Source organism: Leifsonia sp. 10N434 (genome assembly GCF_056394405.1).
The window spans coordinates 454,929-509,916 of record NZ_JBFTHV010000001.1 but is presented as its reverse complement, the minus strand read 5'-3'; the positions used below and the strand labels follow the sequence as shown (position 1 = coordinate 509,916).

General features: G+C 69.3%; 55 protein-coding genes (2 of these 55 only partly in view). 28 read left to right on the top strand and 27 right to left on the bottom strand.

Features of this window, described 5'->3' with window-relative positions:
- Positions 1-962: the 5' portion of a sensor histidine kinase gene (locus tag AC1DB1_RS02420; RefSeq protein ID WP_477199652.1), read on the bottom strand. The gene continues 229 nt to the left of window position 1, outside the view; the window shows 962 of its 1,191 coding nt (coding positions 1-962); the start codon lies at positions 960-962; its stop codon lies beyond the left edge, outside the window.
- Positions 963-1,126: 164 nt separating this feature from the next.
- Here AC1DB1_RS02420 and AC1DB1_RS02415 point away from each other — a divergent pair, with 164 nt between their 5' ends.
- The 4 genes from AC1DB1_RS02415 to AC1DB1_RS02400 all read left to right on the top strand — a co-directional run bounded on the left by AC1DB1_RS02415 (position 1,127) and on the right by AC1DB1_RS02400 (position 3,834).
- A complete protein-coding gene (locus AC1DB1_RS02415) occupies positions 1,127-2,203 on the top strand; it encodes an ABC transporter permease (RefSeq protein ID WP_271176910.1) in 1,077 nt (358 codons plus the stop codon).
- Positions 2,200-2,904 carry an ABC transporter ATP-binding protein gene (locus AC1DB1_RS02410; protein ID WP_477199651.1) on the top strand — a complete coding sequence of 235 codons (705 nt, stop codon included), beginning with the start codon at positions 2,200-2,202 and terminating at the stop codon, positions 2,902-2,904. The genes AC1DB1_RS02415 and AC1DB1_RS02410 overlap by 4 nt, the downstream gene beginning before the upstream one ends.
- A gap of 208 nt (positions 2,905-3,112) precedes the next feature.
- Positions 3,113-3,433: a type II toxin-antitoxin system VapB family antitoxin gene (locus AC1DB1_RS02405; protein WP_477199650.1), complete on the top strand. Its 321-nt coding sequence runs from the start codon at positions 3,113-3,115 to the stop codon at positions 3,431-3,433.
- A complete protein-coding gene (locus AC1DB1_RS02400; RefSeq protein WP_477199649.1) occupies positions 3,430-3,834 on the top strand; it encodes a PIN domain-containing protein in 405 nt (134 codons plus the stop codon). Before AC1DB1_RS02405 ends, AC1DB1_RS02400 begins: the two co-directional genes overlap by 4 nt.
- Positions 3,835-3,844: 10 nt before the next feature.
- Here the strand turns inward: AC1DB1_RS02400 and AC1DB1_RS02395 are convergent, their stop codons facing one another.
- Entirely contained in the window at positions 3,845-4,831 is a 987-nt protein-coding gene (locus AC1DB1_RS02395) for a DMT family transporter (protein WP_477199648.1), read from the bottom strand.
- 70 nt (positions 4,832-4,901) lie between these two features.
- On the opposite strand from AC1DB1_RS02395, the gene AC1DB1_RS02390 reads away from it, so the two are divergent.
- The 3 genes from AC1DB1_RS02390 to AC1DB1_RS02380 all read left to right on the top strand — a co-directional run bounded on the left by AC1DB1_RS02390 (position 4,902) and on the right by AC1DB1_RS02380 (position 7,558).
- Positions 4,902-5,450 (top strand): CGNR zinc finger domain-containing protein, encoded by a 549-nt coding sequence (locus tag AC1DB1_RS02390; protein WP_477199647.1) that lies wholly within the window; start codon positions 4,902-4,904, stop codon positions 5,448-5,450.
- 101 nt (positions 5,451-5,551) lie between these two features.
- A complete protein-coding gene (locus AC1DB1_RS02385) occupies positions 5,552-6,289 on the top strand; it encodes a FadR/GntR family transcriptional regulator (protein WP_477199646.1) in 738 nt (245 codons plus the stop codon).
- Between the two features lie 9 nt (positions 6,290-6,298).
- Entirely contained in the window at positions 6,299-7,558 is a 1,260-nt protein-coding gene (locus AC1DB1_RS02380) for an alpha-hydroxy acid oxidase (protein ID WP_477199645.1), read from the top strand.
- A gap of 72 nt (positions 7,559-7,630) precedes the next feature.
- Here the strand turns inward: AC1DB1_RS02380 and AC1DB1_RS02375 are convergent, their stop codons facing one another.
- On the bottom strand, positions 7,631-7,987 hold the full coding sequence (locus AC1DB1_RS02375; protein WP_271176918.1) for a DUF5997 family protein: 357 nt from the start codon (positions 7,985-7,987) through the stop codon (positions 7,631-7,633).
- A gap of 142 nt (positions 7,988-8,129) precedes the next feature.
- On the opposite strand from AC1DB1_RS02375, the gene AC1DB1_RS02370 reads away from it, so the two are divergent.
- Complete coding sequence (locus AC1DB1_RS02370) at positions 8,130-10,067, top strand: FAD-binding monooxygenase (protein ID WP_477199644.1); 1,938 nt, start codon at positions 8,130-8,132, stop codon at positions 10,065-10,067.
- 56 nt (positions 10,068-10,123) lie between these two features.
- Here AC1DB1_RS02370 and hpaD read toward each other — a convergent pair whose 3' ends face one another.
- The 8 genes from hpaD to AC1DB1_RS02330 form a co-directional block, all read right to left on the bottom strand.
- Positions 10,124-11,194, bottom strand: coding sequence for a 3,4-dihydroxyphenylacetate 2,3-dioxygenase (gene hpaD / locus AC1DB1_RS02365; RefSeq protein WP_477199643.1), 1,071 nt, complete (start codon positions 11,192-11,194; stop codon positions 10,124-10,126).
- A 26-nt stretch (positions 11,195-11,220) separates the two neighbouring features.
- The gene (gene hpaE / locus AC1DB1_RS02360; RefSeq protein WP_477199642.1) at positions 11,221-12,723 is read right to left on the bottom strand and encodes a 5-carboxymethyl-2-hydroxymuconate semialdehyde dehydrogenase; all 1,503 of its coding nucleotides are present in this window, start codon (positions 12,721-12,723) and stop codon (positions 11,221-11,223) included.
- Positions 12,724-12,752: 29 nt separating this feature from the next.
- On the bottom strand, positions 12,753-13,436 hold the full coding sequence (locus AC1DB1_RS02355; protein ID WP_477199641.1) for a GntR family transcriptional regulator: 684 nt from the start codon (positions 13,434-13,436) through the stop codon (positions 12,753-12,755).
- Positions 13,418-14,860, bottom strand: coding sequence for a fumarylacetoacetate hydrolase family protein (locus AC1DB1_RS02350; protein WP_477199640.1), 1,443 nt, complete (start codon positions 14,858-14,860; stop codon positions 13,418-13,420). The genes AC1DB1_RS02355 and AC1DB1_RS02350 overlap by 19 nt, the downstream gene beginning before the upstream one ends.
- A gap of 4 nt (positions 14,861-14,864) precedes the next feature.
- Positions 14,865-15,710, bottom strand: a complete 846-nt coding sequence (locus tag AC1DB1_RS02345; protein WP_477199639.1) for an HpcH/HpaI aldolase family protein — start codon at positions 15,708-15,710, stop codon at positions 14,865-14,867.
- Entirely contained in the window at positions 15,695-16,480 is a 786-nt protein-coding gene (gene hpaH / locus AC1DB1_RS02340) for a 2-oxo-hept-4-ene-1,7-dioate hydratase (protein ID WP_477199638.1), read from the bottom strand. Before hpaH ends, AC1DB1_RS02345 begins: the two co-directional genes overlap by 16 nt.
- A 110-nt stretch (positions 16,481-16,590) precedes the next feature.
- Positions 16,591-17,340, bottom strand: coding sequence for an IclR family transcriptional regulator (locus AC1DB1_RS02335; RefSeq protein ID WP_477199637.1), 750 nt, complete (start codon positions 17,338-17,340; stop codon positions 16,591-16,593).
- Between the two features lie 48 nt (positions 17,341-17,388).
- Positions 17,389-18,270: a hypothetical protein gene (locus AC1DB1_RS02330; RefSeq protein ID WP_477199636.1), complete on the bottom strand. Its 882-nt coding sequence runs from the start codon at positions 18,268-18,270 to the stop codon at positions 17,389-17,391.
- Positions 18,271-18,329: 59 nt separating this feature from the next.
- On the opposite strand from AC1DB1_RS02330, the gene AC1DB1_RS02325 reads away from it, so the two are divergent.
- Positions 18,330-19,004: a histidine phosphatase family protein gene (locus AC1DB1_RS02325; protein ID WP_477199635.1), complete on the top strand. Its 675-nt coding sequence runs from the start codon at positions 18,330-18,332 to the stop codon at positions 19,002-19,004.
- A 54-nt stretch (positions 19,005-19,058) separates the two neighbouring features.
- Here AC1DB1_RS02325 and AC1DB1_RS02320 read toward each other — a convergent pair whose 3' ends face one another.
- Entirely contained in the window at positions 19,059-19,631 is a 573-nt protein-coding gene (locus AC1DB1_RS02320) for a TetR/AcrR family transcriptional regulator (RefSeq protein WP_271176929.1), read from the bottom strand.
- Positions 19,632-19,717: 86 nt separating this feature from the next.
- Between AC1DB1_RS02320 and AC1DB1_RS02315 the strand changes: the two genes are divergently transcribed.
- Positions 19,718-22,240: an MMPL family transporter gene (locus AC1DB1_RS02315; RefSeq protein ID WP_477199634.1), complete on the top strand. Its 2,523-nt coding sequence runs from the start codon at positions 19,718-19,720 to the stop codon at positions 22,238-22,240.
- Between the two features lie 117 nt (positions 22,241-22,357).
- Positions 22,358-23,017, top strand: coding sequence for a DsbA family protein (locus tag AC1DB1_RS02310; protein WP_477199633.1), 660 nt, complete (start codon positions 22,358-22,360; stop codon positions 23,015-23,017).
- Between the two features lie 95 nt (positions 23,018-23,112).
- Here the strand turns inward: AC1DB1_RS02310 and AC1DB1_RS02305 are convergent, their stop codons facing one another.
- Positions 23,113-23,415, bottom strand: a complete 303-nt coding sequence (locus tag AC1DB1_RS02305) for a hypothetical protein (protein ID WP_271176932.1) — start codon at positions 23,413-23,415, stop codon at positions 23,113-23,115.
- A gap of 261 nt (positions 23,416-23,676) precedes the next feature.
- Between AC1DB1_RS02305 and AC1DB1_RS02300 the strand changes: the two genes are divergently transcribed.
- From AC1DB1_RS02300 to AC1DB1_RS02275, 6 genes are all read left to right on the top strand, one after another.
- Positions 23,677-24,669 (top strand): LacI family DNA-binding transcriptional regulator, encoded by a 993-nt coding sequence (locus AC1DB1_RS02300; protein WP_477199632.1) that lies wholly within the window; start codon positions 23,677-23,679, stop codon positions 24,667-24,669.
- A 134-nt stretch (positions 24,670-24,803) separates the two neighbouring features.
- Positions 24,804-26,918: a beta-galactosidase gene (locus AC1DB1_RS02295; protein WP_477199631.1), complete on the top strand. Its 2,115-nt coding sequence runs from the start codon at positions 24,804-24,806 to the stop codon at positions 26,916-26,918.
- 28 nt (positions 26,919-26,946) lie between these two features.
- Positions 26,947-28,308 carry an extracellular solute-binding protein gene (locus AC1DB1_RS02290; RefSeq protein WP_477199630.1) on the top strand — a complete coding sequence of 454 codons (1,362 nt, stop codon included), beginning with the start codon at positions 26,947-26,949 and terminating at the stop codon, positions 28,306-28,308.
- A 66-nt stretch (positions 28,309-28,374) separates the two neighbouring features.
- Positions 28,375-29,328, top strand: coding sequence for a carbohydrate ABC transporter permease (locus tag AC1DB1_RS02285; RefSeq protein ID WP_271176936.1), 954 nt, complete (start codon positions 28,375-28,377; stop codon positions 29,326-29,328).
- A complete protein-coding gene (locus AC1DB1_RS02280; RefSeq protein WP_477199629.1) occupies positions 29,321-30,265 on the top strand; it encodes a carbohydrate ABC transporter permease in 945 nt (314 codons plus the stop codon). Before AC1DB1_RS02285 ends, AC1DB1_RS02280 begins: the two co-directional genes overlap by 8 nt.
- Positions 30,262-32,259, top strand: a complete 1,998-nt coding sequence (locus tag AC1DB1_RS02275; RefSeq protein WP_271176938.1) for a beta-galactosidase — start codon at positions 30,262-30,264, stop codon at positions 32,257-32,259. Before AC1DB1_RS02280 ends, AC1DB1_RS02275 begins: the two co-directional genes overlap by 4 nt.
- Positions 32,260-32,345: 86 nt before the next feature.
- Here the strand turns inward: AC1DB1_RS02275 and AC1DB1_RS02270 are convergent, their stop codons facing one another.
- From AC1DB1_RS02270 to AC1DB1_RS02260, 3 genes are all read right to left on the bottom strand, one after another.
- Positions 32,346-32,738 carry an SHOCT domain-containing protein gene (locus tag AC1DB1_RS02270; protein WP_271176939.1) on the bottom strand — a complete coding sequence of 131 codons (393 nt, stop codon included), beginning with the start codon at positions 32,736-32,738 and terminating at the stop codon, positions 32,346-32,348.
- A gap of 77 nt (positions 32,739-32,815) precedes the next feature.
- A complete protein-coding gene (locus tag AC1DB1_RS02265; RefSeq protein ID WP_271176940.1) occupies positions 32,816-33,454 on the bottom strand; it encodes a hypothetical protein in 639 nt (212 codons plus the stop codon).
- Positions 33,455-33,538: 84 nt separating this feature from the next.
- Positions 33,539-34,600, bottom strand: coding sequence for an SDR family NAD(P)-dependent oxidoreductase (locus AC1DB1_RS02260; RefSeq protein ID WP_477199628.1), 1,062 nt, complete (start codon positions 34,598-34,600; stop codon positions 33,539-33,541).
- 99 nt (positions 34,601-34,699) lie between these two features.
- Between AC1DB1_RS02260 and AC1DB1_RS02255 the strand changes: the two genes are divergently transcribed.
- On the top strand, positions 34,700-35,272 hold the full coding sequence (locus AC1DB1_RS02255) for a TetR/AcrR family transcriptional regulator (protein WP_271176942.1): 573 nt from the start codon (positions 34,700-34,702) through the stop codon (positions 35,270-35,272).
- Between the two features lie 36 nt (positions 35,273-35,308).
- On the opposite strand, the gene AC1DB1_RS02250 is transcribed toward AC1DB1_RS02255, so the two are convergent.
- Positions 35,309-35,575, bottom strand: a complete 267-nt coding sequence (locus AC1DB1_RS02250) for a hypothetical protein (RefSeq protein ID WP_271176943.1) — start codon at positions 35,573-35,575, stop codon at positions 35,309-35,311.
- Positions 35,576-35,676: 101 nt separating this feature from the next.
- Between AC1DB1_RS02250 and AC1DB1_RS02245 the strand changes: the two genes are divergently transcribed.
- Positions 35,677-35,853 carry a hypothetical protein gene (locus AC1DB1_RS02245; protein WP_271176944.1) on the top strand — a complete coding sequence of 59 codons (177 nt, stop codon included), beginning with the start codon at positions 35,677-35,679 and terminating at the stop codon, positions 35,851-35,853.
- Here the strand turns inward: AC1DB1_RS02245 and AC1DB1_RS02240 are convergent.
- The gene (locus AC1DB1_RS02240) at positions 35,850-36,614 is read right to left on the bottom strand and encodes a nucleotidyltransferase domain-containing protein (RefSeq protein ID WP_477199627.1); all 765 of its coding nucleotides are present in this window, start codon (positions 36,612-36,614) and stop codon (positions 35,850-35,852) included. The genes AC1DB1_RS02245 and AC1DB1_RS02240 overlap by 4 nt on opposite strands.
- A gap of 189 nt (positions 36,615-36,803) precedes the next feature.
- Between AC1DB1_RS02240 and AC1DB1_RS02235 the strand changes: the two genes are divergently transcribed.
- The 5 genes from AC1DB1_RS02235 to AC1DB1_RS02215 all read left to right on the top strand — a co-directional run bounded on the left by AC1DB1_RS02235 (position 36,804) and on the right by AC1DB1_RS02215 (position 41,082).
- Positions 36,804-37,760 (top strand): hypothetical protein, encoded by a 957-nt coding sequence (locus AC1DB1_RS02235; RefSeq protein ID WP_477199626.1) that lies wholly within the window; start codon positions 36,804-36,806, stop codon positions 37,758-37,760.
- An 82-nt stretch (positions 37,761-37,842) separates the two neighbouring features.
- Entirely contained in the window at positions 37,843-38,400 is a 558-nt protein-coding gene (locus tag AC1DB1_RS02230; protein WP_477199625.1) for a GIY-YIG nuclease family protein, read from the top strand.
- Positions 38,401-38,447: 47 nt separating this feature from the next.
- Positions 38,448-39,137 (top strand): hypothetical protein, encoded by a 690-nt coding sequence (locus tag AC1DB1_RS02225; protein ID WP_271176948.1) that lies wholly within the window; start codon positions 38,448-38,450, stop codon positions 39,135-39,137.
- A gap of 78 nt (positions 39,138-39,215) precedes the next feature.
- Positions 39,216-40,361, top strand: coding sequence for an AI-2E family transporter (locus AC1DB1_RS02220; RefSeq protein WP_477199624.1), 1,146 nt, complete (start codon positions 39,216-39,218; stop codon positions 40,359-40,361).
- A gap of 124 nt (positions 40,362-40,485) precedes the next feature.
- The gene (locus AC1DB1_RS02215; protein WP_477199623.1) at positions 40,486-41,082 is read left to right on the top strand and encodes a DUF6611 family protein; all 597 of its coding nucleotides are present in this window, start codon (positions 40,486-40,488) and stop codon (positions 41,080-41,082) included.
- Between the two features lie 143 nt (positions 41,083-41,225).
- Here the strand turns inward: AC1DB1_RS02215 and AC1DB1_RS02210 are convergent, their stop codons facing one another.
- The 4 genes from AC1DB1_RS02210 to AC1DB1_RS02195 all read right to left on the bottom strand — a co-directional run bounded on the left by AC1DB1_RS02210 (position 41,226) and on the right by AC1DB1_RS02195 (position 44,964).
- Positions 41,226-42,083 carry a 3-hydroxyacyl-CoA dehydrogenase gene (locus AC1DB1_RS02210; protein WP_477199622.1) on the bottom strand — a complete coding sequence of 286 codons (858 nt, stop codon included), beginning with the start codon at positions 42,081-42,083 and terminating at the stop codon, positions 41,226-41,228.
- On the bottom strand, positions 42,080-42,754 hold the full coding sequence (locus AC1DB1_RS02205; RefSeq protein ID WP_477199621.1) for a TetR/AcrR family transcriptional regulator: 675 nt from the start codon (positions 42,752-42,754) through the stop codon (positions 42,080-42,082). Before AC1DB1_RS02205 ends, AC1DB1_RS02210 begins: the two co-directional genes overlap by 4 nt.
- Positions 42,755-42,861: 107 nt before the next feature.
- Positions 42,862-43,806 carry an NADP-dependent oxidoreductase gene (locus tag AC1DB1_RS02200; protein WP_477199620.1) on the bottom strand — a complete coding sequence of 315 codons (945 nt, stop codon included), beginning with the start codon at positions 43,804-43,806 and terminating at the stop codon, positions 42,862-42,864.
- Positions 43,807-43,980: 174 nt separating this feature from the next.
- A complete protein-coding gene (locus AC1DB1_RS02195; RefSeq protein WP_477199619.1) occupies positions 43,981-44,964 on the bottom strand; it encodes a helix-turn-helix domain-containing protein in 984 nt (327 codons plus the stop codon).
- A gap of 85 nt (positions 44,965-45,049) precedes the next feature.
- On the opposite strand from AC1DB1_RS02195, the gene AC1DB1_RS02190 reads away from it, so the two are divergent.
- Positions 45,050-45,271, top strand: a complete 222-nt coding sequence (locus AC1DB1_RS02190; protein ID WP_477199618.1) for a hypothetical protein — start codon at positions 45,050-45,052, stop codon at positions 45,269-45,271.
- A gap of 53 nt (positions 45,272-45,324) precedes the next feature.
- Here the strand turns inward: AC1DB1_RS02190 and AC1DB1_RS02185 are convergent, their stop codons facing one another.
- Complete coding sequence (locus AC1DB1_RS02185) at positions 45,325-45,690, bottom strand: hypothetical protein (RefSeq protein ID WP_271176956.1); 366 nt, start codon at positions 45,688-45,690, stop codon at positions 45,325-45,327.
- A gap of 55 nt (positions 45,691-45,745) precedes the next feature.
- A complete protein-coding gene (locus AC1DB1_RS02180; RefSeq protein WP_477200075.1) occupies positions 45,746-46,204 on the bottom strand; it encodes an SRPBCC family protein in 459 nt (152 codons plus the stop codon).
- Between the two features lie 195 nt (positions 46,205-46,399).
- Here AC1DB1_RS02180 and AC1DB1_RS02175 point away from each other — a divergent pair, with 195 nt between their 5' ends.
- Together AC1DB1_RS02175 and AC1DB1_RS02170 are read left to right on the top strand one after the other, a co-directional pair.
- Positions 46,400-49,024, top strand: coding sequence for a DUF4062 domain-containing protein (locus tag AC1DB1_RS02175; protein WP_477199617.1), 2,625 nt, complete (start codon positions 46,400-46,402; stop codon positions 49,022-49,024).
- Entirely contained in the window at positions 49,021-49,839 is an 819-nt protein-coding gene (locus AC1DB1_RS02170; RefSeq protein WP_477199616.1) for a hypothetical protein, read from the top strand. The genes AC1DB1_RS02175 and AC1DB1_RS02170 overlap by 4 nt, the downstream gene beginning before the upstream one ends.
- Here AC1DB1_RS02170 and AC1DB1_RS02165 read toward each other — a convergent pair.
- From AC1DB1_RS02165 to AC1DB1_RS02155, 3 genes are read right to left on the bottom strand one after another with little or no spacing between them, the layout of a single operon-like run.
- Complete coding sequence (locus tag AC1DB1_RS02165; RefSeq protein WP_271176959.1) at positions 49,829-51,424, bottom strand: SulP family inorganic anion transporter; 1,596 nt, start codon at positions 51,422-51,424, stop codon at positions 49,829-49,831. The two genes, AC1DB1_RS02170 and AC1DB1_RS02165, sit on opposite strands and share 11 nt — an antisense overlap.
- A complete protein-coding gene (locus tag AC1DB1_RS02160) occupies positions 51,421-52,350 on the bottom strand; it encodes an HAD family hydrolase (protein WP_477199615.1) in 930 nt (309 codons plus the stop codon). Before AC1DB1_RS02160 ends, AC1DB1_RS02165 begins: the two co-directional genes overlap by 4 nt.
- Before the next feature lie 2 nt (positions 52,351-52,352).
- Positions 52,353-54,716, bottom strand: a complete 2,364-nt coding sequence (locus AC1DB1_RS02155) for an arylsulfatase (protein ID WP_477199614.1) — start codon at positions 54,714-54,716, stop codon at positions 52,353-52,355.
- Positions 54,717-54,875: 159 nt separating this feature from the next.
- Here AC1DB1_RS02155 and AC1DB1_RS02150 point away from each other — a divergent pair, with 159 nt between their 5' ends.
- Positions 54,876-54,988: the start of an SHOCT domain-containing protein gene (locus tag AC1DB1_RS02150; protein ID WP_271176962.1), read on the top strand. The gene runs 283 nt beyond the window's last position; 113 of the gene's 396 nt are visible here — the first part of the coding sequence; the start codon lies at positions 54,876-54,878; its stop codon lies beyond the right edge, outside the window.

Here is a 54,988-nt window from a genome sequence, read left to right as displayed (position 1 = left end):
ATGGTCGCCGAGCGGGCCTTGGCGTGCTGCACCACGTTCGCCATCGCCCCCTGCGCGATGCGCAGCAGGGCCGTCTGCACGGGCATCGGCAGCTCCAGCTCGTCCGACACCCGCACCTGAACCTCGAGTGCGCTGCTGCGCCACTGCGTGTCCGCCAAGCGGCGGAGGGCGGCGCCGATCCCCTGCTCGACGAGCGCGGCCGGGGTGAGCTCCCGCACGAAGCGGCGTGCATCGGCGAGGTTGGTGGCCGCCGTCTCCCGGGCCAGCCGCACGTATTCGACGCCGGGGCCATCGGGCGCCTCCCGCTCGGCCGCATGCAGCAGCATCTGGATGCTCGACAGCCCTTGCGCGACGGTGTCGTGGATCTCGCGGGCCAGCCGCGCGCGTTCTGCCAGCACGCCGGACTCGCGTTCGGTCGCCAGAAGCTGGTCGCGCGTGGCGATCAGCTCGAGCATGAGCTGCTCCCGTTCCGCGGATTCGCGGGCCAGGGCCCGATAGCCGAGACCGATCAGGATGGCGACCGCTGCGCCGACGAGGGGGCCGACGACCCCGCCGACGGTCCACCCGCCGTGGATGCCGAGGGCGACGATCGCGAGAGCGGTGGCGGCGACGACCGCGATGGGACCCCACCAGCCGGGAAGCAGATGGAGGTAGAGGAAGAAGATCGGGAAGACGAGATACGCGGCCTCGGGGATGAGCCAGACGAGCGCGATCCACTCGACGGACAGCACCAGCAGCCAGAGCAGGGCGCCTCGGCGCGACGACCCGGAGCGGCGGCGAGCGAAGATGCCGCCGGCGGCATACGTCGCGAGCAGGACGGCGCAGAGGGCGACCACCACTCCGCTCGACGGCGTCGGAGAGACCACCGCCCGAACGACGACGATGCCGGTGAGGACGACGAACACCACGTGCAGGCCGGTTCGGAGACCGACGAAGACAGGGGTCAACGCGGTGTGTTTCATCTCACCTCAGACTACGTGCGCGGGGGCGCGGCGGCATCCTTCGAAAGTTCGACGTTTCCGCCCGACCTCTGGTGCGCGGAATCCGTTCGCACGGGTGATGACGGCCGGCCTCGTCCGAACGAGGGTTGAAGGGTCACGTGCTGTGACCCAGAAAGGACCCTCCTATGTTCGTCGCCTGGCGAGATCTCCGCTTCGCCCGCGGCCGCTTCATCCTGATCGGATCGGTGGTCGCCCTCATCACCCTGCTCGTCGGCTTCCTCAGCGGCCTCACCGGAGGTCTGGCCGCGCAGAACGTCTCTGCCGTGCTCGCCCTGCCCGGTGATCGGCTCGTCTTCTCGGAGCCGCCGGCCGGGGAGACGGCATCGGGGGCGAGCTTCTCCGACTCCGCGATCACCGAGGCGCAGGCGGACGCCTGGTCGACGGCGAGCGGGGTCACCGCATCCGTGCCGATCGGGATCAGCCAGACGCGTGCGCAGTCCGAGGGCACTCAGACGGCCGTGTCGATCTTCGGGGTCGGCGCCGGATTCGGCGCAGACGCACCGTCCGAGGACGGCCGACTCGTGCTGTCGGAAGGGGCCGCATCCGGCTTGTCCGCATCGGCCGGCGACACCGTGACGATCGCCGGTGTCGACTACACGGTTGCGAGCGTTCGCGGTGATGGCTGGTACAGCCACACACCGGTCGTCTTCATGACGCTGCACGACTGGCAGCGCTATTCGGCGGCGACAGGGAGCGCCGGCGCCTTCGCGACCGTCCTGTCCGTCACCGGGGACCCGGACTGGTCGGCGGTCGACGCGAACGAGCACACGATCAGCCAGACCCCGCTCGGCTCGCTGACCGCGATCGGCTCGTTCCGTTCGGAGATCGGGTCGCTGCTGCTCATGGTCGCCCTGCTGTTCGGAATCTCCGCGCTCGTGATCGGCGCCTTCTTCACCGTGTGGACGATGCAGCGAACGGGAGACATCGCCGTTCTCAAGGCTCTCGGCGCCTCCACCCGCTCCCTGGTGCGCGACGCCCTCGGGCAGGCGCTCGTGGTGCTCGTGATCGGAGTCGGTGTCGGCACCGGCGTCGTCGCGGCGCTCGGGATGCTCGCGGGCACAGCCCTGCCGTTCATCCTGAGTCCGTTCACCACCCTGCTGCCCGCCGTGCTGCTGATCGCCCTCGGCCTCGCGGGCGCGGCATTCGCCCTTCGTTCCGTCACCTCCGCCGACCCCCTCACCGCACTCGGGAGCAACCGATGATCCAGCTCGACGACGTCACCCTCACCTTCCCCGACGGCGACGGCCGCGTCACCGCCGTCGACCACGCGTCGCTCACAGTGCACCCCGGAACCGTCACCGGGATAACCGGGCCCAGCGGCTCCGGCAAGTCGAGCCTGCTCGCGGTCGCCGCCACCCTCATCCGTCCCGACTCGGGACGGGTCATGATCGACGGGGTCGACGCGGCCCGGCTCGGTGCGCGGGATGCGGGGGACCTGCGGCGCGACCACGTCGGCATCGTCTTCCAGCAGTCCAACCTGCTCCCGTCGCTGACCGCGCTCGAACAGCTCTGCGTGATGAACGAGCTCGGTCGCCGCGGCTCGCGCGCACGACGCGCGGAGGTCGCGACGCGCGCCGAGGAACTGCTCGCAGCTGTCGGTCTCGCCGAACATCGGGACAAGCGCCCGCACCAGCTCTCGGGAGGCCAGCGTCAGCGCGTCAACATCGCGCGGGCACTGATGAACGAACCGAGCGTGCTGCTGGTCGACGAGCCGACGAGCGCACTCGACCAGGAGCGCGGCGCGGCCATCATCGACCTCATCCTCCGTCTCACGGGCGAGCTGAACACGTCGACGCTGCTCGTGACCCACGACCTGGTGCACCTGCCGCGCATGCACGCGGTGCTGAACATGGTCGACGGCCGTCTCGCGCCGGCCGCGCTCCCGGCCCCGGCGCTTCTCTAGGCCCCTCGCTCAGCGGCGCCACCCGCTCAGCGGCGCCACCCGCTCAGCGGCGCCACTCGCTCAGCGGCGCCGCCCGCCCAGCGGCGCGGCCGACGAGGGGTCGTGAATCGTCGGTTCGTCGCTGACAGAACGACCATCTGCATCACCTCGGTACGGACGGAACCCGCACCTGGCTGGCAGCCGCGCGCAGCGGAGCGGTGGGCAGGCGATGATGGTCCGCGGCGTCGTGACGCCGGCGGGTGTCACCCACCGCTATATACTGGTCTATATAAGAGGGGAGGCCGCCGTGGCGATCACATCCATCGACATCGATCCCGACGAGCTTCGCGTCGCGAAGGAGCTGACGGGGGCGACAAGCAACCGTGAAGCGGTCGACCTGGCACTCCGAACCCTGATCGCGGTGAGGCGTCAGCCCGCGGTCGTCGAGCGGATCATCAAGCGGCGGTTCGAAGCCGATCAGATCGATGCGCCGACCATCCGCCCGACCGTCGATGAGCGGCCACACGGCACCCTTGAAGATCCGCGGTGACGACCTACCTCGTCGACAACTCGATCTGGCAGAAGGCATCGCGGAGCGAGCGGATCGCTCAGCGGCTCACGGAGATCTCACCGACGCACCTCATCATCACGTGCCCGCCCCAAGTCCTCGAGTACTGCCATTCCGCCCGCTCGGCCGATGAGTACGCCGAGCTCAGACGAGACATGGATGACTTGCTGCCCGCTCTCGTGCATCCGTCGGAGCAGGACGCCCTCGAGATTCAAGAGGCGTTGTGGGCGCGCGGGATGATGCGCGCAGCCGGAGCGTTCGACTGCCTCATAGCGGCCTTCGCTGTTGTCAACGATGCCGTACTCCTCAACAGCGACCGCGATTTCGGCTACATCGAGTCGGCCACCGGAGGGGCCGTCAAACAGGAGTACGTGCCGGAGTGAGATCGGCGCACTAACGTCGAGGCCCGGTGTCGAGAGTCGGTTCGCGCGCGCCAGACGCCGGCGCCTCGTTCGCGGCCAGGTCCGGCGCGGCATCCGCCTTCTCCGAGCGCACGAAGCCGATGCCGACCAGGATGAGCGCCCCGCCCAGCAGCTGCAGCAGGCCGAGCTTCTCGCCCAGCAGCAGCCACGCGTAGAAGGTCGCCGCCACCACCTCGAGCAGCCCGACGAACGACGCGAGCCGCGAGCCGAGCATCTCGGTGGCGGTGATGCTCGCCGCGTAGGCGACAGCGGTCGCGAAGACCCCGATGACGAGAAGCGGGATCCACCACGCGGTCGCCTGGCCGAAGAGCTGAACGTCGTCGAAGCTCACCTGGAACGGGACGATCCCGGTCGCTCCGACAGCCGCGAGCACCACGCCGCCGATGAGGAGACCCGACGCCGCCAGAGCGACAGGGGGCAGGCCGTCGCTCGGACGGGCGGCGATCACGTAGAAGGCAGCGCAGCCGACCATCCCGAGCACGGCGAAGAAGAGGCCGAGCGGATCGAGCGCTCCGGAGCCGTCAGGGGAGACCACCATCACGAGGCCGGTGACAGCGACGACCGAGCCGATCAGCACCACCGCCTTGGGGGCGTGCCGCGTGAGCGCCCAGGTGACGGCGACCAGGAGCAGAGGTGCCATGTACTCGAGCAGGATGGCGGTGCCGACCGGGATCCGCTGGATCGCCGCGAAGTACACGAGCTGCGTTCCGGCGACGCCGACCAGCGCCATGCCGAGCACCCGCCAGCGTCCGCGCCAGAGCGCCGACCAGCGGCCGCGCAGGGTGATGATTGCGACAGGGGTCAGCACGATGCCACCGATCAGGGCCCGCGCCGCCACGGCCGCAGCCGGACTCCAGCCGGCCTCGAGCATCGGCTTCACAAAGGCGCCCGACAGGCCGAAGGTGGCCGCAGCGACGATCGCGATGAGGAGTCCGAGTGACGTCGAGGTGCGCTTCATGGCAGGTCCTGGTCAGGGTCTAGGTGGATGATGCTCCTGACGCTACGCTTGTCGTGAGTAAGGAGTCAACTTGCATTTTGCCCCTGACACAGAGGACGCGCTCGAGTTCGCCGTCGTGCTCTGCAACACCGTCCCCAGCGCGTCGCGCAGCGGACAAGACGAGCTGGCGACCCCGGATGCGCTGGCTGCCCTCATCGCCGCCAACCGCTACTCAGGGCGTGTCGACCATGACGAGGCCGAACTCCGAGACGTGCACGCGACCCGCGAGCGGCTGCGGCGTACGTGGTCGCTCAACCGGGACGACGCGGCCCTCGAGGTCAACGCGATGCTGGCGGATGCCCGCGCGCTGCCTCACCTGATGCGTCACGACGGCTTCGACTGGCACCTCCACGCCACGGCCCAGGATGCGCCGCTCGCCGAGCGCATCCGCGTCGAAGTGGCGCTCGCGCTGGTCGACGTGATCCGTTCGTCGGAGACCGGCCGCCTGCGGGTGTGCGCCGCCGACGACTGCACGGGCCTGCTGCTCGACCTCTCCCGCAACGGATCGAAGCGCTTCTGCAGCGTGCGTTGCGGCAACCGGATGAACATGGTCGCGTTCCGCAGGCGCCAGGAGTCCTAGGGCTCGGTCGCGATCGAGGGTCCGTGCTAGTGTGGGCCGACCACATGGTCCGACCACACGATCGAACCCGCCACCTGATCGAATCCGACCGAGGAGTGCCGATGCCGACGGAGCCACGCGCTTGGGAGGGCGTGCTCGCCCACATCGAGGCGCGCCTCGTCGACGGGGGTCTGCGGCTGGGTGACCATCTGCCGGCCGAGCGCACCCTCGCGGCCGACCTCGGTGTCGCCCGTTCCAGTGTGCGCGAGGCGATCCGGGTGCTCGAGGCGATGGGGCTCGTGCGCACCCAGACCGGATCGGGACCGAGCTCGGGAGCCATCATCGTCGCCCGTCCGGTCGGGGGCATGCAGGCCCTCATGCGACTGCAGGTCGCCGCGAACGGCTTCCCGGTGGCGGACGTGGTGCGCACGCGTCTGCTCCTCGAGACGGCCGTCGCCGCGGACCTCGCCGAGCGGCCATCCGGCATCGATCTCGCCGATGCGCGGCAGTTGCTCGACGCGATGGACAACCCGGCGCTCACCGCCGAGGAGTTCCTCGCACTCGACGCGCAGTTCCACCTCGCCCTCGCCGAGGCGTCGGGCAACTCGGTCGTCGCCGCCATGATGGCCGGCCTCCGCACGTCCATCGAGAGCTACGTGCTCTCCGGCGCGGCGCGCATCCCCGGCTGGGAGACCATGGCGGCGAGACTCCGCGGCGAGCACCGCGGGATCCTCGGCGCGATCGTCGCGGGCGACGGTCGTGATGCCCGTGCCCGGGTGCACGACCACATCAGCGGCTACTACCGGGATGCGCCTCCCGAATCCGTCGCCTCATCCACCATCCACCACGAATCCCGTTAGGCATCCAGCATGGTCACTCGCCAAGTTCCGAAACCGGCCGAGCTCCTCGAGCTCATGTCGTTCAAGAAGCCCGAGTTCGACGGGAAGAAGCGGCGCCTCCAGAGCGCGCTCACGATCGACGATCTGCGGAAGATCGCCAAGCGCCGCACCCCGAAGGCCGCGTTCGACTACACCGAAGGCGCCGCGGAGGGCGAGCTCTCCCTGGCGCGCGCCCGGCAGGCGTTCGAGGATATCGAGTTCCACCCGTCGATCCTCCGCGACGTCTCGACGGTCGACACGAGCTGCACGATCTTCGGCGGCCCGTCGGCGCTGCCGTTCGGCATCGCCCCGACCGGCTTCACCCGGCTGATGCAGACCGAGGGCGAGGTCGCGGGCGCGGGAGCGGCGGGGGCCGCCGGCATCCCGTTCACCCTCTCGACCCTCGGAACCACGTCGATCGAAGACGTCAAAGCGGCCAACCCCACCGGCCGCAACTGGTTCCAGCTGTACGTGATGCGGGAGCGGGAGATCTCGTACGAGCTCGTGCGCCGCGCGGCGGCCAACGGATTCGACACCCTCTTCTTCACGGTCGACACCCCGATCGCCGGGGCGCGGCTGCGCGACAAGCGCAACGGCTTCTCGATCCCGCCGCAGCTCACCCTCGGCACGATCGTCAACGCCATCCCGCGGCCGTGGTGGTGGTACGACTTCCTCACCACGCCCAAGCTCGAGTTCGCGTCGCTCTCCGCGACCGGCGGCACGGTCGGCGACCTGCTCAACGCCGCGATGGACCCCTCCATCAGCTTCGACGACCTGGCGATCATCCGGGAGCTGTTCCCGGGCAAGATCGTGATCAAGGGCGTGCAGAACGTCGAGGACTCCCGGCGGCTCGTCGACCTCGGCGTCGACGGCATCGTGCTCTCGAACCACGGAGGACGCCAGCTGGACCGCGCGCCCATCCCGTTCCACCTGCTGCCGCAGGTCGTCAAAGAGGTCGGCAACGACACCGAGATCGCGATCGATACGGGAATCATGAACGGCGCGGACATCGTCGCCGCGTACGCGCTCGGCGCGAAGTTCACCCTGATCGGGCGCGCCTACCTGTACGGGCTCATGGCCGGAGGACGGGCCGGCGTCGACCGCACCATCGAGATCCTCAGCGATCAGCTCGTGCGCACGATGAAGCTGCTCGAGGTCGCCTCCCTCGACGAACTCACCCCGAAGCACGTCACGCAGCTGCGTCGACTGATCCCCGTGAACGAGGCCCTCCACCCCGCCGTCACGTCGTAGCCATCGAGTCCGGGAGAAATCAGTCGCGCGATCACTGGCGCCCCGACTTCTCCCGGACTCGATTGCGGCGGGTCACTCGTCGACGATGCCGATGAAGCGGGAGCCGATGCCATCGACCTCGCGGCGGTGGAGGCTGGGCAGCGGGTCGGGCAGGTCGCTCGCCGGATGGTGGTCGCAGCTGAGGTAGGTGAAGTCGGGCCACCACTTCTTGGGGCGGGTCGATTCGGTGAAGCCGCAGACGTCGCAGGTCAGCTGCACCCACACCGGCTTCTTGCCGGTGCGATTGGCGCGCGACTGGACGAGCCAGGCGGGCGGATCGTTCGACAGTTCGGCGAATTCGCTCTCGGTCATCCGGGACGGGATGTCGTGACGCTTCGCCATTTCGAGGGAGATGTCGAGACGGAGGGCCGCCTCCCGCCGGGAGATCATCCGTTCACTCTAGGCGACCGACGGCGTCGCCCGATTGCCCCTCACGCCCTCCGAGCCTATGATCGTTGCGCGTTATGCGAACCGCTTGTTCGATAATCGAACACGAGAGCGACGCACCACCACACGACGAAGTGAGGCAGCCGTGCAGTTCCACGACAAGGGTTATGTCTCCGGTGATCCGCGCATCCAGCCGGCCGCCGGTGTCGGCATCGACCGTGCGAGCGAACTCCCGGAGGTCGTCGACGTGCTCATCGTCGGCACCGGGCCGGCGGGCATGATCGCCGCGGCGCAGCTCTCGCAGTTCCCGGAGGTGACGACGCGCATCGTCGAGCGGCGTGCCGGACGGCTCGAGATCGGCCAGGCCGACGGCATCCAGGCCCGCAGCGTCGAGACCTTCCAGGCGTTCGGATTCGCCGAGCGCATCATCGCGGAGGCGTACCGCATTACCGAGATGGCGTTCTGGAAGCCGGATCCCGTCGATCCGTCGCGCATCGTGCGTGCCGCCGTCGCACCCGACGACCCGTCCGGCGTCAGCGAGTTCCCGCACCTCCTGGTCAACCAGGCGCGCGTGCTCGACTACTTCGCCGAGGTGGCGGCGAACTCGCCGACGCGCCTGACCCCCGATTACGGTCTCGAGTTCCGGGGGCTGGAGGTCGCGGAGGGCGACGAGTATCCGGTCACCGTCACGCTCGCTCACACGAGCGGTGAGCGGGACGGGCAGGAGCGAACCGTGCGCGCGAAGTATGTGATGGGGGCCGACGGCGCGCACAGCCGCGTGCGCGAGGCGATCGGATGCACGATGGCGGGCGACCAGGCCAACCACGCGTGGGGCGTCATGGACGTGCTCGCGGTCACCGACTTCCCCGACATCCGCACGAAGTGCGCCATCCAGTCGGGCTCCGGCGGCAACATCCTGCTCATCCCGCGCGAGGGCGGGTACCTCTTCCGCATGTACGTCGACCTGGGCGAGGCGTCGGGTGAGAACGCGCGTGCCGTGCGCGCGACGACGATCGAGCAGATCATCGCGAAGGCGAACGAGATCCTCCACCCATACACGCTGGACGTGAGGAACGTCGCGTGGCACAGCGTCTACGAGGTCGCGCACCGGTTGACCGACCGCTTCGACGATGTCACCCAGGATGCGATCGGCACGCGCACACCGCGGGTGTTCATCGCGGGCGACGCCTGCCACACGCACAGCGCGAAGGCCGGTCAGGGCATGAACGTGTCGATGCAGGACGGCTTCAATCTGGGCTGGAAGCTCGGTCACGTGCTGGAGGGACGGAGCCCGGAGAGCCTGCTGGCCACCTACTCCGCCGAGCGCCAGGTGATCGCCCAGAACCTGATCGACTTCGACAAGCAGTGGTCGACCCTCATGGCCACGAAGCCGTCCGACCTCGACGATCCGTCGGAGCTGGAGGACTTCTACGTGCGCACGGCCGAGTTCCCGGCCGGCTTCATGACGCAGTACGCGCCGTCGATGCTCATCGCCGAGCCCGCGCACCAGTCGCTCGCGACCGGGTTCCCGATCGGCAAGCGGTTCAAGTCCGCACCGGTCGAGCGCGTGTGCGACGGCAACCCGGTGCAGCTCGGTCACCACGCTCGGGCCGACGGCCGCTGGCGCATCTACGTCTTCGCCGACGCGGCGGCCCCGGGCGCGGCGGCCCCGGGCGCGGAGGCCGCGGGCGCTGCGTCAGCGGTGGCCGGGTTCGCGGAGTGGATCACTCACGCCCCCGACTCCCCGGTCGTCGCCTACACGCCGGAGGGCGCCGACGTCGACGCCTGGTTCGACGTGAAGGTCGTCTACCAGCAGAGCCACGGGCAAGTCGACCTGGGTGCTGTGCCCGCTGCGTTCCTCCCGCGCACCGGTCCGTTCGGCCTGGTCGACTACGAGAAGGTGTACGCCGCCGACCCGCAGCACGACATCTTCGAGCTGCGAGAGATCGACCGCGGCGGAGCCGTCGTCGTCGTGCGCCCGGACCAGTACGTGTCGAAGGTGCTGCCGCTGGCAGCGACGGCGGAGCTGTCGGCGTTCTTCGAGCCGCTTCTGCTCTCCCGTCGTCACGCGACCGCGCGCTAGCACGGGGTTGCGAGGACACCGCGAGCCGCGCGCCGCACCTGACGGCGACCCGCGCGTCAGACCTGCGAGCCGAGCTTGAAGCCGAGCTCGGCGTCGTCCTTGCGCGTGTACGAGAACCCGTCGGCGCCGATCGTCACCTCGGACTCGCGGGCTTCGGTGCGGTGCGTGAGGGCGACCGGTTCGCCATCCAGATCGAGCACCGTCGAGGCATTCGCGTACCAGCTCGGCACGACCGGATTGCCCCACCAGTCGCGCCGCTGGTTGTCGTGCACGTCCCAGGTCACCACCGGGTTGTCCGGATCCCCCGTGTAGTAGTCGTGGGTGTAGATCTCGATGCGATGGCCGTCGGGGTCGAGCAGGTAGAGGTAGAACGCGTTCGAGACGCCGTGCCGCCCGGGCCCGCGCTCGATCCGGTCCGACTGGCGCAACGCTCCCAGGTGGTCGCAGAGGTGCAGGATCTGGCTGCGCTCGTGCGTGGCGAAGGCGATGTGGTGCATCCGGGGCCCGTCGCCGCCGGTGAGCGCCACGTCGTGCACGGTGGCCTTGCGGTGCATCCACGCGGCGTAGACGACATCTTCATCGTCTTTGATGTCTTCGGAGACGCGGAAGCCGAGGCCCTCGTAGTAGTCGCGGGCCGCGGGGACGTCGGGGGTGACGATGTTGAAGTGGTCGAGTCGCGAGATGGCGCCGGCGCCCTGCACGTCGTAGCGGCGGGTGAAGCGCTCGACGTGCTCGGAGTCGTAGAAGAACTCGATCGGGAAGCCGAGCGGGTCCTCGATGCGCACGGCTTCGCCGACCCCGCGCGTCGCGCCGGCCGCGCGACGCTCGACGCGCACGCCGAGCTGTTCGTAGTAGGCGACCGCGGCGTCGAGCTCGCCGGCGCTGCGCACGCGGTAGGCGAGTGCGGCCAGGGCGGGCACCGGCCCGCGCCGCAGGATGAGCGAGTGGTGCAGGTACTCCTCGAAGGCACGCAGGTAGAGCGTGTCGTCGTCTTCGTACGTGACGACCAGTCCGAGAACGCCGACGTAGAAGGCACGGGACGCGGCGATGTCGGAGACGATGAGGTCGGCGTAGGCGGCGCGGATGACGTCGGGCGGCGTGACGGACGGGGTCGGCAGTGCAGGCATGGGCTTCTCCTCGGTGAGTAGCGGCGTCAGTGGGCGGTGGCGCCGAAGCGCGCGGTGTGGACCGGACCGAGCGTGATGTGCACGGCCTGCTGGTGGGTGTAGAAGTCGATGGAGCGGTAGCCGCCCTCGTGCCCGAGACCGGACGCCTTGACGCCGCCGAAGGGCGTGCGCAGGTCGCGGACGTTGTGCGAATTGAGCCAGACCATCCCGCTCTCGACGTTGCGGGCGAAGGTGTGCGCGCGCTCGAGGTCGCGCGTCCAGATGTAGGCGGCCAGACCGTAGCGCACGCCGTTGGCGAGAGCGAGCGCCTCGTCGTCGGAGTCGAACGGCGTGATCGCGACGACCGGGCCGAAGATCTCCTCCTGGAAGATGCGGGCGTCGGGGGCGACGTCGGCGAACACGGTCGGCGCGACGTAGTTGCCGGTGTCCAGCCCCGTCGGGCGCCCGCCCCCGGCAAGCAGGCGACCCTCGGTCTTGCCTAGCTCGACGTAGCTCATGACCTTCTCGAAGTGCTCGGGATGCACGAGCGCGCCGACCTCGGTCGCCGGGTCGTGCGGGTCGCCGACCACGATGTTCCTCGCCCGCTCCGCGTACCGCTCGAGAAACTCGTCGTAGATCGCGCGTTCGACCAGGATGCGGGAGCCGGCCGTGCAGCGCTCGCCGTTGAGCGAGAAGACGCCGAACAAGGTCGAGTCGATCGCGGCGTCGAGGTCGGCATCCGCGAAGACGACGGCGGGGGACTTGCCGCCGAGTTCCATCGAGAGACCCTTGAGGAAGGGGGCGGCGTTGGCGAAGATCAACTGCCCGGTGCTGCTCTCGCCCGTGAACGAGATGAGCGGCACATCCGGATGCTTCACCAGCGCGTCGCCCGCCTCCTCGCCGAGCCCGTTCACCAGGTTGAAGACGCCGTCGGGCACCCCCGCGTCGCGGAAGATCTGCGCCCACAGGCCGGCGGACAGTGGCGTGAACTCGGCCGGCTTGAGCACCACGGTGCAGCCGGAGGCGAGCGCCGGGGCGAGCTTCCAGCTCTCGAGCATGAACGGGGTGTTCCAGGGCGTGATGAGCCCGGCCACGCCCACCGGCTTGCGGTTGACGTAGTTGAGCTGTGCGCCGGGCACCGAATAGGCGTCGTCGGTCTGGGCGACGATCAGGTCGGCGAAGAACCGGAAGTTCTCGGCCGCGCGCTGAGCCTGGCCGAGCGCCTGCGTGATCGGCAGGCCGGTGTCGAAAGTCTCGAGCTCGGCGAGCCGGGCATCCTGGGCCTCGATCGCGTCGGCGATCCGGTTGAGCACCCGCGCGCGCTGGCGTGGCTTCATGCGCGGCCACGGTCCGTCGGTGAAGGCGCGGGTCGCGGCGGCGACGGCCAGGTCGACGTCCTCCTTCTGACCGGCGGCGGCGGTGGCGTACGGCTGGTTCGACACGGGGTCGAGCACGGCGAAGGTCGCGCCGGAGACGCTGTCGACGAACGCGCCGTCGATGTAGTGCTGGAGGTGGTCGGGCAGGTTCTCGGGGACGTAGTGCGTGGCCATGCTGGCTCCTCGGTGGTGTCGGCGGGCGCTCAGTGGTGGCGCTTGTGGACGTCTTGGTAGGCGTGGAAGGCGTCGAGCGTGGCGAGGCGGTGGCGCCGCGCGGCGAGTTCGATCTCGAGGGGGTCGGCGCCGGTCTCGATGAGCCGCACGATCTGCTCGTGCTCGTCCACCGACTCGCGAGCGCGGCCGGGGACGAAGCTGAAGGTCGAGTCGCGCAGCACGGCGAGCCGGTTCCAGCCGCGGTGCACCAGGTCGAGGATGTGCGGGTTGGGGCAATCCTCGAACAGCACCGAGTGGAACTCCTGGTTCAGCTGCGTGAAGCGGTGCGGGATGAAGTCGTCGAGGCACGCGATCATCTCGCGGTTGACATCCCGCGCCCGTCGCAGGTGACCGGCGGTGAGCAGCGGGGCCGAGAGGCGGGTGGCCGCCCCCTCCACCAGTGCGAGCGTCTCCATCGTGTAGCTGTACTCGGTCTCGTGCAGCAGGGCGACCTGGGCGCCGACGTTCTTCTCGAAGGTGACCAGTCCCTCCGCCTCGAGCCGCCGGATCGCCTCCCGCACGGGCACGACGCTGACGCCGAGTTCGCCCGCGATCTGGCCGAGCACGAGGCGGAAGCCCGACACGTACCGGCCGTCGTCGATCCGCTGCCGGATGTGGTCGTAGGCGACCTGGGACTTGCTCGGCGTGACGCTGCCTACTGCTGCTGCCGCCACGCGCGGTACCTCTCTCTCCACTCGGCGTTCATCGGGAAGAGCCCGTCGACACGCTCGCCGCCGGCGACCTGCTCGGCCACGAACCCCTCCTCGCGCTCCTGCTCGATCGCGTCGGCGGCGACCTCCGCGACCAGCGACGGCGGGATGACCAGCAGCCCGTCGGCGTCGCCGACGATCACGTCGCCCGGCAGCACGGTCGCTCCGCCGCACGCCACCGCCACGTCCACCTCCCACGGGACGTGCTTGCGGCCGAGCACGGCCGGATGGGCGCCCGCGTGGTAGGTCGGGATGTCGAGGGCCGAGACGACGGCCAGGTCGCGTACGCCGCCGTCGGTCACGATGCCGGCCGCGCCGTTCACCTGGGCGCGAAGGGCCAGGATGTCGCCGACGGTGCCGCTGCCGCGCTCGCCGCGGGCCTCGATCACGATGACCTCGCCGGGGGCGACCTCGTCGAACGCGCGCTTCTGAGCGTTGAAGCCGCCGCCGTGCGACTCGAAGAGGTCTTCGCGGTTCGGCAGGTAACGCAGCGTCTTCGCCGTGCCGACGACTCGGGCATCCGGATGCGTCGTGGTGAGGCCGTCGATCGACACGTTGTTCAGGCCGCGCTTGCGCAGCTGCGAGCTGAGCGTGGCGGTGGCGACGCTCGCGAGCTGCGCGCGCAGGTCGTCGGAGAGCGACCAGGGCCGCGCTTGTGGTTCCGCGGGTGTGCCCCAGGCCTCGGCCCGCTGGACATCGTCGACGGACGGCTGCGCCCCATAGGCGCCGAACGGGGTGTCGCCCGCGACGATCCGCGTGGTCAGCCGTCCACTGCTCGGCGCGCCCGGCGCCGTCGGTGCGTCGACCTCGACCTCGACCACGTCGCCGGGGCTCGTGACGGACGACCCGGCGGGAGTCCCCGTGAGGATGACATCGCCCGGCTCCAGGGTCAGGAGCTGCGACAGGTCGGCGACGAGCTGGCCGAACGGGAAGAGCAGGTCGTCGGTGCTGCCCTCCTGCACCAGACGGCCGTTCACCCAAGTGCGCACGCGCAGCGCGCCGGGGTCGACCGTCTCGGCCGGGATGACGGAGGGCCCGAGCGGCGTGAAACCGTCACCGCCCTTGGAGCGCACGTTGGACCCGCGATCCGCGCTGCGCAGGTCGTAGAGCCCGAAGTCGTTCGACGCCGTGACACCGGAGACCGCCGCCCAGCCGTCCTCCGGGGAGACGCGTCGGGTGCGGCGCCCGATGATGAGCGCGATCTCGCCCTCGAACGCGAGCAGCTCGGTGCCCGCCGGGCGCTCGAGCTCGCCGCCGGTCGCGGCGACGGAGGAGGCCGGCTTGAAGAAGTACGAGGGTGCGGCGGGGGTGCGCCCGCGCTGCGCCGCCCGTGAGCGGTAGTTGAGGTGCACGGCGATGATCTTGCCGGGGCGCATGACGTCGGTCATCGGGTCACTCCGCATCCGAGCCGGTGTCGTCGTCGGCGTCGGCGTCGACGCCGGCATCCGCGATGAAGCGGTCGGCCAGAGCCTCGGACGACCGGGCGAGCAACGTCACATCCGCGCCGACCAGCACGAAGGCCGCGCCCGCCTCGACGTAGCGGTCGGCCATCGCGGGATCGAAGGCGTTCACGCCGACCGGTGTGCCGGCCGCGATCCCGATGCGGATGACCTCCTCGACGGCGGCCACGACGTCCGGATGGCTCTGCTGCCCGAGCAGGCCCATCGAAGCGGCGAGGTCGGCCGGTCCGACGAGCATCGCGTCCACGCCATCCACCGACGCGATCGCCGCGGCATCGGCGAGGCCCTCCACGGTCTCGATCTGGACGGTGAGCGAGACGAGGTCGGCTGCGCGCCCGACGTAGTCGTCGATGCGGCTCCAGCGCGACGACCGGGCGAGCGCGCTGCCGACGCCGCGCATCCCGAGCGGCGGGTAGCGCACGGCGCGCACCATCTCCTCCGCGCGGGCGGCGCTGTCCACCATGGGCACGAGGATGTTCTGCGCGCCGAGGTCGAGCAGCTGCTTGACGATGACGGGATCGCCGATGGGCGCACGCACGATCGGGACGACCGGATACGCGGCGACGGCCTGCAGCTGCGCGAGGATCGACTCCAGCGAGACGGGGGAGTGCTCGCCGTCGATCAGCACGATGTCGAGACCGCTCCCCGCGCAGATCTCGGCGACGAGCGCGCTGCCGGAGCACGACCAGATGCCGAACAGCGGTCGGTCGGTCACCGTCAGGTGGTCGGCGAAGGTGGGCGTCGGCTCCTGGGAGTGCGCGCTCAGACGAATCGGCATGTGATGGCTCCCAGGGTTCCGTAGTCGGCGTGGATGGTGTCGCCGCGTTCGACCCACAGCGGGCGGGTGAACGACCCGGCGAGCACGATCTGCCCGGCTTCGAGGCGGCCGCCGTGCTGCGCGAGCTTGTTCGCGAGCCAGGCGACACCGGTCGCCGGATGGTTCAGCACTGCCGCGGCGAGGCCGGACTCCTCGATGGTCTCGTTGCGGTAGAGCAGGGCGCCGACCCAGCGGAGGTCGACCTTGTCGGGCGCGACCGGACGGCCGCCGACGACCATCCCGCCCATCGCTGCGTTGTCGGCGATCGTGTCCACGATGGTGCGGCCGGTCAGCTCGATGCGCGAGCTCAGGATCTCGAGGGCCGGCACGACGTACGAGGTCGCCGCGAGCACGTCGAACAACGTGACATCCGGACCTTCGAGCGGCGCGCCGAGCACGAAGGCCAGCTCCACCTCGATGCGCACGTTCGAGTACTGGTCGAACGGGATGACCGCACCCGTCTGGTGCATCATGTCGTCGAAGATGGCGCCGTAGTCGGGCTCGGTGATGCCGGTGGCCTGCTGCATCACCTTGGAGGTCAGGCCGATCTTCCGGCCGACGAGCCGGCGTCCGTCGGCGACGCCTCGCTCGACACGCAACTGCTGCACGGCATACGAGTCGTCGACGGTCATGCCGGGGTGTCTGGCTGTCAGCAGCGGAACGGTGGTGTGCTCCCGCTCGGCCGTCGCGAGTTCGTCGGCGATGGCCTGGATGGTCGGGGTGTCGAGCATCCGGCGGATCCTCTCGCTCGTCTGGCGCCTCGTCGTCGAGGCGCAGGGCGATTGTATACGATCCGTGATGTGGATGATAGGGCGGTGCGGGCGCACGGGCGCATGGCGCCTCAGCGCAGGTCTGCGGCGATCTCTGCTGCGGCCTGGGCGAGCCGCGCCCCGATCGCGGCGGTGTCCCGCCCGTTCGCAACGTAGACGACGGCGACGGCGGCGACGGGCTGGCCGGTGACCGCGAGCGGGGCGGCGACCGACGCCAGGCCCGGGATCACCTCGTCGTGACTCGTCGCATAGCCGCGGGCGCGTGCATCGGCGGCCTCGTCGCGCGGGTGCTCGTCGGGCAGGGTGCGCCACTGCGAGTCGGTCAGCGCCGACTGGATGGCGATGCCGGGCGCACCGGAGGCCAGCGGATGCCGCGTGCCGGGACGCTGCGCGACGGACGCGTGGGCGTGGGCGGGCTCGACGGCCACGAGGGTGACGACATCGCGCCGGTCGAGCACGGCGAGGAAGGCGGTCATCGAGAGATCGTTCGCGACCGCCGTGAGCTGGGGGAGCGCGGCCGCCTGCAGATCGCGCGAGACCGACCGGGCGAGGGTCGCCATCCGGGGCCCGAGTTGCACGGAGCCGGACCGATCGCGCACGACCAGGCCATGATCCTCGAGCGTGCGCAGGATGCGGTACGCGATGGACCGGTGCACGCCGAGCGCGGTGGCGATCGAGGCGATCGTCATCGGGGCGCCGCGCTCCGCGAGCACCTCGAGCACCCGGATGCCCCGCGACAGCGTCTGGGAATGCGGAGCGGGAGCGGCGTCGCCGGTCGGATCGCCGGCCGTTTCGCCGCCGGGTCCGGTGGTCGCGGGCATGGCCTCATTGTCTCGCATCCGCCCCCTCGCGCCGGGGATGCCACTCACTCAGGTCGCGAGGCCGAGCTCGTTGCGCCAGTGCGCGAGGAACTCGGCGCCGGCCGTGTCGTGGATCGCGTCGCCGATCGTGATCACCTCGTACGGCCGCTCCAGGATGCCGTCCGCCGGCCGCACGTCGACGTGCGCCACCTCGTACCCGGCGTCGTGGACGAAGTCCGCCATCTTGTAGTCGCTGCGCGAGTCGCCGATCGACCGCCAGCGCCGAGGCAGCGGGCCGCGCGCCGCGAAGTAGTCGAATGCGCGCTGGGCGCCGCGATCCTTGTCGAGCAGCACGGACTCGATGTCGGTCGAGATGATCGTCGGATCGATGCGGAAGGGCACCTCGCCACGGGCATCCGGCGCCACGCGCTCGCCGTAGCGCAGCCCGATGCCGAGGCCGGTCAGCAGTTCGAACGCGGCGTCCTCGAAGCGGCCCTGCGCCTCGGCGTACGTCTCCGGATCGACGTCGGTGCGTTGCTCCACCGAGATCATCGCCCGCTTGGTCTCGTCGAAGAACATCGCGTCTGCGAAACGCTCGCGCACCAGCATCCGGATGCCGTCCACCGCGTCGTCGCCGAACGCGACCGTCTCGTCCACGGTCACCTCGCCCAGGCCGTCGCCGGTGATCGCCGCCCAGGCGCCGCCCTTCTCGAAGACGCCGAACATGCGGGCGCCGTGCTCCTCGAGCGCCTCGGAGAGACCGGCATCGCAAAGCGGGGCCACGACCTGATTGCGGATGAAGTCGCCCGAGCGCCCGGTGATGAACGCGATCGGCACCCCGGCCGCCGTCATCGCGACGAGGTCGGTGACGATGCTGCGGATGTTGATGGTGCGGGTGATCGGGCTGGCGATCGGCCCGTCGACGTCGAAGAGGAGTCCGAGATTGTGCACGGTCCATTGTCTCGCGCGACACCGCGGGCGTCGCACCTGCGTCGTAGTGTGAGAGTCCTATGCGACTCCTCCTCATCCGTCACGGCCAGACTCCCGACAACGTGCGCGGCGCCATCGGCACCATCGCGCCCGGTCCGCGCCTCACCGCGCTCGGCACGCGCCAGGCGAAGGCGCTGCCGGCCGCCCTGGCCGACCAGCGCATCGACGCGCTCAGCGTGAGCACTCTGGTTCGCACGCAGCTGACCGCTCGTCCGCTGGCCGCCGCCCGCGGACTGAAGCCACTGGTCATCGACGGACTGCGCGAGATCCAAGCGGGGGATCTCGAGGGCAAGCACGATCGCGACTCGGTGGCGATCTACCTGAAGACCTTCCTGGCCTGGGCGTCCGGCCAGCTCGACGCGCGCATGCCGGGCGCCGAGAGCGGTCACGAGTTCTTCCGCCGCTACGACGCGGCTCTCGAACGGGCGATCGCGGCGGATGCCTCGGACGACGCGGATCGCACGGTGGCGGTGGTCAGCCACGGCGCGGCCATCCGCACCTGGGTCGGCCTGCGGGCGGGCAACATCGAGGCCGACTTCGTGCGCGAGCACATGCTGTCGAACACGGGTCTCGTCGTCGTCGACGGCGACCCGGAGAGCGGCTGGCGGCTGCTCGACTGGGAGAGCGAGCCCGTCGGCGGCGAGGAGCTCGCCGAGCACGCCGTGGGCGAGGACCCCACCGGCGAAGCGTTCTGACGGGAAGGCGCCGGCGCGGGCGGTAGGCAACGCTCGCGGCGGGCCGGCGCGGAGTCAGCCGGCCGGCAGCACCGCCTGCACCAGGCGGGCGGTCGTGGCCTCCTCGGCCGGAACCCGGCTGATCGCCCGCAGGATCACCGCGCCGACGAGTGCCTCGCCGATCTCGGTGAGCGGGGCGCCCGCGGGAAGCTGCCCGGCATCCACCCCGGCCTGCAGTCGCACGATCAGACTCGAACTGGCGCCGAGGCTCTCGTGCAGACGGCGCCCGACGTCTTCGTTCTCTGCGGCCGCCGAGATGAGCGAGCGCATCAGCGCCTCGCCCCCCGGATGCTGGGCGATCGCCAGGATGCTGCCGAGCCAGTCGGTGAGATCGGCGCGCAGGTCGCCGGTGTCGGGCGGGTTGAGATCGTCGGGCAGCAGGAGGCCCTCGATGAGGCAGTCGGCGACCAGCGCGCCCTTCGACGACCACCACCGGTAGATGGTCTGCTTGCCGACCTTCGCGTCGGCGGCGATGCCCTCCATCGTGAGGTGGTCGTAGCCGCGGGTCGCGAACTGCCGGGCGGTGGCCTCGAGGATCGCGACCCTCGCCACCTCGCTGCGGGCCGGTCCGCGTCGGTGCTCAGACATCCTCACATCTTATGTTCAGAAGACGAGACGGTCCGTATCGTATTATCAAGCGCCGGCACGAGCGGCGCGGACGAGAGGCGTGGACCATGGCAGAACTGCTCTACAAGCTGGGCGTGTTCGCAGCCCGCCGGGTATGGGTCGTCATCACCGCCTGGGTGGTCGTGCTCGCGCTCGCGGTCGGCGGGTTCCTCATCGGGTTCAAGACGCTCACCTCGAGCTTCGACATCCCGGGGACCGCATCCGGGGCCGTCACAGACGAGCTCGCCGCCAAGCTGCCCGACTTCAGCGGGGCATCCGGAACCGTCGTCTTCACGACCCGCGACGGCTCGGCGCTCACCGCGACGCAGCGGGAGCAGATCAGTGCGCTCGTCGCCGACGGAGACGACCTGCCCGACGTCGCGACCATCAACGATCCGTTCGCCTCGGAGGCGCAGCGCGCCGACCAGCAGAAGCAGCTCGCCGACGGCGCCGCGAAGATCACCGCCGGTCGCGCGCAGCTCGACGCCGGCCAGAAGCAGTTGGATGCCGGCAGCGCCCAGCTCGCGGCCGCCCAGTCCCAGCTCGATCAGGCGCGCGCACAGGCGACGGCGGCCGGGGCACCGACCGACCAGCTGGACGCGCAGCAGCAGCAGCTCGACGCGCAGAAGGCGCAACTCGCGGCGCAGCAGACGAAGCTCGACGCCGGGCGCACGACCCTCGAGCAGCAGAGCACGAAGGCCGACCTCGGCGCGAAGCTCCTCGCCCTCTCCGACGGCATCAGTGTCGTCTCGAAAGACGGCTCGACCGCACTGGTGAACGTGGCGTTCACCGTGCCGCGACTGGAGCTCTCCGAGTCGTCGAAGCAGGCCGTGATCGACCACTTCGAGTCGAAGAAGATCGACGGCGCGGACGTCTCGTTCTCGACCGACATCTCTCAGGGCGTTCCGCAGATCTTCGGTGTCGGTGAGGCCGCCGGTCTCGTGTTCGCGGCGGTCGTGCTGCTCGTGATGCTGGGCGGCCTCATCGCCGCGTCGCTGCCGATCGTGACCGCCCTCGTCGGCGTGGCCATCGGCGTGGTCGGTTCGCTGGCCTTCTCCGGCATCGTCCAGATGGCATCCGTCACGCCGGTGCTCGGCGTGATGCTGGGGCTCGCGGTGGGGATCGACTACTCGCTGTTCATCGTGAACAGGCATCGAAAGCAGCTGCTGCAGGGCGCGGAGGTGCGGGAGTCGATCGGCCTCTCCAACGGGACGGCCGGCAACGCCGTCGTGTTCGCCGGCTCGACGGTGATCGTCGCACTGCTCGCGCTGAACGTCACAGGTGTGCCGTTCCTCGGGCTGATGGGAACGGTCGGCGCGGTGTGCGTGGCCGTGGCTGTGCTGATCGCGATCAGCCTCACGCCCGCGCTGCTCGGACTGTTCGGCACGAAGATCCTGAACAAGCGCGCCCGCGGCCGCATCGGCCACGAGCGTCACCAGCCGAAGCCGGTGCGCCCGATGTCGACGGTTCGCTCCATCGTGACCGTGCTGGTGAGCATCGTCGCGCTGCTGATCGTGGCGATCCCCGCCCTCTCGATGCGCGTCGGCCTGCCCGACGGCTCGACCGAACCGGCCGGATCCGCGTCGTACCGCGCCTTCACGACGACCGAGAAGGCGTTCGGCGCCGGTGCGAACGGGCCCCTGCTCGTCACAGCGGCACTGCCCGCCGGCCTCGACGACGATCAGGTGCTCGAGAAGCAGGTGCTCGTCGCGCAGAAGATCGCCGATCAGCGCGACGTGGTCGCGGTGGCGCCGATCGCCGTGTCCGACGACAACCGGCTGGCGGCCTTCCAGGTCGTTCCGAAGGAGGGCCCGAACAGCGTCTCGACCGATCGGCTCGTGCGCGATCTGCGTTCGCTTCCGGCGGTCGGCGGCATCACGCTCGGCGTCGCGGGTCAGGCCGCGATCAACATCGACATCTCCGAGAGCCTCGCGAACGTGCTGCCGCTCTACCTCGTCGTCGTGGTCGGGCTGTCGCTCCTCATCATGATCCTGGTGTTCCGGTCGCTGCTCGTGCCGCTGATCGCGACGGGCGGGTTCATCCTGTCGCTCTTCGCCACCTACGGCGCCATCGTGGCGGTGTTCCAGTGGGGCTGGTTCGCCGACGCACTCGGCATCCACGGGACGGGGCCGATCCTGAGCTTCCTGCCGGTGATCCTGATCGGCATCCTGTTCGGGCTCGCGATGGACTATCAGCTCTTCCTCGCGTCCGGGATGCGTGAAGCGTATGTGCACGGAGCATCCGCACGCGTAGCGGTGATGCAGGGTCTGCGCGCTGGCCGGTCCGTGGTCACGGCGGCGGGGCTGATCATGGTCTCGGTCTTCGGCGGGTTCATCTTCTCGGAGTCGACGATGATCCGCTCGATCGGCTTCGGGCTCGCCATCGGAGTGCTCCTCGACGCGTTCGTCGTGCGCATGCTGCTGATGCCGGCCCTCATGCACCTGCTCGGCCGTTCGGCCTGGTGGCTGCCGCGCTGGCTCGACCGCATCCTTCCGAACGTCGATGTGGAGGGCGCCGCACTCGAGCGCCGCCACCACAGCGTTCCCGTCGTCGACGAGGCGGAGCATCCGGACGTGCGCGTCGGCGTCTGACGCCCTACGTGTTTTCGGCCGCTCGGCCTGAGGGGCCGGTGCGCGCGTCATAGATTCTCCCGGTGCTGCCTCACGCGGATGGCGGCCACGAGAAGGGAGTTCGGCGTGAGTGGTGGCATGCGGAGACGTTCTGGTCGGTGGTCGCTGGTGGCGGCTGCGGCCGCGGTGATCGGTTCGCTCGTGACGGGATGCGCGGCGGGGTCGCTGACGTCGCCGAGTGCCGCGAGCGCGTCGAACGCCTGGGATGCGGCGACCGGCACCATCGGGCTCGGCGAGCCGTCGGAACAGGTGCTCGAGCTCTGGTTCGATCCGCTGTGTCCGTGGTGCGCGAAGTTCGACGCGGAGAACGGCTCCGCGATCGCGGACCTCGTCGAGCGGGGCGAGGTCTCGCTCGTGCTGCATCCCCTGACGTTCCTCGACCGCGAGTCGAAGGGGTCGAAGTATTCGACGCGTGCGTCGACCGTGCTGATCGAAACCGCCCGCGTGGCTCCGGATGCCGTGCTGGCGGTGCTCGCCGAGCTCTACGAACGGCAGCCGGAGGAGGCCACGACGGGTCTCGACGACGCGGAGCTGACCGCCATCGCCGGCCGCCACGACGTCGATGTGCGCGAGGCCCTCCGGCAGCGGGACCACGACGAACTCCTCGCGGAAGTGACGACCGACGCGTTCGCCGGCTCGCACGCGATCACCGGAACGCCGTCCGCTCGCCTGAACGGCGACACCCTCGACCCCGGCGACGGCTTCCTCGAAGACCTCCGCGCCCGCCTAGCCGGCTAGCCCGCTGACTCCCAGGCACCACTTTTCGTCGAGGGGTGGCAAACTCGCCTAAACACGCCGGTGAGAGCCGCATTTGCCACCCCTCAACGAAACGGTCAGGCCGTGTTCTCCTGCGGGTCCGTGTCTTCGTGCGGCTCCTGGGCCTCTGCGCGACCCCGCGCGCGACTCGGCGGCTCGGTCAGGGGCGGCACCACGCTGTGGGTGAGCGCGTAGCGCACGAGATCCTCGATCAGATGGCTGGCCGTCGTCGAGCGCTCGCCGGCGATCCGGAGCAGCGCCGCGTACTCGGGCGCCGTGAACCGGATGGTCAGCGGGAGTCCGCCTGGCGGACGCGCGGGGCCGGATCTGGTCGACGGCGCCTCGGTCGTCGAGTGGAGCGGTGTGGTGAAATCACGCATCGAACCCTCCATGCCTCGAGCAAGAGGGGCGTGGACGTTGTCCGGGCTCCTCTCTCGAAGGGTACCACCGGCCCCTGAGCCCGCTTGCTCCCGCTTCCTTCCGTTGAGGGTGGCCGGTCTCGTTGAGGGGTGGCAAAAGCAGGCCCCACCGGCGTGTTCAGGCGAGTTTGCCACCCCTCAACGGAAGCGGGTACCGAAGGGGGCGCGGGAGGACGGAGCAGCAGCAGGGGCGGGGAGAGCGGCTGTGAGACACTACATTCCATGAGGCGCGCCACCATCTACGATGTGGCCCGCCAGGCCGGAGTCTCCCATCAGACGGTGACGCGGTTCCTCAACGGGTTCGAGGGCATCCGCCCCACGACCCGGGCAAAGGTGCAGTCCGCCATCGAGGAACTGAACTATCGCCCGAACGGCGCCGCGCGCTGGTTGCGGTCGCGACAGTCGAACAGGATCGGCATCCTCGCGCATCGAATGGAGCTGTCGGGGCCGGGGCGGATCATCGCGGGTGCCACCACCGCCGCGCGCAGCCGCGGCTTCGTGCTCGACATCGCGTCCATGGACGGCGAGGACACCGCCTCGGTCGACGCCGCCCTCGACGTCGTGATGGAGCACCAGATCGCGGGCGTCTTCGCCACCGCGCAGACGGATGTGGTGCGCGCCGCCGTCGCCAACCGCGCGATCGACGTGCCGATCTCCATCGACTCCGGTGAGGGCCTGGCGTCGGCCGGGGGCAACCCGCGCGCGCATCCCGGCCTGCTCGCGGCCGCCCATCTGGCGGACCTCGGCCACGGCTCGGTCGCGTTCGTCAACGGCCCCGGCGTGTGGATCGCGTCGGGGGAGCGCCGGAGCGGGTTCGTCGACGAGGTCGCCGCCCGCGGGCTGGAGCTCGCCTGGGAGACGGAGGGCGACTGGTCCGCCGAGTCGGGCTACCGCGCCGCACATGAGCTTCCGGATGGCGTGACCGCGGTCGCGCTCGCCAACGACAGCATGGCCATCGGGCTGATCTTCGGTCTCGCGGAGCGCGGCATCCGGGTGCCGGACGACGTCAGCGTCATCGGCATGGACGACGCCCCCGAGTCGCGGTTCCACCTGCCGTCGCTGTCGACGATCCGCCTGGATTTCGAGGGCGAGGGTGCGTACCTGATGAACGTGCTGATCGCCAAGATCGAGGGCGAGAGCGTCGAGCAGGTCCCCGGATACCGCCTGCCGGAGCTTGTCGCGCGGGCGTCGACGGCCCCACCCGCCGCAAAGTAACCATCCGGTCACGACTCTTGTGCGCTGCTTCACAGCGTGTGTAATGTAGCGGCCAACCTAATGTTGTCGACAACATTCCGGTGACGCAACCGCGGAATGTTGTCGACAACAGTACGACGAAGCAAAGGTCGACGATGACTCAGAACCCTCAGTTCCCCGGCGTGCTCTTCGGAGCCGCCTACTACGCCGAGTACCAGGAGGAGGGAACGCTCGATCGTGACCTCGACCTGATGGTGGAGGCGGGCTTCACCGTCATCCGGGTCGGCGAGTCGGTGTGGTCCACCTGGGAACCGCGCAACGGCGAGTTCGACCTGGACTGGCTGCAGCCGGTGCTGGACGGAGCGCACGCACGGGGGATCGCGGTCGTCCTCGGCACACCCACCTACGCCATCCCGCCGTGGCTTCAGACCCTCCATCCCGAGATCGCGGCGATCGGCGCCGACGGCCGGGCCATCGGCTGGGGCGCGCGCCAGGAGATGGACCAGTCGGTGCCGGTCTACCGGTGGTACGCCGAGCGGGTCATCCGAAAGATGATCCCACGCTACGCCGACCACCCCGCCGTGATCGGCTACCAGGTCGACAACGAGCCCGGCAACAACCTGCCGCACAACGAGTCGACCTTCCAGGCGTTCGTCGGCTGGCTCCGCGCGCGCTACGGCACCGTCGAGCGACTCAACGAGGAGTGGGGACTCGTCTACTGGTCGCACCGGATCTCCGAGTGGTCGGAGCTCTGGCGCCCCGCCGGCAACATGATGCCCCAGTACCAGCTCGAGTGGCGCCGCTTCCAGGGCGAGCAGGCCACCGACCTGATCGCGTGGCAGGCGGAGATCGTGCGCGAGTACGCCCGCGACGACCAGTTCGTCACCACCTGCATCTCGTACTCGCGCGCGCAGATCTCCGACGACGAGCTCGCAGCGGCGCTCGACATCACCGCAGGCAACCCCTACTACCTGATGCAGGACGGCCTCTCCGCCGACGTCGACCTGCCGCGCCGCGCGGAATGGTGGCACACCGGGCCGTGGGCGCTGTTCCAGTGGGGCGACCGGGCCTTCTCGTCGGCGCAGGAACGCTTCCTCGTCACCGAGACCAACGCGCAGTCGATCGGCGGCCCGTGGCAGAACCAGCCGCCGTATCCCGGTCAGATCAAGCAGGCGGCGTTCGCCCTGGTCAGCCGCGGCGCCCGGATGATCGAGTACTGGCACTGGCACACGCTGCACTTCGGAGTCGAGACGTACTGGGGCGGCGTGCTCCCGCACAGCCAGGTGCCCGGCCGCATCTACCGGGAGGTCGCGGAGCTCGGTGCGAGCCTGAAGCGCATCGGCGACGCGCTCGACGGCTTCGAGCCGGATGCCGACGTGCTCATGCTCTACTCCACCGACACGAAGTGGTCGTTCGAGTTCTACCCGCCGCTCGCGACCGAGGAGGGCGGCCCCGACCATCGTTCGTACGCGCACATCGTGGATGCCTTCTACCGCGGCTTCAGCGAAGCCGGCGCGCAGGTGCGGGTTCAGCACACCCGGCAGTTCGTCGAACAGGATGCGGCCGACCTCGTCGCGCAGTATCCGGTGCTCGTCGCCGTCGCGGAGTACGTCGCCGACGACGCCACGCTCGACGCGCTGCGTGCCTACGCCGAGGCCGGGGGCCACCTGGTGCTGGGCATCCGCACCGGCTACGGCGACGAACTGGCCCGGGCGCGGCGGGGTGTCGCCCCCGACCGGCTGCACGAGGCGGCCGGTGTCTGGTACGACGAGTACAGCAACCTGGCGGCCCCACTCACGGTCACCGCGAGCAGCGGCGAGGCGGCATCCGGATTCGAGCTCGAGCCCGGCTCGCAGGCGACCGCGTGGGTCGACGTGCTGAACCTCGAGGGCGCCGAGACCGTTCTGGAGTACGAGCCGACCGAGCTCGGCGCGCGTGCCGCGATGACCACGACGCCGTTCGGCGCCGGGCGCGTGACCTACGTCGGCACGGTGCCCAACCAGCCGCTCGCCCGCAGCATCGCCCGCTGGCTGGTGCCGAGCACGGCATCCGAGCGCTGGCGCACCGAAACGCCCGTCACCGTCAGCACCGGCCGAGCCGGCGAGCGCACCGTGACGTTCGTGCACAACTGGTCGGGCACCGCGCACTCCGTCACCGTCCCCGCCGACAGCACCCTCGTCGAGACCGGCGAGCAGTTCGCCGCCGGGTCCCGTTTCACCCTCGAACCGCGCGACGTCGCCGTGTTCGAGGTCCCCGGTTCACAGGCGTGACCGGACCACCAAGAGAAAGAGAACGCTCATGAGGAAGAAAGCACCGAGAACAGCATTGGCGCTGGGCACCGGCCTCCTGGCTGTCGCCCTCGCGCTGACCGGCTGCACCGGCGGCGGTGGCGGGACATCGGGAACGACGACGAAGCCCGTCTCGCAGTCCGAGATCGACAAGGCGATGAAGACGCCGACCACCCTCACCTTCTGGACCTGGGTCCCCGACATCAAGAACGAGGTCGCCCTCTTCGAGAAGAAGTACCCGGCCATCAAGGTCGACGTCGAGAACGTCGGTCAGGGAGCCCCGCACTACCAGAAGCTGCGCACCGCGCTGAAGGCGGGCAAGGGCGCTCCGGATGTGGCGCAGATGGAGTTCCAGTACATCTCCTCGTTCACCGTGACCGACAGCCTGCTCGACCTCGCGCCGTACGGCGCCTCGAGTCTCAGCAACGAGTACGTGCCGTGGGTCTGGAACCAGGTCAAGCAGAACGACTCGATCTTCGCGATCCCGCAGGACTCGGGACCGATGGGAAACCTGTACCGCGAGGACATCCTCAGCAAAGCAGGAGTGACCAAGGCCCCGACGACCTGGGACGAGTACGCGACGGATGCCGCAGCGGTGAAGTCGAAGACCGGTGTGTTCATGTCGAACCTCGCATCGAGCCAGGCCGGCCAGATGCTCGGACTGCTGTGGCAGGCGGGCGTCAAGCCGTTCGGCTACGACGGCAGCAAGGGTGTGAAGGTCGACGTCAACAGCGCCGAGGCGAAGAAGGTGGCCACGTACTGGCAGGGCCTGATCCAGAAGGGGTATGTCTCGACCGACCCCGACTTCACCGACAGCTGGTACCAGGGTCTCGCCAACGGCAAGTACGCCGGATGGCTGACCGCGGCATGGGCGCCCGTCTTCCTGCAGGGTACGGCCGCGAAGACCTCCGGTCTCTGGCGTGCCGCCGCGCTGCCGCAGACGCCGGGAGCGACGGAGGCATCCGGTAACTGGGGTGGATCGTCCGACGCCGTGCTGAAGACGACGAAGAACCCGATCGCCGCCTACGAGCTGGCGAAGTTCATCAACAATGATCCCGAGTCGACGCTGATGCTGGCGAACAAGCAGTTCCTGTTCCCGACGCTGAACGCGACCCTGAAGGATCCGGCGTTCGTCGACCAGGCTGCACCGTTCTACGGCGGCCAGAAGGTGAACGCGCTGTTCGCCGATATCTCGACCACCGTCGACACGAAGTTCGACTGGCTGCCCTACATGGACTACGCCTACTCGAGCTACACCGAGACGATGGGCAAGGCGCTCGCCGCGAAGGGCGATCTCTCGGCCGGGCTCGACGCCTGGCAGAAGGCCCTCGTCACCTACGGAACCCAGCAGGGCTTCTCCGTCAACAAGTAAGTCGTGCGGGGCGGCGGGCCGACACCGCCGCCCCGGCACGCACCTGGTCGAACAAAGGAGTTCATCATGACCCAGTCCGTCGCACCGTCGCCGGTGCGCGCGCGAGAGCGCATCCCGAAGGTGCGTCGCAAGCACAGCGCGAACCAGCGCCGGCTCAACATCGCGGCATACCTGTTCGTCGCGCCGTTCATGATCGTGTTCATCGTGATGCTCCTGCTGCCGTTGTTCTACTCCGGCTACCTGAGCCTGTTCACGACCCAGCTCGTCGGCGGCTCGACCTTCGCCGGGTTCGCCAACTACCTCCGGGCCTTCACCGATCCCGACTTCCTCGCCGGCGTCGGCCGCATGGCGCTGTTCCTGGTCATCCAGGTGCCGATCATGCTCGCCCTGTCGCTCTTCTTCGCCCTCGCGCTCGACAGTGGCCGGGTGCGCGGATCCGTGGCCCTGCGGTTGCTGATCTTCCTGCCGTTCGCCGTGCCCGGCGTCGTCGCCACGCTGATGTGGGGCTACCTGTACGGCAACGACTTCGGCCCGATCGCCCAGACGTTCCGGGCCGTCGGTCTGGGGGCTCCCGACCTGCTGAGCGCAGGGAACATGCTGGGCTCGATGATGAACATCGTCACCTGGGCCTTCGTCGGCTACAACATGATCATCATGTACGCCGCGCTGCGGTCGATCCCGACCGAGCTCTTCGAGGCGGCGGAGATCGACGGCGCCAGTCAGTGGCGGGTGGCGTGGAGCATCAAGATCCCGGCTATCCGGCCGGCGATCGTGCTCACCGTGATCTTCTCGATCATCGGCACCTTCCAGCTCTTCAACGAGCCGAGCCTGCTGCATGCGCTCGCGCCCAACGTCATCGACAACGGCTACACGCCGAACTACTACGCCTACAACCTCGCGTTCACGAACCAGGACGTCAACTACGCCGCGGCCATCGCCTTCCTCCTCGGACTGGTGATCGCGATCGTGTCGTACGTCGTCCAGCTCACGACGCAGCGAAAGGAAGCCCGAAATGACTGACACAGCGACGGGCGAACCGATCGCCCCACCGTCGGAGGCGCCGCCCCGGCGCAACACCAATCGCCGGGGTGAGGGCACGTCGTACAACAGAGAGAAGCAGCGCAGCACCCTGCTGACCGTGCTGCTCTGGATCTGCGCGCTCTACTTCGTGCTGCCGATCGTGTGGCTGTTCATCGCATCCACCAAGAACAACGGCGACCTGTTCAGCACGTTCGGGTTCGCGTTCGGGCACTCGTTCGACCTCTTCACGAACATCGCGGCGGTCTTCACGACCCAGAACGGCATCTACCTGCACTGGGCCGTCAACACGCTGGTCTACGCGCTGGTGAGCGCCATCGGCGCGTCGCTTCTGGCGACGATGGCGGGCTACGCGTTCGCCAAGTACCGCTTCCCGGGTGCGATCGTCATGTTCAGCGTGGTGCTGGGGGCCATCATGATCCCGCTCACGGCGCTCGCCCTGCCGACCTACCTGATGTTCAGCCAGCTCGGCATCACGAACACTCCGGCGGCGGTCATCGTGCCGTCGCTCGTCAGCCCGTTCGGCGTGTTCCTGATGCGGGTCTACGCCGCCGACGCCATTCCGGATTCGATGATCGAAGCGGGCCGGGTGGATGGCGCGGGCGAGTTCCGCATCTTCTGGCAGGTGGGCCTGCGGCTCCTCGGGCCGGGGATCGTCACCGTGTTCCTGTTCGCGCTGGTCGGGACCTGGAACAACTACTTCCTTCCGCTGATCATGCTGAACAGCTCCGAGCTGTATCCGCTGACCGTCGGCCTCGCCCAGCAGCAGGCCACGAGCGCAGCCGGCGGCGGGTCGCAGGCGTTGTTCTCGGTGGTCATCACGGGATCGCTCGTCTCGATCATCCCGCTGGTCATCGCCTTCCTGTTCCTCCAGCGCTACTGGACGACGGGACTCGCGAGCGGAAGTGTGAAGGAATGAGCGACTTCTGGTACGGCGGGGACTACAACCCGGAGCAATGGCCCGCCGAGGTCTGGCGTGACGACGTGACGCTGATGAACAGGGCGGGCGTCAACCTGGCCTCGGTCGGCATCTTCTCCTGGGCGCGCATCGAACCGCGGGACGGCGAGTTCGACTTCGCCTGGCTCGACGAGGTGCTCGACCTGCTGCACGCGGGAGGGGTGCGCGTCGACCTGGCCACGGCCACGGCGTCACCGCCCCCGTGGCTCGCGATCGCGCATCCGGAGATGCTGCCGGTCACCGAACAGGGCGTGACCCTCTCGTCGGGGAGCCGGCAGGCGTACTGCCCGAGCTCGCCGGTGTACCGGCGCTACGCGGCCCGGCTCGTGGAGGCGATCGTCGCGCGGTACGCCGACCATCCCGCGCTCGAGCTGTGGCATGTGAACAACGAATACGGATGCCACGTCAGCCATTGCTACTGCGACGCGTCGGCCGCCGCGTTCCGCTCGTGGCTGGAACGCAAGTACGGCTCGATCGAGGCGCTCAACGACGCCTGGGGCACGGCCTTCTGGTCGCAGCACTACGCCGGCTTCGACGAGATCCTGCCGCCGCGGGCGGCGCCCACCTTCAAGAACCCCACGCAGCTGCTCGACTTCGACCGCTTCAGCTCGGACGAACTGCTGGAGTGCTACCGCGCCGAAGCGGCGATCATCCGGCGCTCATCGACGGTGCCGATCACGACGAACTTCATGGGGTTCTTCAAGGCCGCCGACTATTGGAAGTGGGCGCAGGAGGTCGACATCGTGTCGGACGACTCCTATCCGGATCCGGCCGATCCGTACTCGTCGGCGTACGCCGCCATGCAGCGGGACCTGATGCGCTCGCTCGGCGGTGGCGCACCGTGGCTGCTGATGGAGCAGGCGCCGAGCGCGGTCAACTGGCGCGAGCGCAACGCGGCGAAGCTGCCGGGGCAGATGCGCGCCTGGTCGTATCAGAGCATCGGGCGCGGGGCCGACGGCATCCTCTTCTTCCAGTGGCGGCAGGCCGTGGCGGGCGCGGAGAAGTTCCACTCCGGCATGGTGCCGCACGGCGGAACAGACACGCGCGTCTTCCGCGAGGTCGAGCAGCTCGGGGCGGAGCTGCGCATGCTCTCGGGCGTCGAGGGTCTGTTGGGCGCTCCCGTGCCCGCGCAGGTCGCGATCGTCTTCGACTGGGACTCGTGGTGGGCGATCGAGCAGCCGGCGTCACCGGCGGCGGTGAGCTACATCGTGGATGTGTTCAGCTGGTACCGGGCGCTCGCCGCGGCCGGCGCGACGATCGACTTCGTGCGCCCCACCGACGACCTCGCCGGCTACCGCGTCGTGGTGGTGCCGTCGCTGTTCGTGGCGAGCGACGAGCAGCTGACGGCGCTGGACGCCTACGCCGCCGGCGGGGGCACGTTGGTCGTCGGGTACCTCACGGCGGTGCTCGACGAGAATCTGCACGTGCGCACGGGCGGGTATCTCGGGCTGCTCCGCGAGACGCTCGGGGTGTGGATCGAGGAGTTCGCGCCGCCCGCCGCTCCGGATCTCGCGGCGCTCGGCAGCGGCACGCCTCCCGTGCTCACGGTGAGCGGCGACGCGATCGGCGGCGTCGCGGAGGCCACGCTGTGGGGCGAGTACGTGCGCATCACCTCGGCCACGGTGGACGCGGTGTTCGAGGGCGGTGCGCTCGACGGGCATCCGGCCGTCACGCATCACGACCGCGGGGCGGGGACGGCCTGGTACGTCGCGACGCAGCTCGACGACGCTCCGCTCGGCACCCTGCTCGACGGCATCCTGACGGCGTCGGCCGTCGACCGCCTGCCGCGCGCGGCCGGAGTGGAGTTCGTCCGACGCGGCACGCATCTCGTGGCGATCAACCACTCGGATGCCGCAGTGACGCTCGAACTGCTCGGCACCGACATCCTCACCGGAGCCCCTGCCTCCGGCCTGTCGCTAGCGCCGCAGGCCGTGGCCCTCATCGCCGACGCCTGATTGACGTCGAGGGGCGGCGAACGCATCCAAAACCGCGGGTTTCGATGCCTTCGCCGCCCCTCAACGAAGCGCGACCGAGGGGCGCCTCAGAACTTGTTGCCGAGCGCCTTGTTCTTGATCGCGTCGAACTCGCCCTGCGTGATCACGCCCTGATCGAGCAGGTTCTTCGCCTTCTCGATCTCATGGGCCGGGTTCGCGAACGAGCTCGACTTGGCGCCGTCGTCATAGTCCTCCCTGACCTGCGCATAACGGGCGCCCTGTCGCTCGGCCATGCCACGGCCGCGGGCGATCAGGTACACCAGCGCGGTGAGGAACGGCACGAAGATCAGGAAGATGACCCAGACCGCCTTCCACCAGCCGTTCAGCTTCTGGTCGCGGAACAGATCGGCCAGGATCGCGAACAGCGCGAAGAAGTACGCCGTATAGGCGAAGATCCAGAAGACGAACCAGATAACGCTCCAGAAGTTGTTCCAGTCCATGGTGCATCCCCTCGTCGTCGGATGGCCACAGGCTATACCCGGAGGGGTATGCAAGGGCAAGGGTCACGACGGGTGCGTCAGATCAGCACGGGATACGACGCCAGGATGACCGCTCCCGCGATGGCGATCACAATCGCGAGTCCGAGCAGGAACCAGTCGACCCACGGGTAGCGGTTGCGGCTCGACATGGCGCTGAAGAACAGCACGAGCGCGAAGAGAACGGTGAGCAGCGAGTAGTTGTCGCCGCGCTGGTTGCTCTGCAGAGCGGCGTTGAATGTGGCATCGGCCTTCGTCGAGAGCTTGTCGGCCTCGGCCTGGCCCGCCGGCACATAGCTGGGTTCGGCGAACGGCGACGCCGTCGACTCGCCGCCCTTCTGCCACGCGTCGAACGCGACCTGGAAGGCCGGGGTGAAGCGGGCCTCGACGTACGACGCCAGCTTCTCGTCGCCGGTTGCGCGGGCATCCACCCACTGCGCGTAGATCGTGAGATCGATCGAGCGCGCCTCCCTGGCGTCGTTGGAGGCGTTCAGGGACTGGATGCGGTCGGAGGAGGCCTGGCTGAACTCGATCGACATCTCACCGCTCCACTTCGAGGATTCGAAGCCGCACCAGGCGGTGAGGATGGCCGTCACCGAGAGCATGAACACCGCGACGATCTCGCGGAGCTCCGTCGGCCAGGTCCGTTCTTTACGGGGCGGGGTTTCCGATTCGGACATCGGCACCAGTGTGCGACAGCGCCCGGCGCCTCACGTCACCCGTCGAGGATGATCATGAGGGCCGGGCGCGATGGAGACGACCTGCTACGCGACCGACCAGCCGCCGTCCGACGGCAGGATCACGCCGTTGACGTTCACACCGTCGTCGCTCAGCAGGAAGGTGATCGACGCCGCGAGAGCGTCGGCTTCAGCGGCATCCGGCAGGATCGTCATGGCGAGCTGCACGCGCTCGGCACCGAGTGCGGACCCGAACGACGCCTCGATGTTGGTGATGGTCGGTCCGGGGGCGACAGCATTGACGCGGATGCCGCTCGGGCCGTACATGAAGGCGCTGCTCTTGGTGATGCCGGCCACCGCGTGCTTCGACGCCGTGTAGGCGACACCGGCCGCGGAGCCGCGGAGGGCCGCCTCCGACGCGGTGTTCACGATCGACCCGGAGGCCTGGGCGAGCATCGCGGGGATGACGGCGCGCATCAGCTTCATCGTGCCGGTGACGTTGATCGAGAACACGCGGTCCCAGATCGCGTCGGAGACCTCGTGCACCGGGGTCATGTTGTCCATGATCCCGGCGATGTTGGCCAGTCCGTCGATGCGGGGTCCGGCGGCGGCGACGATCGCGGCGATCGCCGCGTCGTCGGTGATGTCACCGGCGACCGGCACGATCTCGGCCTCGGGCAGCTCGGCCGCGAAGGCGTCGAGGCGCTCCCGGGAGATGTCGACGGCGACGACGCGGCCGCCCTCACGGGCGATGCGGGATGCGGTGGCGCGGCCGATGCCGGAGCCGGCTCCGGTCACGATCACGGTCTTGCCCGCGAAGCGTCCTGCGGTGACGACCTCGACCCAGGGCTCGGGCTCGGGAGCCGAGGCGGGGGACTCCGCTGCGGATTCGTCGGCGGCAGCGGTCGCGCCTGCCGGCACCTCGCCGGACTCGACGCGCTGCACCAGTTCGTCGATCATCTGCTGCGTGAAGGCGCCCTTGCTCAGCGACACGAGGCGCTTGAGTGCGAGGCGGTGCACGGGTCGCAGCACATCAGCATCCTGACCGGACTGCGCCAGGAGGTCGCGGATGATCGGGCCACCGACGGGGTCTTCGAGCCACGTGCGGATCGACGAATCGCCGGAGAGCGTACCTGCGTTCTTGCTCATGGGTATCTGTTCCTCTTTCTCTGCGGGGCGCGTCGCTGGGGGATACGGGCGCTGACCCCTGATCTACCGGACAACACTGTCCGGTAGTACGCTACACCCGTGCCAGCTGACGGGAAGATGAACAGAGGACGAAGTGCCGGTCCCGAGAACCGTCGGGCTCTCATCGCCGCCGCGCGCGAGGTCTTCGCCGAGGGCGGATTCGCCGCTCCGCTGAGCGCGGTCGCCCGTCGAGCCGGGGTCGGACAGGGCAGCCTCTACCGGCACTTCCCCGATCGCATCGCGCTGGCGCTGGCGGTGTTCGACGACAACATCACCGATCTCGAGGCGTTACGAGATCGACCGGATGCCCGCATGAGCGACCTCTTCGACGAGATCTCCGAACAGGCGATCGCCTCCACCGCCCTCATCGACATGATCAGCACCGAGCGCCACGACCCGCGGGCCGAAGAGCTCGGCGCGCGGGTGTCCGCCGTCGTCGACGCGGTGCTCGTGCGCGATCAGGACGCCGGGCGCATCCGGGCGAGCGTCACCGGGGGAGACGTGATGCTCGCGGTGTCGATGCTCGCGTTCCTGCTCTCGCGCACCGACCACGACGAGCGTCCGGCGATCGCCGAGCGGGCGCGCCGCATCTTCCGCGAGGGGTTCGCGACCGATCCCGACGTGAGCGCCTAGGCCGCGCCTCACCGGAGGCGCGCACGCCTCCTGCCGCTACAGGCCGTAGTCCAGATCGAAGTCGTCGCGGAACGTCTCCGGTCCGCTCGCACCGGCGCTCTCCGGCTCGGGCGGCGGGGCGAATTCGATGCGCGCCTCGGTGGACGCGGTGATGAGCAGGTCCGTGCGCCGGCCGGCCGTGCTGATGATCGTCACGAACGAGCCTCCGTTGCGCACGGCGTCGACGATCGAGCGCTTCAGATCTTCGACGTCGACATCGAAGCGATAGCGCTGTGTTCCCACGACAAGAGTCGGAACGTCCATCGCGCCTCCTTCGGGTCGGAGCAACCTCAGCTGGCTGCCCTGGCGATAGTACGCGCATCTTCTGCGGGTGCTACCAGGCCGCGGGGGAGTAGCGTTCAACCATGGATGCCCGCATCGCGCAGCTCGAGGGCGGCCCGTTCGACGGCCGCACCTGGGACCTGACGGAGTACGCCTTTCAGGCGGAGTTGACCGACGAAGACGGCCGCACGGCGATCTACATCGAGACTGACCGGCTGACCGCCAACGGTCTTCCGATCTGGTCGGTCGACGTCGACTAGCCCCTGGCGTCGGCCAGTCGTGACCGGCCGAGTTCGACCAGTTCGGCGACGGCCGCGCCGAGGCGCGCGGGTTCGGGGGTCAGTTCCACGACGAGGTCGTCGACCGAGCGCATGCCCGCACGGTCGAGCAGCGTCTTCTCGTTGGTGACCCACTCGCCCCGGGCGGCCATCACCGCGTGCGCGAACTGCATCGCCGACGTCGCGAGCAGCCCGGCGCAGGCCGTCACCCGGCCGTGGGCTGCGTGGTTGCGCTCGGCGTACACCGCTGTGATCTCCGCGCGGCCCGACCACTCGTCGGCAGCAGCCCGGCGCAGAGCATCCGGGTAGTGGGGGCGCGGCAGCGAGCCGCGGAGCACACGGTTGATGGCGAGCTCGCCGACCACCAGATAACTCGGGATGAGCGCGAGGTGGAACAGGAGCGGCTCGATGCGGAAACGTCCGGCCTCGGCCTCGCCGAGCTCGTGCTCGATCACGTCGAGATCGCGATAGTGCACGTCGACCGCGCGTCCGTCGATCGTCAGCCAGGCGCCGCCGTTGAAGACTCCGCCGCCCCACCCGCCGATCTCGGAGACCTCGCCCGGCCAGCCGAGGTCGCGGAGCGCCTGCGGACGGAAGGCGCCGCGATAGTAGACGGCGAGATCCCAGTCGCTGTCGGGCCGCTCCGTGCCTTGAGCGCGCGAGCCTCCGAGGCTCACCGCCTCGACCGCGGGAAGGGAGGCGAGGCGATCGGCAACAGCGTCGAGGAACCGGGCGTCGTCCATCCGATCATCGTAGCCAGAGCGATCGACGCCGCGCCGCGGACGTCGGCTCAGCGCCATCGTAGGCCGGGCCACCGGGGCGGGCTGAGAATCCGTGTGTGCACGGATACCAGCTGCCGAACCCGCTCGGTACGCTCGGCGGAGCGCCCCACCCGAGGGTGCATGCACGCAACGGCATATGAGAGGCATCCCATGAGCACGACCGCCCCTGCCCCGCTCCACCGACCGGAGACCCGCCAGTACGCGTGGGTTCGCCACCTGATGCCGCGCATCGTCATCGGGGCCTTGATCGCCGCAGCGCTCGTCGGCGTCTACGCGGTTCTCATCGGGGAGTTCGACGAACTGTGCTGGCGTCTGATCGGCACGATCTCGCTCTTCGTCTTCTTCTCGCTGGTCTCCTGGTACGACGCGGACGTGTCGGCGCGGCGCGCCCCCTGGTTCGGTGCCGTCAGCGTCGTGACCTCGATCTACCTGCTGATCGCCGGTCTCGTGAAGGTCTGGACGCCGAACACGTACGACGGGAGCTCCCCCTGGTGGGAGCCGTTCGCCTGGTTCGCGCTGGTGGCCGTCGCGCGGCTCGGGCTGCTCCACATCCACCTGGTGCTCAACACGCAGCGCCGGTTCACCGGCCCCATCATGAGCAAGGTGACCATCGGCACGCTCACGCTCGTCGGACTGCTGACGGTCGGACTGTCGCTGCCGCTGATCTTCACGCGTGTCGACTTCGGCGAGACGTACTGGCGGCTGATGGGCGTGATCGCGATCCTGGATGCTCTGGGGACCATCCTGATCCCGCTGACCTTCTCGCTCTTCGGTCCGAAGGTGGCGAAGCCCCAGCAGCAGTTCCCGCTGCAGCCGGTGCAGCAGCCGGCGGCGGCGTTCCAGAGCTGGCAGCCCTCGGCGGCCGCGCCGTCGAATCCGGCCGCGCCGCCCGCTCCGCCCAATCCGCCCGCTCCGGCGGCGCCGACAACTCGCACACCGCCGGCCGTCCCCGCCGCTCCGTCCTTCGCGCCACCGTCGACCGCATACCCGCGACTCGTCGTCGGCTCCGGTCTGCAACTCGAGTGGCCCCGTTACATCAACGGCGCACCGCTCCCCGCACGCCCCGACGGCTCTCCGGACTTCACCGGCGTCGTCGGATACGCCTGACACAGGCTCGCATCCGGCGCGCACCGAAGAGGTGCTGCCGGGGCGACGTCGCGGCGTCAGCCGTGCGCGCTATCGTTCCGGCATGCACTGCGCGGTCCTCCTCCCGAACGGCGCGCCCTGCCCGGATCCGGTCGAGGCGGGCTCCCCGGTGCCGCTCTGCACCCACCACCTCGTTGCGGCGTACGACTGGGTCGCCTCCGACGTGGGGATCACCGACCTCCTCCCGTCACCGTGCCTGGCATGCGGCTCGCGTCTCGGCGTGCGGTACCCGTCGGGCTGGCTCTGCGCGATCTGCGAGTGGCGGCAGGGGGAGATCCCCGACGGCGATGCGCTCGACGACCGCGTCGACGTCGTCTACTACCTGCGCTTCGACGACCGGGTGAAGATCGGAACGTCCGGTAACCCTCGCCAGCGGATCGCAGCACTCCCGCACCACGAGGTGCTCGCGTTCGAGCGCGGCGGCCGGATGCTCGAGCAGCGCCGGCACCGGCAGTTCGCCGCCCACCGCATCCCTCGCACCGAATGGTTCGAGCCGAACGACGACCTCGCCGCGCACCTCGCCGCCCTGAGTGCCGGAGTGGACGATCCGTGGGGCCTCTACGACCGCTGGCGCAGCGAACGGATCGCGCTGCGCGGCTGATCGGCCCGGTTCACGAACCCGCAACCCTTTGGTACCCTCGAACGGGTATGCAGCCAGCAGACCCCCAACGCGCACACGGCCGCCGCTCGGCAGGCCGACGCCTGCCGACTCCGGCCGTCGTCATGGCGCTGCCGTTGCCGAACCGCATCGCCCTCGGTCTGATGGCGCTCGCGCTCATCGCCGGGCTCTCCATCGCGCCGACCCAGCGCGCTCAGGCGGCGGTGCCAACGTTCGACGAGCGCATCGCCGGGCAGACGATGAAGGTCGCACCGGGCGTGACGGCGCAGACCGTCGTGCGCGATGGCGTCGCCGCGACCGACGGCGTGCAAACCCTGGCGAACAACGGGACCAACGCCGACTGGGCCAAACTCGTGCTCCTGTTCGGCGGCTGGCCGAAGACCGAAGAGAACGTCACCGTCATCCTGCGCTGGATGCGGCAGGAGAACGGTCCTCCCGACTGGTGGAACCGTAACAACCCGCTGAACAACGGTTACGGCTCCGGCGGGGGCGCCGGCCTCGGCAGCTATCCCGACCTGGTCACGGCCGCGCGCTACTGCGCCGAGAACCTGCACCGCGGGTATCCGGAGATCGTGGCCGGCCTCGCCGCCGGAAGCTCCGCGGATGCGACTGCCCAGGCGATCTGGGCATCTCCGTGGGCGTCGAGCCACTACGCCAACGGCGCCCACTGGAGTACGCGGCCCGTCGAGATCGTGCAGGCTCCGGCCGACGCCTGGTGATCGACACCGCGCCGAGGGACTGATTCCGAGCGCTTCTTCCCACTAGGGTGAGCACCATCGAACCCTGGGGAGACGACGATGCGGGCATCCAAGCGAACACCGGCCGCGCAGCCGGCGACGGCACCGGCGACGACGGCAGCGGCGACGGTGGTCGCACCACGGCCTGAGCAGCCGTTCGAGCCGCGCAGCTCGCGCACACCGCTGCAGTGGGGCTATCTCGTCTCATTGGGCGTCATCGGCGCCATCGCCACCGGGCTGGCGCTCTACGGACTCCGCTCGATCCTGTTCATGATCTTCTTCGCCGCGTTCGCGACGGTCGGGCTCGACCCGCTCATCCGGTGGTTCCAGCGGCACCACTTCTCGCGGGCGTGGGCGATCGTGACGGTCATCCTGCTGATCGTCGGCGTCGCGGTTGCGATCGTCTGGGTGGTGCTCCCGCTCGTGGTCAGCCAGATCAGCTACCTGGTGCAGGCGATCCCCAAAGAGATCAACACGCTGCGCGATCAGGGCTGGTTCGACACCGCCAACGAAGCGAGCAACGGCGTGCTCGGCAACTTCGTCACCTGGATCGCCAAGGAGGTCAAAGACCCGACCGTCTGGGCCGCGATCGGCAGCGGAGTGGTCGGCTTCGGGCTCGGGGTGCTCGACGCCATCACGTCCGGATTCTTCGTGCTGATCCTCACCATCTACTTCATCGCCAGCTACGACTCCACGAAGAACGCGGCCTACAAGCTGGTGAGCGCCTCGCACCGGCCCACGTTCATCGAGTACTCCGAGCGCATCCTGCGCAACTTCGGAAAGTACCTCAGCGGCATGGTGATCCTGGCGTTCTTCAACGCGGTGTACAGCACGATCCTCCTGGTGGTCACGGGTGTGCCCGGCGCGTTCCTCATCGGCATCGCGGCGTTCTTCATCACACTCATCCCGTTGATCGGAACGGTGCTGACGACGATCGCGATGACGATCATCGCGCTGATCCACTCGCCGGTTTCGGCACTCATCGTGCTGATCTTCATGCTCATCTACATGCAGGTCGAGGCCTACATCCTCACCCCGAAGGTCATGGGCAAGGCGGTGCAGATCCCAGGCTCGGTCGTGCTGATCTCCGCGCTCGCCGGGTCGACGCTGTTCGGGCTGGCCGGCGCGCTCGTGGCCATCCCGATCTCGGCGGGCATCATCCTGATCATCAAGGAGCTGGTGATGCCGCGCAAGGAGCTCCGCTGACGCGGGCGGCGCGGCCGGTGGTCCATGGGCGGCCGCGTTCGTGTTCCGTTCGGATGCGGCCCTCACGCGTCCGGATTCCGTAAGGATCCGGATGGCGGGGCGGCCGCGCGCGTAGAACAGGAGCGTGTCCACTGCATCCCGTCATCCATCCGCCCTCGAACGTCGCAGCGGCGCCCACCCCGGTCGACCCGGGCGTCGCGTTGAGCGCCTCCTCCGCGTGCTGTCGGAGGGACGCCATCCGTGGGGTTACCTCGATCAGACGTCGAGCGCGACGGCGCACCGCAGCGGGGTGGTCTCGCATCGCCTCGTGGTGTTCGCGCCGGGAACCAACGCAGCGGAGCGCAGGATCCTCATGGCCTATCGCCAGTGGCCGCTGATCGGCGGTCTCGGAGCGCTCGTCACCGCAATGGTGCTGGCGCCGGTCGCGTCGTGGGCGGCGCTCGTCGGGATGCTCGGGCTGTACGTGGCCGGGTGCATGGTGCTCGCGCGGGTGTCCCGCGAGCTGCGGCGGGCGTGCCGCAGCGTCAGCGCGTCGAGCATGGTGGTCGGGACGACGCTGCACCGAGCGGGGGACGCTCGCACGCTGAGTGCCAGCCGCGCAGCGCTTCTCGCGCTGGAGGAGCGGAGGGACCGCGGCGAGATCGGCGAGGTCGAGTTCGAGGCCGGGTGGGGTCAGGTCTTCGCGACGATCAGACCTGCAGGTCAGCCGAGCGTTCGCTGAGTAAACATACCATTCGTCCGGTTAATGCTAGGCTCGCTGACAGCGAGGCGCCGACGCGGCTGCCGTCACTACGGGGGTTGTGACGGCGCGTCGGCGCCTCGATCTCGTTACCGCCTCGGTCTCGTTACGGCGTCCGGTTCCTCTCAGGCGGAGTAGCGGTAGAAGCCCTCGCCCGTCGACAGGCCGAGCTTGCCCTTGTCGATGTAGTTCTCCTTGAGGTACGCGGCGAACTCGCGCTGCTTGGGGCCGGCCGCCGCGGAGATGTTGTAGGCCGTCGTGAGGCCAACGATGTCGAAGATCTGGAAGGGTCCCACCGGGGATCCCGTGCCGATGCGCCAGGTCTTGTCGATGGTCTCGGGGTCGGCGATGCCGTCGACGAGCAGTTCGGATGCGGCATCCAGCAGGGGGACCAGCAGCGAGTTGAGCACGTAGCCGGCCTTCTCCTTCTTGATCTCGATCGGGACCATGCCGATCGCCGAGGCGAAGTCGACCACCGTCTGGTACACCGCGGGGTCGGTCTGGGTGGTGCCCATGATCTCCGCCGTGTTGTTCACCCACACGTGGTTGGCGAAGTGCAGGGCGAGGAACTGGGCCGGCCGTCCGGTGAATGCGACCAGGTCGCTCGGCAGCAGGGTGGACGAGTTGGTGGCGAAGATCGTCTTCTCGGGGGCGAGCTCACCGAGCTTCGTGTAGGTCTCCTGCTTGAGCTGCAGGTTCTCGGGGATCGCCTCGATGACCAGGTCGGCGTCAGCGACGGCGTCCGCCAGATCGGACGAGTACCGGATGCGCTGCAGAGCCTGCTGGGCGGCGCCGCCGGCGGCCCCCGCGACCTCGGACTCGTAGGTGGCGGCGAGACCGGCGAACCGCTTCTCGGCGGTGGCGAGCACCTCGTCGGTGATGTCGTAGGCGGTCACGGTGAAGCCGTGGAAGGCGGTCTGGTACGCGATCTGCGAGCCGAGAACACCTGTTCCCAGAACGGTGACGTTGGTGATGTCTGTCATTGCTGCTCCTTCTCAGAGGCGGTCGGGGAGGTGGTCGGGGTGGTCAGGTAGCCGCGGGCGATCACCTCGAAGTCCGCGGCGAGATCGGTGAGCAGGTCGTCGGTCGAGGTCGCGGTGATGGCGGCATCGGCGATGGCGAGGTGCATGGCGGCGAAGATCGCCCGTGCAGCGGCGGCGCTGTCGGGTGCGGGGGAGGCGCCGGGGCTCGCGCGCAGCCAGGAGTCGCGGAGGGTGGCGGCGATGCGCTCGCGCAGTGCGACGAACAGCTCGAGCCCCTCCGCGCGGTAGCGCTCGCCGGGGTCGCCGAAGAGGATCTCGCGCTGATAGACGAGGGTGTTCTCGTCACTGTTGCGGCCGGCGCGCACCAGCGGGGTGACGAGGCGGAGCGCCCGACCGGCGGCCGGGCCATCCGGATCGTCGGCGTCGATGCCCGACTGGATGCTCTGGGCGCTCTTCTCGTTGTAGACCATGACGAGCAGCTCGGCCTTGGTGGCGGCGTAGCGGAACACCGTGCCGGCGGCGACGTCGGCTTCGTCCGCGATCTGCTGGGTGGTGACGGCGGCGAATCCGTCGCGGTCGAACAGGCGGGCGGCTGCATCGAAGATGCGCGACCGCTTCTCCTCTTTGTTGCGCTCGCGCCGGCCTGCGGGCCGGGTGGACTCATCCGTCATCGTCACACCTCTTCCCGATCCCACGAAATGAATGAACTCATAAATGAGTCTACTCAGCTTTATCGGAAAGTCGAGCGGTGCGCCGCCCCGCGCCCGTCAGCGCCCGATCAGGGGATGAGCAGCACCTTGCCGCCCGGGTGGCCGCCCTCGACCAGCCGGTGCGCCTCGGCGACCTCGGCGAGCGGGAAGCTGCGGGCGATGTCGATCTGGAACTCGCCCCGCTCCAGGAGATCGAGCACAACGGCGTAGGCCTCGGCGCGCAGCCGGCGCTCCTCCGCGGTGAGCGGCACGGGGTTGCCACCCGACCAGGCGTGGATCCCGAGCTCGGCGGCCCTCGCCCCGACCACGAGGGTGCCGATGTGATCCCGGTCGGCGACGAGCTCGAACGAGGCCTCGAGCGCCTCGTCGGTTCCGACCGCATCGAGCACGCGGTCGATGCCTCCGGGTGCAGCGGCACGGATGCGGTCGGCCAGCCCATCGCCGTAGGCGACCGGGATCGCCCCGAGCTCCCGCAGCCGCTCGTGGTTGTTCTCGGCCGCGGTCGCGATGACGGTCGCGCCCCAGCGATGAGCGAACTGGATGGCCGCGCGGCCGACGCTCCCGGAGCCGCCGTGCAGCAGCAGGGTCGTGCCATCCGTTACGCCGAGGGAGCGGAGCGCCTGGTAGGCGGTGCTCACCGGCACGCCGATCGCGGCGGCGACCTCCCATGACACGGATGCCGGCTTGCGCACGAGCTGATCCTCCCGCGCGACCACGTGGCTGGCGTACGCCCCGTCGGCGTTGCGCACCACGACCTCGTCGCCGATCGACCAGTCCGAGACGCGGTCGCCGACGTCGACGACCACGCCCGCCGCGTCCGAACCGACACGGCGCGGCTCCGTGATCTCGGAACTCGCGCGGGCGCCCGAGCGCAGTTTGGCGTCGATCGGGTTCACCCCGGCGGCTTTCACGGCGACGACGACGGCGCCCGGGGGAGCGTCAGGCGTCGGAACCTCCACCACCTCGAGCACCTCGGGTCCGCCGAATCGTTCGTACTGCACAGCCGTTGCCACTGGTTCTCCTTCGCTCGCTCCGCGCCGGTTCCGCCGACGCCCCCATCGATCCCATCACCTCGCCGCGGTGAGCGGAAGGCTCTCGACAGGTGGGAGCACCCACGGCGAAACGAGACGTCACAAACTGTCGCGTAGGGGCGGGAATCCGGCCCCGCAGCGACAACAAGCGCCAACTCAGCCGACCAGGGAGCGCGCACCTTCGTCGGCAGGGTCGCTCGCGAACGACCGGCGGTACTGCGTCGGCGCGACGCCGACCTCCTGCGCGAAGTGGTGGCGGAAGAGCGTCGCGCTGCTGAAGCCGCACTGGCGGGCGACCTCGTCGATCGGGAGCTCGGTCGTCTCGAGGAGCAGCCGGGCGTGGAGGACGCGCTGGCGCGTGAGCCACTGCATCGGCGCCACGCCGGTCTCCGCCACGAAGCGCCGGGCGAAGCTGCGGGTCGACATGTGCGCGCGCTTGGCAAGGGCGTCCACGGTGTGCGACTCGTCGAGCCGGTCGGAGAGGTAGTCGAGCAGCTCGCTGAAGGTGTCGCCGGCGACCTCGGGCACCGGGCGGTCGATGTACTGGCGCTGACCGCCGTCGCGCTGCGGCGGCACCACCATGTTGCGGGCGATCGTGTTGGCGACGGCGCTCCCCAGCTCGCGGCGCACCAGGTGCAGACTCGCGTCGATGCCGGATGACGTCCCCGCGCTCGTGATGAGGTTGCCCGCGTCGACGAACAGCACGTCCGGGTCGACGTGCGCCTTCGGGTAGCGGCGGGCGAGCGCCTCCGCGTAGCGCCAGTGGGTGGTGCAGTCGCGCCCGTCGAGCAGCCCGGCCTCGCCCAGCAGGAAGGCGCCCGAGCACACGCTCAGCAGGATGGCCCCACGCGCGTCCGCGCGTCGCAGTGCGTCGAGCAGCTCCTCCGGGTAGTCGTCACGGATGCGGGCCGCCGGTACCGCGATCAGGTCGGCGTCTTCCATCGCCTCGAGTCCGAAGGGCGGGATGATCGACGCCCCGGTCGGATTCGTGAGGGGCACGCCCGGTTCGAGACCGCAGACACGGAAGTCGAACGGGCGGAGGCCGGCGTAGCTGCGGTCGAGGCCGAAGACCTCGCAGACCACACCGAACTCGAACATTGCGAAGTCGTCGATCAGGGGCACTGCCACCGAGTGGATCATGCTCCGAGTGTACTGGCGGAATCTTTACGAAGATAGTCCCAATGCCATCTCGTGGCCGAATATGTTCGAACGTAGCGTTAGAGACATGGCAAACACAGTGTGGACACAAGGAATGGAACACGGATGGATCGCCCGGGTGACGCGTTCCGAGCAGGCGGAGCCGCGCATCCCGCGCCGCCGGCGCTTCACGCTGAGCGACTGGCTGCCGGCGGCGATCCAGGCGCGTGGCGGGCGGGTGACGCGCGACGACGAGCGCGCGTTCCGCGACCTGCAGGGCGTGCTCGACGCACGCGAAGCCGGGCGCTGACGCTCAGACCGACGCTCGACGGCGCACGCGACTGACGCGCCCGCCCGACCCGCTCAGAAGGCGAACAGCTGACCGAGCACGATGATGAGGATCAGGAACACCACGACGACAGCCGTGATGATTCCGACCGTGCGTGCGGAGAGCTTGGCGATGCCGAAGCCGACGATGAACGGCAGCGCGATGCACGCGAGTGCGAGAACCCACCAGAAGGCCGCGAACCCGCCCTGCGACGCCGATTCCAGTCGCCCGCCGAACAGCTTCTGCGAGGCCGGATGCGTGGCGAAGGCGATGCACGCCGACAGCGGGTAGGCGATCAGAACGGCGACGATCAGCCCAGCGAAGGCACCCCACAGTCCGCGGGATCCTCCCATGTGAAGCGTCGTCTCCTCGTGAGGACCCTGCTTGCTCTTCGTGCTCATGCGCACAGCTTAGCCACAGGGCCCTCACGGGCGGCAGGGGTGGCGACGCGCCGGCTCAGCCGGCCTGCACGTCTCCGCGCCAGGCACCGGTCTCGGACCCCTGGCTTTCGATGAACTCCTTGAAGTTCTTGAGATCCTTCTTGATCGCGTGATCGTCGACGCCGAGTGCCGCACCGAGGCTCTCCAGTGCGCCGGCCGGCGTCCAGTCGAGCTGCACCGTCAGGCGGGTGGTCGACTCGGAGAGGCGGTGGAAGGTGACGACGCCCGCGTGGTCGACCTCGCCGCCGACGCTGTTCCAGGCGACCCGCTCATCCGGATGCTGTTCCGTGATCTCGGCGTCGAACTCGCGCTCCGCTCCGCCGATCTTGACGACCCAGTGCGTGTGAGTCTCGTCGAGCTGCCGGATCGAGACGACCTCGTCGAGGAAGTGGGGGAACGATTCGAACTGGGTCCACTGGTTGTAGGCGATGGAGACGGGGACGTCGACATCGACGGATGAGGTGACGGTAGCGATGGGAGTACTCCTTCTGTCGGGTGCGGGCCGGTCGGCGCCGCGATGCGCTCTGGCATCACCGTGGACAGTAGGCGGGACTGCGCACGTACGTGAGGGGGTCGACATCGGGCGCGGTGCGGGTAGGGGCCCGGGTAGTCGGCAACGACCGGGGAAAAACGCTGGACTAATCGGCCGCGGGGCAACAGAATTCAGGACATGAGCGCAGGGGCTCGCGTCATCCGCACCCCTGATCAGCGGTTGCGGATCTTCGTCAGTTCGACCCTCAAGGAACTCGCGCCCGAGCGCCGGGCCGCGAGAGCCGCCGTCGAGCGACTGCACCTGGCGCCGGTGATGTTCGAGCTGGGCGCACGCCCGCATCCGCCGCGGGAGCTCTACCGGGCCTACCTGGAGCAGTGCGATGTGTTCGTCGGAATCTACTGGGAGCGCTACGGCTGGGTCGCGCCCGACGAGGACGTGTCAGGGCTGGAGGACGAATACAACCTGTGCCCGCCGGATCTGCCGCGTCTGCTCTACATCAAAGACCCCGCTGAGAATCGGGAGCCGCGGCTGAAGGAACTCCTCGATCGCATCCGCTCCGACGACCGGGCGTCGTTCAAGTACTTCGAGTCGGCCGACGAACTCGCGGTGCTGCTCGAGTCCGACCTGGCCACGCTGCTCGCGGAGCGGTTCGAGTTGAGCCGAGCCGCGGAGTCGGCGCCGGCTGCGGCGGCCGAGAGCGAGGGAGCGGCCGCGGCTCTCCCCGCTCCGCTCACCGAGCTGATCGGGCGCGAACGAGAACTCGCCGACCTCGAAGGGATGCTGCTGGGCGGCACCCGCCTGGTCACGATCACCGGCTCCGGCGGCATCGGCAAGAGCCGGCTCGCCATCGCCGCAGCGACGGCGCTCGCTCCGCGGTTCGCGGACGGCGCCGTCTTCGTCGACCTCTCCACCGTGCACGACCCCGCGGCGGTGCCGAATACGCTCGCTCAGACCATCGGCGTGCGCGACACCGGCGATGCGCCGATCACCGAGAAGGTCGTCACCGCGCTGCGCAACCGGCAGATGCTCCTCGTCCTCGACAACTTCGAGCAGGTGCTGGGAGCTGCTCCCGCTCTCGCCGCGCTGCTCGGCGCTGCCCCCGGCATCGCGGTGATCGTCACGAGCCGCTCCCTGCTGCGGCTCGGCGGTGAGCAGAGCTTCGAGCTCGGGCCCCTGGTGGGCGAGCCGGCCACGGCGCTGTTCGTCGAGCGGGCGCACGCGGTGAAACCGGACTTCGAGATCACCACCGAGAACGCCGAGGCGGTCGTGCGCATCTGCGAGGCGCTCGACGGGGTGCCGCTCGCGCTCGAGCTGGCGGCAGCGCGCATCCGGGTGCTGTCGGCGCCCGAGCTGCTGGAGCGCCTCGACCGGCGGCTGCCTCTTCTGGTCGGGGGCGCCCGCGACCTGCCGGAGCGTCAGCAGACCCTGCGCAGCACGATCGAGTGGAGCACGCAGCTGCTCGGGGAGAGCGAGCGTCGTCTGCTCGCCTGCCTCGGGGTGTTCGAGGGAGGCTTCACGCTCGAGGCGGCCGAGTTCGTGGCCGCGAGCGGGCCGGAGAGCGGCGACGCCGAAGGTGGCACCGCAGCAGGCGGCAGCGCGGCAGGAGGCGCGGGTGACGATGACACGCTGAGCGCTCTCGCCGCGCTCGTCGACAGCAGCCTGCTCAGCCAGCACGACACCAGCGAGCGTCCGCGCTTCTCGATGCTCGCCACGGTGCGCGAGTACGCCCTCGAGCGGCTGATCGCCGACGGAGCGCTGGAGCGCATGCGCGGCGTGCACGCGCACTACTTCGTGCGACTGGGCGATCGTGCCGAGCTGGAGCTCGAGGGAGCGAAGCAGGCGGAGTGGGTGCTGCGCCTCGGCGACGAGAGCGACAACCTGCGCGCGGCGGAACGGTATCTTCTCGGTCAGCGCGACTGGCGCACCGCCGCGCACCTCGCCTGGACGCTCTACGTCTACTGGTGGGTCGCCGGCCTGCTCGGCGAGGTGCGCGGGTGGATGGACGAGGCCCTGACGTCGGGGGATGAGCTCGACGACGTGACGCGGGCGACGGCGCTGTACTTCACCACGGCGATCACGTTCTGGCAGGACCCGGACGGCACGGTCGCGTCGGGCCTCACCGAGAGCGCCGAGCTGTTCCACCGCGAAGGCGATGCGGCCGGCGAGGCTCTGGCCCTGATCTCGCTCGCCCTCGCACTGCTGGCCGCTCAGAGTCCCGATCCCGCGCGCGCCGACGACGCGATGGAGACCAGTCTCGGCCTGTTCCGGTCGAGCGGTGACCTGTGGGGCGAGTCGATGGCGCTCGTGATGCTCGGGCGGGTGGCACTGCTGCGGCAGAACGTGCACGGCGCCCTGAACCGCTTCGAGGAGAGTCTGCGTATCGCGCGCCGGCAGGGCGACGAGCTCGCCGAGACCATCGCGCTGCACCACCGGGGCTGGGCCCGGCTGCTGCTCGGCGACGTCCAGGATGCGGCGGTCGACTTCGGCGAGTGCCTCGGCATCTCCTCCCGGCTCGGCCACGTCGAAGGCGTCGCATACGCGCTGGAAGGTCTGGTTGCCGTGGCGGCTCTCGCGGGAGACGTGGTGCGCGCGGGTCACCTGCTGGGGGCATCCCGGTCATTGCGCGAGCGCAGCGGACTGCACAACGCGCCGGCGTTCTCGTTCCACCAGACCTTCGTCGATCAGTTCGTGGCGAGCGGCCGTGCCGACGGCCTCGACGACGCGGTGATGCAGGGGCGGACGCTGAGCGAGGAGGAGGCCGTCGCCGAGGCATCGGCGCCGCTGACGGCGAGCGGGGCATGACTGACCGCATCCTTCCGTACACACGGGTGGTGGGCGCGATCATCATCCCGTTCCTGGTCGCGGCGTTCGTCATCCTGTACCCGCTGGCCGACCACACGGACACGCTCTTCGCCTGGACGATCGCCCCGTCGCTGACCGCCATGCTCCTCGGCAGCGCGTACTTCGGCGGGATCTGGTTCTTCGTGCACGTCGTGCGCCCGAACCGGTGGCATGCGGTGCGCTACGGGTTCCCCGCTGTACTGGTGTTCGCCACGCTGCTGGCCGTCGCGACGTTCCTGCACTGGGGCAAATTCCACTTCGGGCATATCTCGTTCATCGTGTGGGTGACCCTCTACGTGACCACCCCGTTCATGGTGCTCGTGGCGATGATCCTCAACCGGCGGGAGGATCCGCGCGTGCCCGACGCACGCGACGTGGTCATCCCCGCCTGGGTGCGCATCCTGCTCGCGGTGGTCGGGCTGGCAGCACTGGTCGTCGGCCTGTGCCTCTTCGTCGTTCCTCAGATCGCGATCGACGTATGGGGCTGGAAGCTCACGCCGTTGACGGCGCGGGTCTGCGGGGCGATCCTCACGCTGCCGGGCATGGTCAATGTGTGGATGCTCGGCGACAGCCGCTGGTCGGCGTTCCGACAGGTCTTCCAGGCGCAGCTGGCGAGCCTGGTGTTCATCGCGCTCGCGCTGGCCATCCGCAACCGGGAGCTGCTCTGGGCCCGTCCGTCAGCAGCGATGTTCGTCTGCGGCATCCTGGTGTCGCTGCTCGCCTACGCCGCGATCTACATTTGGGCCGAAGTCCGCCTCCGCCGCCTCAACGGATGACCCGTCCGGCCCCCTCGAGCCCGCTGAACCATCCCGTGCGCTCGGCGACCGCGCGGGCGCCGGCCGGCAGACGGCTCAGCCGCAGCTCGACGCCGCGCCCCGCGAGTTCCCGGTCGAGGTCCTCCAGCGTCTCGATCACGGTGAACGAGATCTCCTGCAGCACCGACATGTCGAGCACGAGCACCGTCAGCCCCGGCTGCGCGTCGGCCGCGGCGAGCACGGCCTGCTCCGTTCCCAGCACATTGGCCGTGTAGAGCGGCGCCAGCAGCGAGACCACGAGCTCGCCGTCCGCTCCGGCAGCGGTGGCGATCCGCGGCTTGTTCAGCGCCGAGAGCAGCAGGATGAGCGTGAGCACGACACCCGTCGCCACCGCCACCAGCAACCCGGCCGTGAGCCCGACCAGGGTCGTGACCATCGCCACCCAGAAGTCGCGCCGGCTGATGCGCCACAGGCTGGCGAGCGTTCGCACGTCGATCAGCCCGAACACCGCGACGAAGACGAGGGAGGCGAGCGTCGCCTGCGGCAGCAGCCCGATGATCGGCCCGAGGAACAGGCCGACGAGCAGCGCGAGCGCGACCGTCACCAGCGCGGCCAGCTGCGAGCGGGCGCCAGCCGCTCTGTTGACGGCGCTCTGCGAGAAGCCGCCGGCTGCGGGGAGCGTCTGGAAGAACCCGCCGATCAGGCTGGCGCCGGCCGTCGCGAGCAGCTCCTGGTTGCTGTCGATCGGACGATCACCCGGGTCCCGGATGCCGCGGGCCACGGCGGCCGATTCCAGGAAGGCCATCACCGCGATCGCGAACGCGCCGGGAACCAGCCCGACGACGTTCTGCAGGCTGGGCAGCGTCGGGAGGGGGATGCCCTGCGCAACCGGCGGGATCTGGTCCACCCCGGCGCCGTTGAACACGCCGAACGCCACGAGCAGGATGCCGACGACCACCACGATCAGCGGCCCCGGCACCCGCGGCAGGAACCGCTTGAACAGGAACAGCGCGGCGATCGACCCGGCCGACAGCAGGGTCGTCGCGAGGTTCGCGTGCGGGATCGCCTCGATCACGGCCACGATCGACCGGATGAAGCCCTCCCCGGTCGGCTGGGACTCCTCGCCGAGCAGCTTGGGCAGCTGACCGACGGCAACGGTCGCCCCGACCCCGACCTGGATGCCGAGCAACGTCGGGCGGTTGATGATCTCGACGAGCGATCCCAGCCGCAGCAGGCGCGCGACCAGCAGGATGATGCCGACGAGCAGCGTGAGCGTCACCAGGTCGCGCGGGATGTCGTCCGAGTGCGCCGCCACGCCGACCGAGACGAGCGTGGTCGCGGTGAGGGTCGCGATCGTCGAGGTCGTCGAGACGCTCATCGCCCGCGAGCCTCCGAGCATCGCGTACACGAACATCGGCACCGTACAGGTGTACAGGCCGGCCTGAACCGGCAGGTTCGCGATCGTGGCGTACGCCATCGCCTGCGGGATGACGACAGCGCCGGCCGAGACGCCGGCGAGGATGTCGCGGCCCAGCCAGCTCCGCTGGTAGCCGGCCAGGGTGGGAAAGAGCGGGATGCGGCGCCGGGCGGCCGTCGTGGCCGTCACGCGTCGGCTGCCTGGGGCTGGGGGAAGATCTGCGACCAGTCGTCGCGCACGCTCACGATCGTCCAGTCGTTCCCGGATGCCGCGGCCAGCGCCCTCTCCGCGCCGGCATCGTACGGTTCGTCGCCGCGTCCCGTGTCGTCGTCGTGGTGCACGAGCATCCCGAGCCCGCTCGCGTATCCGAGCATCTGCATGTCGCCGTTGGAGTTGCCGACCGCGAGCGCCGGGCGCCGCCCGACCCTGCTCCAGATGCGCACCGGCTTCTCCGGTCCGTCGTCCATGAACGAGAAGGCGTTGCCGTACCGCACCTCGTTCGCGGTCTCGTCGTAGCTGAGACCGACGGCCGAGCCGACGACCCGCTCGGGAGGGATGCCGTAGTAGTCGTGCGACATCGGCCGCATGAAGTCGCGGTCGCCGCCCGACACGATGTAGCAGGTGAACCCGTTGGCCTCGAGGAATCGCAGCAGCTCGATCATCGGCTTGTACACCGCGCCGGCGTAGGAACGGCCGAGGGTCAGGTGCTTGGCGTCCCGGTAGAACCCGGTCACCGCGGCCTGGTACTCCTCGACGCTCTCACCTGCGGTGGTGGCCAGGATCGCGCCGATCATCGTGTGCAGGTCGCTGTCGTCGCCGTCGTAGTGCTTCTCGATCGCCTTTCCGAGCCACGCGAGGTCGTTGGTCACCGCCGCCTTGTACGGCTGACGGTCGGCGAGCGACGGGTCGGCCGCTGCGGCCGCCGCCCAGCGCATCACGATGAAGTGCAGCTGGGTCGGCATGGGCTTCTCGGTCCACAGCGTGCCGTCGTTGTCGAACACCGCGACGCGCTCGTCCGGGGGCAGGGCGCCATCGCCGGTCGTGACCGAGGCCACGAAGTCGACGATGGCGCTCTTCGTCGCCGTGTCACGCCAGGACGGCAGGAGGTCGCTCATCGTTACTGCCGGGTCATCGCGATCTGCAGCCGGTGCTCCGGATCGATCAGGTGATCGTGGTTGTCGTCGCCTACATCCAGCCGGATCCACGAGATCTTCCCCGTGAACGCGTTGCCGGTCGCGCCGTAGTCGCTGGAGACCGGCGAGGCCAGGTCTTCGCCGATGTCGACGGTCTCGTCCATGGAGAAGAAGAACGGCAGCGTCCGCTCCACGTTCCCCTCGGCGAGCGTTGTGCCGCCATCGGTGATCGTGACCGTTCCGCCCTTTCCGAGACCGCCGCCCTCGTACGCGAAATGCATCACGAGCTCGTGTTCGCCGGGTTCGAGCGCCGTCTCCGATCGAGTGAAGTCGGTCGTGATGCCCATGATGTTGTACGCGAAGGCGGGCTTGCCGTCGGTCAGGTAGAGCGACCATCCGCCGTACGCACCGCCCTGGGCGATGACGACGCCGCTCGCTCCGCCGTCCGGCACGGTCAGCTTGGCGGTCACCGTGAACGACTTGTTCTTCACGTTGACGACCGAGTTCTCGCTCAGGCGCTTCATGCCCGGGTAGAACGTCTGCGAGGTCCCCGTCACGAGCGCCGGCCGTCCGGCGATCTCCTCGTTGAAGCGCTCGGCCGACCGGATGTCGAGAGGGAGCACGTTGAACCGCGCCGCCTGGATGAGGAACAGCCGCTGGAGCTCGGCGAGCCTCTCGGGCTCCTGGGCGGCGAGATCGTGCGACTGCGTCCAGTCCTCCTCGACGTTGTAGAGCTCCCAGACATCCTCGTCCAGTCCGCGGTCCGAACTGAGCCACGGCTTCTTGTGCAGGGCCACCGCCGTCCAGCCCTTGTGGAAGATCGCGCGGTTGCCCAGCATCTCGAAGTACTGGGTGGTGTGCACTTCGTCGGCGTCCTCGGCCTCGAACGTCGAGTTCATCGGGGTGCCCTCGCAGGGTCGCTGCGTCACGCCGTGAACGGTCGACGGCTCCGGGATGCCGGCAGCGGCCAGCACGGTGGGCGCCACGTCGATCACGTGCGCGAACTGGTTGCGGATCTCGCCGCGTGCGGCGATGCCCTTCGGCCACGAGACGATGGTGCCGTTGCGGGTGCCGCCCCAGTGCGAGGCCACCTGCTTGGTCCACTGGTACGGGGTGTCCATCGCGTGCGCCCAGCCGATGGCGTAGTGGTTGTACGAGCGCGGCGTTCCGAGGTCGTCCTTGTGGGCGATCTTGTACGCGTCGTCCTCCATCTCGGTCATGTGGTTGATCGTGAACGCCTCGTTGGTCGTTCCGGTCATCGTGCCCTCGGCGGACGCGCCGTTGTCGCCGATGATCACGTAGACGAGCGTGTTGTCGAGCTCGCCGATCTCCTCGAGCGCGTCGAGCAGAAGGCCCACGTGATGGTCGGCGTACTCGAGGTACCCGGCGTAGACCTCCATCTGGCGGGCGAGCACCGGTTTGATCTCGTCGCTCATCTCATCCCAGGCCGGGATGCCGTCGCTGCGCGTCGTGAGCGTCGCGTTCTCGGGGATGACGCCCAGCTCCTTCTGGCGCGCGAAGGTCTCGTTCCTGATCTCGTCCCAGCCCTGGTCGAACTTCCCCGTGTATTTGTCGGCCCACTCCGGCGGGACGTGGTGCGGGGCATGGGTCGCGCCGGGGGCGAAGTAGGTGAAGAACGGCTTGTCGGGGGCGAGCGATTTCTGCTGCTTCGTCCAGACGATGGCCTTCTCGGTCATGTCGGCCATGAAGTGGTAACCCTCTTCGGGGGTTCCCCACGGCTCGACCGGGGTCGTTCCCTCGTAGATGGCGGGATACCACTGGTTGGTCTCGCCGCCGATGAAACCGTAGAAGTACTCGAAGCCGCCACCGGGGGTCGGCCAGTGGTCGAACGGTCCGACCGCGCTCGTCTCCCACACCGGCACCTCATGGCACTTGCCGAACTGCGCCGTGTTGTAGCCGTTGAGGCGCAGCGTCTCCGCCAGTGGAGCGCAGTTGTTCGGTCGCAGGGAGTTGTACCCGGGGGCGCTCGTCGCGATCTCGGTGATGCCGCCCATGCCAACGGTGTGGTGGTTGCGTCCGGACAGCAGTGCGGCCCTGGTCGGCGAGCACAGGGCCGTCGTGTGGAACCGCGTGTACTTGAGGCCCTGCGCGGCGACGCGCTCGAAGTTGGGCGTGTGAACAGGACCCCCGAAAGTGCTCGACGCCCCGAAGCCGGTGTCGTCGATGAGGACGACCAGCACGTTCGGGGCGTCGGACGGCGGAAGCAGTCGCTTGATCGGCGGATAGTGAGTATCCGGATCGGTCGCGTCGTAGGTGACCGTCCCCGTATATGCCAGATCGGGAATCGGGAGTGTCGCCCGTTGTACCGAGTCCTGCGCGTCAACCATGTTGCGTCCCCTCCATCATGAGCTTCGATGCGTTGCAGCCGACCCTAGCCGAGCGTCTCCCTGCATAACAGAGGGTCTAGACGCCGTGACCGGGCGCACGATACATTCACCGCATCCCTGTGCACTGGGCGCAGGGTGCACGAGGGGATCGATCGAACTATGTGGAGCAATTTCTGGGACATCATCTGGCTCTTCTTCTGGAGCTTCGCGTTCATCGCCTACCTGTTCGCGCTGTTCGCCATCATCGGTGACCTCTTCCGCGACCACAAGCT

Coding starts and splice junctions, on each gene's coding strand:
- AC1DB1_RS02275 (WP_271176938.1), top strand. CDS start 30,262: ATGAGCGACTTCTGGTACGGCGGGGACTACAACCCGGAGCAATGGCCC.
- AC1DB1_RS02380 (WP_477199645.1), top strand. CDS start 6,299: ATGGTCACTCGCCAAGTTCCGAAACCGGCCGAGCTCCTCGAGCTCATG.
- AC1DB1_RS02375 (WP_271176918.1), bottom strand. CDS start 7,987: ATGATCTCCCGGCGGGAGGCGGCCCTCCGTCTCGACATCTCCCTCGAA.
- AC1DB1_RS02240 (WP_477199627.1), bottom strand. CDS start 36,614: ATGGACGACGCCCGGTTCCTCGACGCTGTTGCCGATCGCCTCGCCTCC.
- AC1DB1_RS02225 (WP_271176948.1), top strand. CDS start 38,448: ATGCAGCCAGCAGACCCCCAACGCGCACACGGCCGCCGCTCGGCAGGC.
- AC1DB1_RS02210 (WP_477199622.1), bottom strand. CDS start 42,083: ATGACAGACATCACCAACGTCACCGTTCTGGGAACAGGTGTTCTCGGC.
- AC1DB1_RS02285 (WP_271176936.1), top strand. CDS start 28,375: ATGACCCAGTCCGTCGCACCGTCGCCGGTGCGCGCGCGAGAGCGCATC.
- AC1DB1_RS02185 (WP_271176956.1), bottom strand. CDS start 45,690: ATGAGCACGAAGAGCAAGCAGGGTCCTCACGAGGAGACGACGCTTCAC.
- AC1DB1_RS02300 (WP_477199632.1), top strand. CDS start 23,677: ATGAGGCGCGCCACCATCTACGATGTGGCCCGCCAGGCCGGAGTCTCC.
- AC1DB1_RS02315 (WP_477199634.1), top strand. CDS start 19,718: ATGGCAGAACTGCTCTACAAGCTGGGCGTGTTCGCAGCCCGCCGGGTA.
- AC1DB1_RS02410 (WP_477199651.1), top strand. CDS start 2,200: ATGATCCAGCTCGACGACGTCACCCTCACCTTCCCCGACGGCGACGGC.
- AC1DB1_RS02235 (WP_477199626.1), top strand. CDS start 36,804: ATGAGCACGACCGCCCCTGCCCCGCTCCACCGACCGGAGACCCGCCAG.
- AC1DB1_RS02280 (WP_477199629.1), top strand. CDS start 29,321: ATGACTGACACAGCGACGGGCGAACCGATCGCCCCACCGTCGGAGGCG.
- AC1DB1_RS02295 (WP_477199631.1), top strand. CDS start 24,804: ATGACTCAGAACCCTCAGTTCCCCGGCGTGCTCTTCGGAGCCGCCTAC.
- AC1DB1_RS02245 (WP_271176944.1), top strand. CDS start 35,677: ATGGATGCCCGCATCGCGCAGCTCGAGGGCGGCCCGTTCGACGGCCGC.
- AC1DB1_RS02405 (WP_477199650.1), top strand. CDS start 3,113: ATGATGGTCCGCGGCGTCGTGACGCCGGCGGGTGTCACCCACCGCTAT.
- AC1DB1_RS02230 (WP_477199625.1), top strand. CDS start 37,843: ATGCACTGCGCGGTCCTCCTCCCGAACGGCGCGCCCTGCCCGGATCCG.
- AC1DB1_RS02155 (WP_477199614.1), bottom strand. CDS start 54,716: ATGGTTGACGCGCAGGACTCGGTACAACGGGCGACACTCCCGATTCCC.
- hpaE (WP_477199642.1), bottom strand. CDS start 12,723: ATGGCCACGCACTACGTCCCCGAGAACCTGCCCGACCACCTCCAGCAC.
- AC1DB1_RS02335 (WP_477199637.1), bottom strand. CDS start 17,340: ATGCCCGCGACCACCGGACCCGGCGGCGAAACGGCCGGCGATCCGACC.
- AC1DB1_RS02205 (WP_477199621.1), bottom strand. CDS start 42,754: ATGACGGATGAGTCCACCCGGCCCGCAGGCCGGCGCGAGCGCAACAAA.
- AC1DB1_RS02190 (WP_477199618.1), top strand. CDS start 45,050: ATGGCAAACACAGTGTGGACACAAGGAATGGAACACGGATGGATCGCC.
- AC1DB1_RS02175 (WP_477199617.1), top strand. CDS start 46,400: ATGAGCGCAGGGGCTCGCGTCATCCGCACCCCTGATCAGCGGTTGCGG.
- AC1DB1_RS02395 (WP_477199648.1), bottom strand. CDS start 4,831: ATGAAGCGCACCTCGACGTCACTCGGACTCCTCATCGCGATCGTCGCT.
- AC1DB1_RS02290 (WP_477199630.1), top strand. CDS start 26,947: ATGAGGAAGAAAGCACCGAGAACAGCATTGGCGCTGGGCACCGGCCTC.
- AC1DB1_RS02345 (WP_477199639.1), bottom strand. CDS start 15,710: ATGCCGATTCGTCTGAGCGCGCACTCCCAGGAGCCGACGCCCACCTTC.
- AC1DB1_RS02270 (WP_271176939.1), bottom strand. CDS start 32,738: ATGGACTGGAACAACTTCTGGAGCGTTATCTGGTTCGTCTTCTGGATC.
- AC1DB1_RS02320 (WP_271176929.1), bottom strand. CDS start 19,631: ATGTCTGAGCACCGACGCGGACCGGCCCGCAGCGAGGTGGCGAGGGTC.
- AC1DB1_RS02195 (WP_477199619.1), bottom strand. CDS start 44,964: ATGATCCACTCGGTGGCAGTGCCCCTGATCGACGACTTCGCAATGTTC.
- AC1DB1_RS02385 (WP_477199646.1), top strand. CDS start 5,552: ATGCCGACGGAGCCACGCGCTTGGGAGGGCGTGCTCGCCCACATCGAG.
- AC1DB1_RS02260 (WP_477199628.1), bottom strand. CDS start 34,600: ATGAGCAAGAACGCAGGTACGCTCTCCGGCGATTCGTCGATCCGCACG.
- AC1DB1_RS02350 (WP_477199640.1), bottom strand. CDS start 14,860: ATGACCGACGTCATGCGCCCCGGCAAGATCATCGCCGTGCACCTCAAC.
- AC1DB1_RS02310 (WP_477199633.1), top strand. CDS start 22,358: ATGCGGAGACGTTCTGGTCGGTGGTCGCTGGTGGCGGCTGCGGCCGCG.
- AC1DB1_RS02160 (WP_477199615.1), bottom strand. CDS start 52,350: ATGAGCGACCTCCTGCCGTCCTGGCGTGACACGGCGACGAAGAGCGCC.
- AC1DB1_RS02265 (WP_271176940.1), bottom strand. CDS start 33,454: ATGTCCGAATCGGAAACCCCGCCCCGTAAAGAACGGACCTGGCCGACG.
- hpaD (WP_477199643.1), bottom strand. CDS start 11,194: ATGCCTGCACTGCCGACCCCGTCCGTCACGCCGCCCGACGTCATCCGC.
- AC1DB1_RS02415 (WP_271176910.1), top strand. CDS start 1,127: ATGTTCGTCGCCTGGCGAGATCTCCGCTTCGCCCGCGGCCGCTTCATC.
- AC1DB1_RS02220 (WP_477199624.1), top strand. CDS start 39,216: ATGCGGGCATCCAAGCGAACACCGGCCGCGCAGCCGGCGACGGCACCG.
- AC1DB1_RS02325 (WP_477199635.1), top strand. CDS start 18,330: ATGCGACTCCTCCTCATCCGTCACGGCCAGACTCCCGACAACGTGCGC.
- AC1DB1_RS02305 (WP_271176932.1), bottom strand. CDS start 23,415: ATGCGTGATTTCACCACACCGCTCCACTCGACGACCGAGGCGCCGTCG.
- AC1DB1_RS02250 (WP_271176943.1), bottom strand. CDS start 35,575: ATGGACGTTCCGACTCTTGTCGTGGGAACACAGCGCTATCGCTTCGAT.
- AC1DB1_RS02170 (WP_477199616.1), top strand. CDS start 49,021: ATGACTGACCGCATCCTTCCGTACACACGGGTGGTGGGCGCGATCATC.
- hpaH (WP_477199638.1), bottom strand. CDS start 16,480: ATGCTCGACACCCCGACCATCCAGGCCATCGCCGACGAACTCGCGACG.